55 protein-coding genes are annotated in these 55,984 nt (G+C 64.5%); 27 read left to right on the top strand and 28 right to left on the bottom strand.

Annotated elements, in window-relative coordinates; all coding sequences use genetic code 11:
* Positions 1 to 86 precede the first annotated feature (86 nt).
* From P3C39_RS09985 to P3C39_RS09975, 3 genes are all read right to left on the bottom strand, one after another.
* Positions 87 to 1,169 (bottom strand): glycosyltransferase family 9 protein, encoded by a 1,083-nt coding sequence (locus tag P3C39_RS09985; protein WP_275953439.1) that lies wholly within the window; start codon positions 1,167 to 1,169, stop codon positions 87 to 89.
* A 214-nt stretch (positions 1,170 to 1,383) separates the two neighbouring features.
* Positions 1,384 to 1,839: a Crp/Fnr family transcriptional regulator gene (locus tag P3C39_RS09980; protein WP_275953440.1), complete on the bottom strand. Its 456-nt coding sequence runs from the start codon at positions 1,837 to 1,839 to the stop codon at positions 1,384 to 1,386.
* Between the two features lie 121 nt (positions 1,840 to 1,960).
* A complete protein-coding gene (locus tag P3C39_RS09975; protein WP_013528898.1) occupies positions 1,961 to 2,644 on the bottom strand; it encodes a response regulator transcription factor in 684 nt (227 codons plus the stop codon).
* Between the two features lie 144 nt (positions 2,645 to 2,788).
* Here P3C39_RS09975 and P3C39_RS09970 point away from each other — a divergent pair, with 144 nt between their 5' ends.
* Entirely contained in the window at positions 2,789 to 3,325 is a 537-nt protein-coding gene (locus P3C39_RS09970; protein WP_181172690.1) for a L,D-transpeptidase, read from the top strand.
* Between the two features lie 97 nt (positions 3,326 to 3,422).
* Here P3C39_RS09970 and P3C39_RS09965 read toward each other — a convergent pair whose 3' ends face one another.
* Positions 3,423 to 3,689, bottom strand: coding sequence for a hypothetical protein (locus P3C39_RS09965; RefSeq protein WP_275953441.1), 267 nt, complete (start codon positions 3,687 to 3,689; stop codon positions 3,423 to 3,425).
* A 130-nt stretch (positions 3,690 to 3,819) separates the two neighbouring features.
* Between P3C39_RS09965 and gcvA the strand changes: the two genes are divergently transcribed.
* On the top strand, positions 3,820 to 4,755 hold the full coding sequence (gene gcvA / locus P3C39_RS09960) for a transcriptional regulator GcvA (RefSeq protein WP_013528901.1): 936 nt from the start codon (positions 3,820 to 3,822) through the stop codon (positions 4,753 to 4,755).
* A gap of 123 nt (positions 4,756 to 4,878) precedes the next feature.
* On the opposite strand, the gene P3C39_RS09955 is transcribed toward gcvA, so the two are convergent.
* Genes P3C39_RS09955 through tsaD form a run of 6 tightly spaced genes read right to left on the bottom strand, consistent with a single transcriptional unit; the run spans position 4,879 to position 8,896 of the window.
* Positions 4,879 to 5,295: a DUF1761 domain-containing protein gene (locus P3C39_RS09955; protein WP_063173342.1), complete on the bottom strand. Its 417-nt coding sequence runs from the start codon at positions 5,293 to 5,295 to the stop codon at positions 4,879 to 4,881.
* A gap of 51 nt (positions 5,296 to 5,346) precedes the next feature.
* Entirely contained in the window at positions 5,347 to 6,045 is a 699-nt protein-coding gene (locus P3C39_RS09950) for a methyltransferase (protein ID WP_275953442.1), read from the bottom strand.
* On the bottom strand, positions 6,000 to 6,425 hold the full coding sequence (locus tag P3C39_RS09945; protein WP_275953443.1) for an EVE domain-containing protein: 426 nt from the start codon (positions 6,423 to 6,425) through the stop codon (positions 6,000 to 6,002). Before P3C39_RS09945 ends, P3C39_RS09950 begins: the two co-directional genes overlap by 46 nt.
* Before the next feature lie 38 nt (positions 6,426 to 6,463).
* Positions 6,464 to 6,760, bottom strand: a complete 297-nt coding sequence (locus P3C39_RS09940) for a YciI-like protein (protein WP_013528905.1) — start codon at positions 6,758 to 6,760, stop codon at positions 6,464 to 6,466.
* Between the two features lie 31 nt (positions 6,761 to 6,791).
* Positions 6,792 to 7,814: an NAD(P)H-dependent glycerol-3-phosphate dehydrogenase gene (locus P3C39_RS09935; protein WP_275953444.1), complete on the bottom strand. Its 1,023-nt coding sequence runs from the start codon at positions 7,812 to 7,814 to the stop codon at positions 6,792 to 6,794.
* Positions 7,811 to 8,896, bottom strand: a complete 1,086-nt coding sequence (tsaD, locus tag P3C39_RS09930; RefSeq protein ID WP_275953530.1) for a tRNA (adenosine(37)-N6)-threonylcarbamoyltransferase complex transferase subunit TsaD — start codon at positions 8,894 to 8,896, stop codon at positions 7,811 to 7,813. Before tsaD ends, P3C39_RS09935 begins: the two co-directional genes overlap by 4 nt.
* Before the next feature lie 100 nt (positions 8,897 to 8,996).
* Between tsaD and hemC the strand changes: the two genes are divergently transcribed.
* From hemC to P3C39_RS09900, 6 genes are all read left to right on the top strand, one after another.
* Positions 8,997 to 9,923, top strand: coding sequence for a hydroxymethylbilane synthase (hemC, locus tag P3C39_RS09925; protein ID WP_275953445.1), 927 nt, complete (start codon positions 8,997 to 8,999; stop codon positions 9,921 to 9,923).
* A gap of 1 nt (position 9,924) precedes the next feature.
* The gene (locus P3C39_RS09920; protein ID WP_275953446.1) at positions 9,925 to 10,641 is read left to right on the top strand and encodes a uroporphyrinogen-III synthase; all 717 of its coding nucleotides are present in this window, start codon (positions 9,925 to 9,927) and stop codon (positions 10,639 to 10,641) included.
* A gap of 109 nt (positions 10,642 to 10,750) precedes the next feature.
* Positions 10,751 to 12,223, top strand: a complete 1,473-nt coding sequence (locus P3C39_RS09915; protein ID WP_275953447.1) for a phage tail protein — start codon at positions 10,751 to 10,753, stop codon at positions 12,221 to 12,223.
* Between the two features lie 10 nt (positions 12,224 to 12,233).
* Positions 12,234 to 13,838 carry a heme biosynthesis protein HemY gene (locus P3C39_RS09910; RefSeq protein WP_063173337.1) on the top strand — a complete coding sequence of 535 codons (1,605 nt, stop codon included), beginning with the start codon at positions 12,234 to 12,236 and terminating at the stop codon, positions 13,836 to 13,838.
* Between the two features lie 36 nt (positions 13,839 to 13,874).
* The gene (locus P3C39_RS09905; protein ID WP_013528912.1) at positions 13,875 to 14,354 is read left to right on the top strand and encodes a TerB family tellurite resistance protein; all 480 of its coding nucleotides are present in this window, start codon (positions 13,875 to 13,877) and stop codon (positions 14,352 to 14,354) included.
* Positions 14,355 to 14,369: 15 nt separating this feature from the next.
* Positions 14,370 to 15,083, top strand: coding sequence for a glutamine amidotransferase (locus tag P3C39_RS09900; protein ID WP_013528913.1), 714 nt, complete (start codon positions 14,370 to 14,372; stop codon positions 15,081 to 15,083).
* Between the two features lie 100 nt (positions 15,084 to 15,183).
* Here P3C39_RS09900 and P3C39_RS09895 read toward each other — a convergent pair whose 3' ends face one another.
* The 8 genes from P3C39_RS09895 to P3C39_RS09860 form a co-directional block, all read right to left on the bottom strand.
* Positions 15,184 to 15,492 (bottom strand): NIPSNAP family protein, encoded by a 309-nt coding sequence (locus tag P3C39_RS09895; protein ID WP_024503037.1) that lies wholly within the window; start codon positions 15,490 to 15,492, stop codon positions 15,184 to 15,186.
* 51 nt (positions 15,493 to 15,543) lie between these two features.
* Positions 15,544 to 16,782 carry an MFS transporter gene (locus P3C39_RS09890; RefSeq protein WP_013528915.1) on the bottom strand — a complete coding sequence of 413 codons (1,239 nt, stop codon included), beginning with the start codon at positions 16,780 to 16,782 and terminating at the stop codon, positions 15,544 to 15,546.
* 163 nt (positions 16,783 to 16,945) lie between these two features.
* Positions 16,946 to 18,046 carry a pyridoxal phosphate-dependent aminotransferase gene (locus P3C39_RS09885; RefSeq protein WP_275953448.1) on the bottom strand — a complete coding sequence of 367 codons (1,101 nt, stop codon included), beginning with the start codon at positions 18,044 to 18,046 and terminating at the stop codon, positions 16,946 to 16,948.
* Between the two features lie 223 nt (positions 18,047 to 18,269).
* Positions 18,270 to 18,731 carry a MucR family transcriptional regulator gene (locus P3C39_RS09880; protein WP_013528917.1) on the bottom strand — a complete coding sequence of 154 codons (462 nt, stop codon included), beginning with the start codon at positions 18,729 to 18,731 and terminating at the stop codon, positions 18,270 to 18,272.
* A gap of 216 nt (positions 18,732 to 18,947) precedes the next feature.
* The gene (locus P3C39_RS09875; protein WP_013528918.1) at positions 18,948 to 19,667 is read right to left on the bottom strand and encodes an ROK family protein; all 720 of its coding nucleotides are present in this window, start codon (positions 19,665 to 19,667) and stop codon (positions 18,948 to 18,950) included.
* Positions 19,668 to 19,680: 13 nt separating this feature from the next.
* Entirely contained in the window at positions 19,681 to 21,057 is a 1,377-nt protein-coding gene (zwf, locus tag P3C39_RS09870; RefSeq protein WP_024504766.1) for a glucose-6-phosphate dehydrogenase, read from the bottom strand.
* A gap of 22 nt (positions 21,058 to 21,079) precedes the next feature.
* Positions 21,080 to 22,093, bottom strand: a complete 1,014-nt coding sequence (gene gnd / locus P3C39_RS09865; protein ID WP_013528920.1) for a phosphogluconate dehydrogenase (NAD(+)-dependent, decarboxylating) — start codon at positions 22,091 to 22,093, stop codon at positions 21,080 to 21,082.
* Between the two features lie 34 nt (positions 22,094 to 22,127).
* On the bottom strand, positions 22,128 to 24,560 hold the full coding sequence (locus P3C39_RS09860; protein ID WP_275953449.1) for a glucan 1,4-alpha-glucosidase: 2,433 nt from the start codon (positions 24,558 to 24,560) through the stop codon (positions 22,128 to 22,130).
* 323 nt (positions 24,561 to 24,883) lie between these two features.
* Here P3C39_RS09860 and P3C39_RS09855 point away from each other — a divergent pair, with 323 nt between their 5' ends.
* From P3C39_RS09855 to P3C39_RS09815, 9 genes are all read left to right on the top strand, one after another.
* Positions 24,884 to 26,164, top strand: coding sequence for a histidine kinase (locus P3C39_RS09855; RefSeq protein ID WP_013528922.1), 1,281 nt, complete (start codon positions 24,884 to 24,886; stop codon positions 26,162 to 26,164).
* The gene (locus P3C39_RS09850) at positions 26,164 to 26,886 is read left to right on the top strand and encodes a response regulator transcription factor (protein WP_027163049.1); all 723 of its coding nucleotides are present in this window, start codon (positions 26,164 to 26,166) and stop codon (positions 26,884 to 26,886) included. The genes P3C39_RS09855 and P3C39_RS09850 overlap by 1 nt, the downstream gene beginning before the upstream one ends.
* Positions 26,887 to 27,000: 114 nt before the next feature.
* Positions 27,001 to 27,969 carry a YihY/virulence factor BrkB family protein gene (locus P3C39_RS09845; protein WP_275953450.1) on the top strand — a complete coding sequence of 323 codons (969 nt, stop codon included), beginning with the start codon at positions 27,001 to 27,003 and terminating at the stop codon, positions 27,967 to 27,969.
* A 195-nt stretch (positions 27,970 to 28,164) separates the two neighbouring features.
* Entirely contained in the window at positions 28,165 to 29,055 is an 891-nt protein-coding gene (locus P3C39_RS09840; protein WP_275953451.1) for an SMP-30/gluconolactonase/LRE family protein, read from the top strand.
* A gap of 96 nt (positions 29,056 to 29,151) precedes the next feature.
* On the top strand, positions 29,152 to 30,165 hold the full coding sequence (locus P3C39_RS09835) for an ABC transporter substrate-binding protein (RefSeq protein ID WP_127371241.1): 1,014 nt from the start codon (positions 29,152 to 29,154) through the stop codon (positions 30,163 to 30,165).
* Between the two features lie 49 nt (positions 30,166 to 30,214).
* On the top strand, positions 30,215 to 31,684 hold the full coding sequence (locus tag P3C39_RS09830; RefSeq protein WP_275953452.1) for a sugar ABC transporter ATP-binding protein: 1,470 nt from the start codon (positions 30,215 to 30,217) through the stop codon (positions 31,682 to 31,684).
* A gap of 1 nt (position 31,685) precedes the next feature.
* Complete coding sequence (locus tag P3C39_RS09825) at positions 31,686 to 32,666, top strand: ABC transporter permease (RefSeq protein WP_024504757.1); 981 nt, start codon at positions 31,686 to 31,688, stop codon at positions 32,664 to 32,666.
* A 3-nt stretch (positions 32,667 to 32,669) separates the two neighbouring features.
* A complete protein-coding gene (locus tag P3C39_RS09820) occupies positions 32,670 to 33,617 on the top strand; it encodes an ABC transporter permease (RefSeq protein WP_275953453.1) in 948 nt (315 codons plus the stop codon).
* 137 nt (positions 33,618 to 33,754) lie between these two features.
* The gene (locus P3C39_RS09815; RefSeq protein ID WP_275953454.1) at positions 33,755 to 35,821 is read left to right on the top strand and encodes a 3-hydroxyacyl-CoA dehydrogenase NAD-binding domain-containing protein; all 2,067 of its coding nucleotides are present in this window, start codon (positions 33,755 to 33,757) and stop codon (positions 35,819 to 35,821) included.
* A 5-nt stretch (positions 35,822 to 35,826) separates the two neighbouring features.
* On the opposite strand, the gene P3C39_RS09810 is transcribed toward P3C39_RS09815, so the two are convergent.
* A complete protein-coding gene (locus P3C39_RS09810) occupies positions 35,827 to 36,633 on the bottom strand; it encodes a LuxR C-terminal-related transcriptional regulator (RefSeq protein ID WP_024504754.1) in 807 nt (268 codons plus the stop codon).
* 119 nt (positions 36,634 to 36,752) lie between these two features.
* On the opposite strand from P3C39_RS09810, the gene P3C39_RS09805 reads away from it, so the two are divergent.
* The 6 genes from P3C39_RS09805 (at position 36,753) to P3C39_RS09780 (ending at position 42,568) form a co-directional block, all read left to right on the top strand.
* Positions 36,753 to 37,889 (top strand): ABC transporter ATP-binding protein, encoded by a 1,137-nt coding sequence (locus P3C39_RS09805; protein WP_013528932.1) that lies wholly within the window; start codon positions 36,753 to 36,755, stop codon positions 37,887 to 37,889.
* Entirely contained in the window at positions 37,870 to 39,033 is a 1,164-nt protein-coding gene (locus tag P3C39_RS09800) for a spermidine/putrescine ABC transporter substrate-binding protein (RefSeq protein ID WP_063173327.1), read from the top strand. The genes P3C39_RS09805 and P3C39_RS09800 overlap by 20 nt, the downstream gene beginning before the upstream one ends.
* A 75-nt stretch (positions 39,034 to 39,108) precedes the next feature.
* Positions 39,109 to 39,972 (top strand): ABC transporter permease, encoded by an 864-nt coding sequence (locus tag P3C39_RS09795; protein ID WP_013528934.1) that lies wholly within the window; start codon positions 39,109 to 39,111, stop codon positions 39,970 to 39,972.
* Positions 39,972 to 40,784: an ABC transporter permease gene (locus P3C39_RS09790; protein ID WP_024504751.1), complete on the top strand. Its 813-nt coding sequence runs from the start codon at positions 39,972 to 39,974 to the stop codon at positions 40,782 to 40,784. The genes P3C39_RS09795 and P3C39_RS09790 overlap by 1 nt, the downstream gene beginning before the upstream one ends.
* Before the next feature lie 10 nt (positions 40,785 to 40,794).
* Positions 40,795 to 41,556: a glucose 1-dehydrogenase gene (locus tag P3C39_RS09785; RefSeq protein WP_275953455.1), complete on the top strand. Its 762-nt coding sequence runs from the start codon at positions 40,795 to 40,797 to the stop codon at positions 41,554 to 41,556.
* A 301-nt stretch (positions 41,557 to 41,857) separates the two neighbouring features.
* The gene (locus P3C39_RS09780) at positions 41,858 to 42,568 is read left to right on the top strand and encodes a hypothetical protein (RefSeq protein WP_275953456.1); all 711 of its coding nucleotides are present in this window, start codon (positions 41,858 to 41,860) and stop codon (positions 42,566 to 42,568) included.
* A 122-nt stretch (positions 42,569 to 42,690) separates the two neighbouring features.
* Here the strand turns inward: P3C39_RS09780 and P3C39_RS09775 are convergent, their stop codons facing one another.
* The 9 genes from P3C39_RS09775 to P3C39_RS09735 all read right to left on the bottom strand — a co-directional run bounded on the left by P3C39_RS09775 (position 42,691) and on the right by P3C39_RS09735 (position 50,822).
* Complete coding sequence (locus P3C39_RS09775) at positions 42,691 to 44,199, bottom strand: aldehyde dehydrogenase family protein (RefSeq protein ID WP_275953457.1); 1,509 nt, start codon at positions 44,197 to 44,199, stop codon at positions 42,691 to 42,693.
* A 160-nt stretch (positions 44,200 to 44,359) separates the two neighbouring features.
* Complete coding sequence (locus P3C39_RS09770) at positions 44,360 to 44,704, bottom strand: cupin domain-containing protein (protein WP_013528939.1); 345 nt, start codon at positions 44,702 to 44,704, stop codon at positions 44,360 to 44,362.
* Positions 44,705 to 44,727: 23 nt separating this feature from the next.
* Positions 44,728 to 45,069 (bottom strand): cupin domain-containing protein, encoded by a 342-nt coding sequence (locus P3C39_RS09765; RefSeq protein WP_063173822.1) that lies wholly within the window; start codon positions 45,067 to 45,069, stop codon positions 44,728 to 44,730.
* 17 nt (positions 45,070 to 45,086) lie between these two features.
* Positions 45,087 to 45,437: a cupin domain-containing protein gene (locus P3C39_RS09760; RefSeq protein ID WP_275953458.1), complete on the bottom strand. Its 351-nt coding sequence runs from the start codon at positions 45,435 to 45,437 to the stop codon at positions 45,087 to 45,089.
* A 229-nt stretch (positions 45,438 to 45,666) separates the two neighbouring features.
* Complete coding sequence (locus P3C39_RS09755; RefSeq protein WP_275953459.1) at positions 45,667 to 46,941, bottom strand: glycosyltransferase; 1,275 nt, start codon at positions 46,939 to 46,941, stop codon at positions 45,667 to 45,669.
* A gap of 13 nt (positions 46,942 to 46,954) precedes the next feature.
* Positions 46,955 to 48,028, bottom strand: coding sequence for an ABC transporter ATP-binding protein (locus P3C39_RS09750; protein ID WP_275953460.1), 1,074 nt, complete (start codon positions 48,026 to 48,028; stop codon positions 46,955 to 46,957).
* A complete protein-coding gene (locus P3C39_RS09745; protein WP_063169496.1) occupies positions 48,025 to 48,819 on the bottom strand; it encodes an ABC transporter permease in 795 nt (264 codons plus the stop codon). Before P3C39_RS09745 ends, P3C39_RS09750 begins: the two co-directional genes overlap by 4 nt.
* A complete protein-coding gene (locus tag P3C39_RS09740; RefSeq protein WP_027163033.1) occupies positions 48,812 to 49,654 on the bottom strand; it encodes an ABC transporter permease in 843 nt (280 codons plus the stop codon). Before P3C39_RS09740 ends, P3C39_RS09745 begins: the two co-directional genes overlap by 8 nt.
* A 103-nt stretch (positions 49,655 to 49,757) precedes the next feature.
* A complete protein-coding gene (locus P3C39_RS09735; protein ID WP_275953461.1) occupies positions 49,758 to 50,822 on the bottom strand; it encodes a spermidine/putrescine ABC transporter substrate-binding protein in 1,065 nt (354 codons plus the stop codon).
* A 237-nt stretch (positions 50,823 to 51,059) separates the two neighbouring features.
* Here P3C39_RS09735 and P3C39_RS09730 point away from each other — a divergent pair, with 237 nt between their 5' ends.
* The 4 genes from P3C39_RS09730 to P3C39_RS09715 are packed head-to-tail and all read left to right on the top strand — an operon-like array spanning position 51,060 to position 55,982.
* Entirely contained in the window at positions 51,060 to 51,998 is a 939-nt protein-coding gene (locus P3C39_RS09730; RefSeq protein ID WP_275953462.1) for a GntR family transcriptional regulator, read from the top strand.
* Positions 51,999 to 52,008: 10 nt separating this feature from the next.
* On the top strand, positions 52,009 to 53,292 hold the full coding sequence (locus tag P3C39_RS09725; protein ID WP_275953463.1) for a glycosyltransferase: 1,284 nt from the start codon (positions 52,009 to 52,011) through the stop codon (positions 53,290 to 53,292).
* Positions 53,293 to 53,298: 6 nt separating this feature from the next.
* Positions 53,299 to 54,678 carry a glutamine synthetase family protein gene (locus P3C39_RS09720; protein WP_275953464.1) on the top strand — a complete coding sequence of 460 codons (1,380 nt, stop codon included), beginning with the start codon at positions 53,299 to 53,301 and terminating at the stop codon, positions 54,676 to 54,678.
* 2 nt (positions 54,679 to 54,680) lie between these two features.
* The gene (locus P3C39_RS09715; RefSeq protein WP_275953465.1) at positions 54,681 to 55,982 is read left to right on the top strand and encodes an FAD-binding oxidoreductase; all 1,302 of its coding nucleotides are present in this window, start codon (positions 54,681 to 54,683) and stop codon (positions 55,980 to 55,982) included.
* The last annotated feature ends 2 nt before the right edge of the window (positions 55,983 to 55,984 follow it).

The following is a 55,984-nucleotide window of genomic DNA, read 5'->3' as shown; positions in this document are numbered from 1 at the left end:
ATGGCGCCGATGTTCAGGGGAGGCCGGCCTGCAAATGCCCGACCTGAATCCAACACGCTTCGAAGCGCGTCCAAATAAATTCGAACTCAAACGGCGCGCTTCACGTCTTCACGCATGTCGTTGCCCCAGGGCTGCTGCGCTGACAGGCCTGCGAGATCCGGCAGATGGGGATGGTCGCGGCGGCGTGTCGCCAGCATCCGTTGCGCCGCTTCGATGATTGTCGGCGCCGGGACATCGGCGACCAGGCCGGTCGGGCTGGCATGGCGGGTCGCGATCACGTCCACGCAGTTCGAAAGCGGCCTCCAACGGGCCATGTTGGCGCCGCCATTGAGGATAACCATCGGCGTCATCACCGTTGCCATGAGATGTGCGGTACCGCCTTCGGCGCCGATGTAAAGATCGGCAAACTCGCCGAGCGCCAGCAAGATGTCACCGATATCGACACCTCCGATCGCGGCGGAATCGACAAGCCGCAGCTTCGGCACGCGCTGAGCCAGCTCAGCCATATCGGGACCGTCGCCGGGGGTTCTCACATAGAGAAGGTTCGCCCCGTCGGCGATCAGGCTGTCGGCGATTGCGGCAACCTGATCCGCCGACATGCGCTTGCTGGCGCTGCCATGCGCCGCGATAATGATCAAGGGAGCATGCTTGCCGTCCGCAAGGCTCCTGGCCGCCGCTCGTGCGGCCGGGCTAGGCTCCAGCCGATGATCGAAAGGCAGCCGCTTGCCGGCAAGGCGTTCGATGAGGCGATGGTAGCGCCAGGCATTGTGCCCGGGTCGTGCTTCAGGCCTGTGACCCAGGCGCCAGGAAAGGGCGAAAGCCGGAAAGTTTGCCTCATAGGCAATGCCGCGGCCGAGCAGTGATGCCGAGGCTTGAAGCAGCCAACGCGCCGAGATGCGGAAATCGACGACGGCAAATCGCTCCTTGCCCTTGCGGTGATCGGCGATCAGGCGCGCCAGCGGCGTCCGCACATTGATCGCATCGACCAAATGGCCGGCATGGCGATTGAGGCTATGTTCAAGGGACGACGACCGGGTGGTTCCGTAGACGATGAAACTATCAGGGAATGCCGTTCTGGCGGCGCGCAATGCCGGAATCCGGATCAGTCCGTCGCCGAACGCGTCATTGCGGGAATACAAGATAATGGTCTCGTACCGCCCTGATGGCATGGCTCGCTCCCCCCAGGAGCCTGGTGGTGATGGCGCCTGCTGCGCCGGCCGCCTTCGAGGTGCTTTAGGATTTCACCTCTTGCCTGTCAACGGAGCCTTGCCGCTGGATCCGGGCGTCCGGATGGCCGCAGTGCGCCACGACCAGCTCATCGCTGTCGTTGAAAACGCTTCTGCCTTCGGCCGCGAGGCCAGCAGCTTCGTGGGTACGCTAGATCTAGCCGGAGAAGCGCGGCGCCAGTTCCTGGATGCGGCGGATCATCGCCTGAAATTCCTCCGAGATGCGCTGGTGCAGCTTGACCGCGATCTCGGGATATTCCTCCAGGATGCGGCGGAACATCTTGCGGCTGAGGCGCATCACTTCCGAATCGATCTCGGCCGAGGCGCTGGTCAACCGGTTGGTGTCGGCGATCAATGCCAGTTCGCTCAGGATCGTGCCGGGGTCTGCCGTGCCAATCGGGATTCGCTCACCATTCTGCTCCCGGTAGAGCACGATGCGCCCGCTGACAACGATATAGGCGGAATCGGCCTCGTCGTCCTCGCGATAAAGCTTGTGGTTGGCAATCAGCCTGGTGTTCTCGGCGCCAAAGGCGAGCAGGCGCAGTTGTTCCTGCGTGAAGCCCTCGAAGAGCCTCACGGCGGACAGAACGCGGATGTCGTCATCCAGCGCCATCTAGCTATGTCCCCGAACCGACAGTCCGTCTCCTCCTCTGCGAGTTCGATCCAAACCACCCTCCAACTGGATCGTACCCGAAAGCGGCCCCGCCCGGCCGCTCATTGGATAATGAAAATGTTTAAGGAACCAGCTTGTAGCCGCCGCTTTCTGTCACAAGAATTTCCGCATTGGAAGGATCGCGCTCGATCTTCTGGCGCAGCCGGTAGACATGGGTTTCCAGCGTGTGCGTGGTGACGCCGGAATTGTAGCCCCACACCTCCTCGAGCAGCACGTCGCGCGTCACCACCTTCTGGTCGGCGCGATAGAGATATTTGATGATCGAGGCCTCCTTCTCCGTCAGCCGCACCTTGCCGCCGCGCGGGTCGAGCAGCAGTTTCTGGCTGGGCTTGAAAGTATAGGGCCCGACCGAGAAGGTGGCATCCTCGCTCTGCTCATGCTGGCGCAACTGCGCCCGAATGCGCGCCAGCAGCACGGCGAAGCGGAACGGCTTCGTCACATAGTCGTTGGCGCCGGCCTCGAGACCAAGAATCGTATCCGAATCGGTGTCGTGACCGGTCAGCATGATGATGGGCGCCTTGTAGCCGCCCTTGCGCAGGATCTTCACCGCTTCGCGGCCATCCATGTCGGGCAGCCCGACATCCATGATGAGCAGATCGATGAGGCCGCCGCGCGCTGCGGCGACACCTTTTGCCGCAGTCGATTCCTGCAGCACGTCGAATTCCTCGTAAAGGGATAATTGCTCGACCAGCGTGCCGCGCAGGTCGTCATCGTCGTCGACGATCAGTATGGTGCGTGAAGTCATGGATCAATCCGTTGTTTTGAAAAGAAAATTCAGTTGACCGCTGCCTGTTTATGCGGAAGCTGACCGGCGTAACAGCCGTTCACAGTGATTTGTTCCGTGGCACGATCATACAAGAAAAAACACGATCGCAATGCAGCCGGCGCAATTTTGCGAAAAGGGCTGCGTGTGCTGACCGTGCGGGCGAGGCCTGGGCATCCAAGCCAGGGCCTGCTGCAGGCCGGGAAAACGGTGTTTGCCTGTGCGCTGGGGCGCGGTGGCATCTCGGCCGACAAGCGCGAAGGCGATGGCGCCACGCCGCTGGCCGCGATGCGGATCCTGTCGGGGTATTTCCGGGGGGATCAGTTCTCCAGCGGCCGCAGGACCCGGCTGGCGATGACGCCGATCGGGCCCGATCTGGGCTGGTGCGAAGTGCCTGACGACCGCAACTACAACAGGCCGGTCAGGATTCCCTATGGCGCCAGCCACGAACGCATGCGGCGCGACGACAGGCTCTACGATGCCTGCCTGGTGCTCGACTGGAACCTGTCGCCGCGCCGGCGCGGGCGCGGCAGCGCCATCTTCTTCCATCTGGCGCGCCCCGGCTTCACGCCGACGCAAGGCTGCGTGGCTGTCACGGCGCAAACCATGGCGCGGCTGCTGCCGCTGCTGTCGGACCGGACGGTGGTGAGGGTGGTAAGATAGTAGGGGAGTAGGGGAGTAGGGGAGTAGGGGAGTAGGGGAGTAGGGACAAGCTCGGGCGCGGCCTTAGTTTTTCCTATTCCCCTATTCCCCTATTCCCCTATTCCCCTACTCCCCTACGGCCAGGTCTCTGCCAGCCGATGTCGAGCAGGCCCAGCCGGCCAAGCTCCTTGTCCATTGCGCGAGCGACATCACGGCGCGCGCCGCCGATATCGCGCAGTTGGCGGTCGGAGAGATCCTCGACGTTCTGGTAGGCAGTATCGCGGCGGGGGAGGCGTATCGCGACCCGGGCGTGACGCAACCAGTCGAGGGTTTCGGCCAGCCAGTTCGGACGATGTGCGGACGAATTCAAAACGATGATGGACATGGTGTGCTCCGTTCTCCCCGAATATCAAATCCGGCTTGATGATGTTTCGATGGACAGATCATGCCAGATTGAAATCTCTGTAGGAAACGAGTAGTTTTCTCTCGATCATCAAGTTTTCTTTGAGGATAGGATGGCTCGTCTTCTGCCTGGGACTCGCGCCTTGAGGACGCTGGAGGCGGCGGCCCGGCACCTCAATTTCACCCGTGCCGCCGACGAGCTTGGGCTGACACCGGCCGCCGTCAGCCATCAGATCAAGGAAATCGAGGATCAGCTCGGGCTGGTGCTGTTCACGCGCACCAGCCGCACCATCCGGCTCACCGAGGCGGGAACGGTGCTGTTCGACGCCTCGGCGGACGCGCTCGACCTGCTTGGCCGGGCTGTTTCGCGGGCGCAAAAGCTGACGCGCGGCACCGCTCTCTTGAAGGTAACGCTCGACGCGCAGTTCGCGTCAAAATGGCTGATGCGACGCGTCGACGATTTTCGCAAGCGTCACCCCGATATCGAATTGCGATTCGACATCGCCTATGAAGTGCGGGATTTCGAACTTGACGACATCGATGTCGGCATCCGTTTTGGCGCCGGCAAATATCCGGGCCTTCGCACCCACCGGCTGTTCGACAACATCCTCATTCCGGTGTGCAGCCCGAGCCTCTTGACGTCCGGTCCGCCGCTGCGCGAGCCGCGCGACCTGTTCAATCACACGCTTGCGCATATCGAATGGTCGCGGCAAGGCGTGACGTGGCCGAACTGGCGGATGTGGATGGCGGCGGCCGGCATCAATGATTTCGACGACAGCCGGACAGTCGTGTTCGGAAATTCCACGGATGCCGTCCAGGCAGCGCTCGACGGCAATGCCGTTGCGCTCGCCGATTTCGCCATGGTGGCGAACGACCTTTCCCAGGGCAGGCTGGTGCAGCCTTTCGAACTCGGCCTGCGGGTGGCGCCCGAGTTCGCCTATTTCCTGGTCTATCCCGAAAATACCGCCGACGATCCACGCATCGTCGCCTTTCGCGAATGGATGCTAGAGGAAGTCGCCAAGACGCGGACCACGGATAAAGGGCAGTAGGGCAGTAGGGCAGTAGGGCAGTAGGGCAGTAGGGCAGTAGGGCAGTAGGGCAGTAGGGATAGGCGTCGGTGCCGTCTGCTCCCCTATTCCCCTACTGCCTTACTGCCCTACTCCCTTCTTGACTCAGCTTGCCACCGCGCCGAACCAGCCGATGACGGCGCCGATGATCAGCAGCACGCCGAGCCAGTGGCCGCCGTCGATGAGGGTCAGGTCCCAGCCGAAATTCTCGTAGCGATGGTTGACCGAGAGCGTCGTGGCGACGAAACCCAGCCAGAGCACGAAGCCGAAGACAAGTCCGGCGAGCCATGTCGGCTCGCCGCCGGTCATCGCGCCGACGACCAGCGCCATTATCGTGGCCATGACCAGTTCGGCGATGAAGCTGACGACGAAGGGCAGCGGCGACTTCTTCATCGTGGCCGGATCGAGCTTGGCGGCCTTCAGCCACGGCTTGCTCAGGCTCATGTACCAGGCGGCGCCGAACAGCCACGCCACGATCGCGGCAGCGACCACCGCCAGCCAGTTCACTGCTGAAAAATCCATGAGCTCCCCCCTCTGATTTGGATATGATGGAACGCCTGTTCGGCGATCGCGTCAAGCGAACCGCCAGACGGTCGTGCGCTTGACCAGCGCATCCTCCAGCGCCCGCGTGACGGCCACTTCATAGACCGCAAGCGGCTCCAGCCCTGTCTTCGGCAGATACGACCGGCCGGGATCGCCGACAAGGATTTCGGCGCCGCGCGCCTTCAGCGTTGCGAACCATGGCACCAGCCGGTCAGCGAAAGATTTGTCATAGAAAACATCACCGGCCAGGACCACGTTCCAACCTGCATCGGTGCCGATGCAATCCGTGCCGAGGAATTCGGTCCCGATACCGTTGATCTCGCTGTTGAGCCGGATCGCGGTGGCGCAGAACGGGTCGATGTCGGAGGCGATCACCTTGGCGGCACCGGCCTTGGCAGCGGCGATGGCGACAAGGCCGGAGCCGGAAGCGAAGTCGAGCACGTGCTTGCCACGCACCGTGCCGGAATTGTCCAGGACATAGCGGGCAAGGCCCTGGCCGCCGGCCCAGGCGAAAGCCCAGAAGGGCGGCGGCAGGCCGATTTCGACCAGCTCTTCCTCGGTCCGCTGCCACAGGTCATGCGCTTCGTCGGCAAGATGAAGCAGGATCTCCGGCACGTGCGGCGGCGCCATCAGCGCCGTGTTGTCGAGAATGAACTGTTTGGCGCTGTTGGGCGTGAGCGCCGTCACGGAGCCGGCGTCAAGCCGCCCATGCGGCAGACTTCCTTCCATTCGGCCGGCGTCACCGGCTGCACGGAAAGCCGTCCGAGCCGCACCAGCGCCATGTCGGCAAGCCTGGGATTGGCCTTCACCTGTTCCAGCGTCGGCGGGTTCGGTACCTCCCTTACGGCGCGGATGTCGACGCATTCCCAGCGCGGATCGTCCGACGTGGTGTCGGGATGGGCAAGCGCGCAGACTTCAGCGATGCCGACGATGTTCAGCCCCTCGTTGGAATGGTAGAAGAAGCCGAGATCGCCGATCTGCATCGCCTTCATGTTGTTGCGCGCCGCGTAGTTGCGCACGCCGTCCCATTGCGTGCCGGCCTTGCCCTTGGCCTTCAGCATCTCGAAGGAGAACTTGAATGGCTCGGATTTGAACAGCCAGTAGTTCATGTCTTTCTCCTCCTTGGAGTCGCGCTGGCGACCGGGATTTAACTAGCCGCCGGCTTGTTGAACGTCCAGTTCCACGGGCGGATTTCGACGCTTTCGAACAGCCCGGCCTTGGCGTAGGGGTCGGCGGCCGACAGAGCCTGGGCGCCAGCCAGGTCGGGCGCTTCGACGACCACGAGGCTGCCATTGGACTTGCCTTCAGTGTCAAGGAACGGACCGGCGAATGCCAGCTTCTTGTCGCCGTTCAACCCCTCGAGAAAGGCAACATGCTCGGGCCGCGTGTCGAGGCGCACCTGCAGGCTTCCGGGCTTATCCTTGCAAATCACAGCAAACAGCATTTTTTCTCCTGATCGTTCAAAGTCGTGGGGATCAATCGTTGGTTTCGGTCTTCAGCGGCCGGGTCATCAACGCCGTCACGGCCTGCCGGACGGTGATGGTGCCATCCAGTATGGCGGCGACGGCGGCAATGATCGGCGCGTCGATGTTGCGCTCGGTCGCAATGCGGGCTGCGATCGCCGCCGTCGGCACGCCTTCTGCCAGCGGCAATCCGGCAAGTGGCTTGCCTTGCCCGAGCGCCAACCCATAGGCGAAATTGCGCGACTGGGTGGACGAGCAGGTCAGCAGCAGGTCGCCAAGGCCGGAAAGCCCCATCAGCGTTTCGGGCCTGGCGCCGAAGGCAGCGCCGATGCGGCGCAATTCGACAAAGCCGCGCGTCACCATGGCGGCCTGGGCGCTGGCGCCGAGACCCGCCCCGGTGACGGCACCTGCGGCAATGGCAAAGACGTTCTTCAAGGCGCCGCCGATCTCGACGCCGATCAGGTCGTCGTTCGAATAGCAGCGCAGGTTTTCGGCGGAAAAGCGGGCGGCGAGATCGGCGGCCAATGCCTCGTCGCGGGCGGCGACCACAACGGCCGTCGGCAGGCCGCGGGCGACGTCGGTGGCGAAGCTCGGGCCCGACAAAACGGCAACCGGATTGAGCGGCAGGATTTCTTCGACAATCGCCGATAGCAACGCGCCAGTCTCGCTTTCGATGCCCTTGGCGCACAGAACCAGCGGGATACCGGCCGGCATATGGTCCTTCGCGGCCGCCAGCGTCGCCCGCAGCGACTGCGCCGGCGTCACCGCCAGCACGCAATCGGCACCGTCGAGCGCGGCCTGGATGTTGCTCGTCGCCACGATGCCGGGCTGGAGCGTAATGCCCGGCAGGTAGCGTGGATTGTCGCCGCGGTCGATCGCGGCGACGGTCTCCGGATCGCGCGCGTAAAGGCGGACGAAATGGCCGGCGCGCAGCATGGCCAAGGCCAAGGCAGTGCCCCAGGCGCCGCCGCCGAGCACGGCAACGCGCCAGCCGCTTGGCGCGGTGACGTTGCCGCTCATTGCCACCTCGTTCATGCCTTGGCTCCGCGCCGGCCGGAGCCGACCATCGGCGCCGAGATGCTGTCCAGCGGCCAGCGCGAGCGCGGCACGAAATCGAAGCCGTTCTCTTGCGCCATGCCCTCGCGCAGCCGCTCGATGCCGGCCCAGGCGATCATCGCCGCATTGTCGGTGCAAAGTTTCAGTGGCGGCGCAATGAAGGTGAAGCCGGTCTCGGCGCAGAGCCGCTCCAGCATGGTCTTGATCGTGCGGTTGGCGGCGACACCACCGGCAACGATGAGGGCTGGGTTCCTGGTGCCGGGAAATGTCTCGCGAAAGCGCGTCAGCGCGCGAGAAACACGGTCGGCCAGAGCATCGGCTACGGCCCCCTGGAACGAGGCGCAGATGTCGGCGACGTCCTGGTCGCTCAGCGGCGCAATGGCGCTCGCCGCCTGGCGCACGGCGGTCTTGAGGCCGGAGAAGGAGAAGTCGGGCTGGGCCGAGCCCTTCATCGGACGCGGAAAGGCAAAGCGCGAGGCGTTGCCGGCCTGTGCCGCCTTTTCGACATTCGGTCCGCCGGGATAGGGCAGGCCAAGCATCTTGGCCGTCTTGTCGAAGGCTTCGCCGAGCGCGTCGTCGATAGTCGTTGCCCAGCGCTGGTAGTCGCCGACACCCCGCACGGCGACGATTTGCGTATGGCCGCCGGAGACCAGCAGCAAGAGATAGGGAAAGTCGAGCCCGTCGGTCAGCCTTGCGGTCAGCGCATGGCCTTCGAGGTGGTTGATGGCGATCAGCGGCTTGTTCGCCGCCGCGGCGATTGCCTTGGCGGTCATCAGCCCGACGATCAGCCCGCCGACCAGGCCGGGGCCGGCGGTGGCGGCAATCGCGTCGATATCGGCTAGCGCCGTGCCCGAATCGGCAAGCGCCGCCTCGATGATGCCGTCCAGCGCCTCGACATGGGCGCGCGCGGCGATTTCCGGCACGACGCCGCCGAAAGCGGCATGCTCCTCGATCTGGCTGAGCACGATGTTGGACAGGATTTTTGGCGCGGCGTCGCCGTCGATGGCCACCACGCTGGCGGCGGTCTCGTCACAACTCGTCTCTATGCCCAGCACGCGGATCAATTCGTCGCTGTCCCTAAAGATTGTATCATGGGGCTTTCCCCGTTAGGAGAACCCCGGAAAGCCTCGCTTGCCGGGGGGTTATCACGGACTGCGCGCCATGCAAACAATCTTGAGAATCGGAACACGCGGCAGCCCGCTGGCGCTGGCGCAGGCGCATGAAACGCAGGCGCGGCTGATGGCCGCGCATGGCATGCCGGCGGAGGCGTTCGAGGTGGTCGTCATCTCGACCAGCGGCGACCGCATTCAGGACCGGCCGCTGTCGGAAGCCGGCGGCAAGGGCCTGTTCACCAAGGAGATCGAGGAGGCGCTGCTGGCCGGCCGGATCGACATCGCCGTGCATTCGTCGAAAGACATGCCGACGCAACTGCCCGACGGCCTCGAACTGTCGGCCTTCCTGCCGCGCGAGGACGCACGCGACGCCTTTGTCGGCAAAGCGGCGAAGACGATCGCCGAACTGCCGCGCGGGGCGAAAGTCGGCTCGTCGTCGCTGCGGCGGCAAGCGCTGATCCGCCGGATGCGGCCGGATCTCGACGTGGTGATGTTCCGCGGCAATGTGCAGACGCGGCTGCGCAAGCTCGAGGAAGGCGTCGCCGCCGGCACGATCCTAGCCTATGCCGGGCTGAAGCGGCTTGGGCTCGAGCATGTCGTCACCGACCTGATACCGCTCGATGTCTTCCCGCCGGCGCCGGGGCAAGGCGCGATCGGCATCGAAACCCGTATCGGCGACCGCGATGTCGAAAAGATGCTGGCGGCCGTTCATGATGTGCCGACCGGCCAGACGCTGGCCTGCGAGCGTGCCTTCCTGGCGGCGCTCGATGGCTCCTGCCGCACGCCGATCGCCGGCTATGCGGCGATCGAGGCCGGAAAACTGTCTTTTGCCGGGCTGATCATCTCGCCCGACGGCACGCAGTCACACACGGTCGAACTGCAGGGACCGGCGCAAGACGCCGCCCGGATCGGCGGCGAAGCGGCCCGGAGCGTGCGCGCCAGGGCCGGCGAAAAGTTCTTCGACGGCTGGCTCTGAAATGCTTCGCGTCCTGGTGACCAGGCCGGAACCGGGTGCTTCGCGCACAGCGCATCGGCTGGAGGAGGCAGGTTTTCAGCCGGTTCTTTTGCCCCTGACCGAAACAAAGGCGTTGCCCGCCGCTGCCGGACTGATCCCGGACGATGCCGTCGCGGTGGCCGTCACAAGCGCCAATGCCATGCGCCATGCGCCGGAAGAAATCATCGCGACGCTCGCCGCCTTGCCTTGTCATGCCGTCGGTAGGCGGACTGCGGAAGCTGCCCGCAAAGCGGGGTTTTTGTCGGTCAGTGAAGGCCCGGGCGATGCCGAGGCGCTGGCCGACGTTCTCGCCGCCGATTTTTCTGGAAAGACGATTGTCTACCTCTGCGGGCGCGTGCGTTTTCCGGCGTTCGAACAGAGGCTCGGGACGGTGGGCGTTCGGGTCCACGCCGTCGAGACCTATGACACGCTGACAGTGGGTTATCCGGACGAAGTCACCCTCGAACGCCTGTCGGGGCAACCTGCCGACGCGGTATTGCTCTATTCAGCCAAGGCGGCGGCGGCGATGCAGATGTTGGCAAGACGGCCCGCTCTGCGCGGTCTCTTCGAAAAAACATGGGTTTTTGCGCTTTCCGCTCGCATCGCCGCAGCCTTCGACGATGCCGCCAGCGAAAGGATCCGCATTGCCGCGCAACCTGACGAGGAGGCATTGCTGGCACTTTTGCAGGCGCCGCGCTGAGCCGCGTCATCACACCGCCCCTTTTCACCGCTTGGTGATGTGCTAGACCCTTTCTGAACCATCATGCGCCGCCAGGCGTTGAGACGAAGCGAATGTGCGGAGCCCAGGCATGGTCAAGACGCCGAAGATGCGACACTCGAAAAGCCGCCGCGAGCCGGTGACCATCGATCTCGAGCCGGGCGCCGTCTCACGCATCGCCGACGAGGACGCCGCCACGCAGGAGGCGCAGACAGACGAGGCGAAGGCCGAGGAAGCAGCGAACGCTTCGCAGCCCGAGGTTCCCGAAGAGCCGGTTCATGCCGACCAGACCGATCTCGAGCCGTGGGAGCATGCCGATGGCGCCGCAGGTGCGGAAGGGCAAGCGCCGGCGGATGGCGGAGCCAAAGCCGCCGAGCCAGAGCTGCCTTATCCCGGTTCGGATGCGCCGCCCAACCGCGCCAAAACCTTCGACTACAGTTTCGACGACGCGTCGGCAGCGCAGACCGACGGCAACAAGGCAAAAGCCGAGACACAGGACGAGAAAATGGCGCCAGCCCCTGAAAAGCGTGGCGGCCTCAACGGCATCGCCGCCGGCATCATCGGCGGCGTCATCGCGCTGGTCGGCGCCGGCGGGCTGCAATTTGCCGGCCTGCTCGGCGCGCCGGGCTCCGGTGCCGGCGTCTCGCTCGATGGCGTCAATGGCGACATCGCCTCGCTGAAGACCGAAATCGCCGGCTTGAAGGACGCCGGCGGCAATGGCGATGCAGCGGCGAAGATGGTCGGGCTGTCCTCGGGCCTGGAGCAGGTCAAGGCTGATGTCGCGGCGCTGAAATCGGCTGTCGAGAAAGGTGGAGCAGGCGACGCGGCCGGCGTCACCGCACTGGGCGACAAGGTCGCGCAGATCGAGACGGCGGTCGCCGCCCTCGGCAAGGCGGGCAGCTCGGCGCCGGTCGATCTTGGTCCGCTCACCGAAAAACTGGCAGGCCTCGACGCGCAGGTGAAGTCGGCCGGCGAGGCGGCGACCGCGCAGGATGGCCGGCTGAAAGCGCTGGAGCAGTCTGTGTCGCAGCTGTCCGGCAAGGTCGAGGCGGCGGCGGGACAGCCGAAGATCGCGCTTGCCATCGCGGCGTCGGCCTTGAAGGCGGCGCTTGAGCGTGGCGGGCCGTTTTCGGCCGAACTCGAAACCCTCTCCGCGATTTCGCCTGATGCGCCGCAGCTTGCGGCACTGCGCCCCTATGCCGAAAAGGGCGTTCCAACCCGCGCCGAGATCGCATCGCAGGCTGATGCCGCCGCCAATGCCATGGTCACGGCGGCGACGCCTGTCGATGAGAATGCCGGCTTCGTTCAGAGCCTTCTGTCGAGCGCGCAATCGCTGGTCAAGGTCAGGCCGATCGGCGCCGTCGAAGGCGCCGGCGCACCGGAAACCGTCGCGCGCATGGAGGCGGCGGTCAACCAGGGCGACTACGCCAAGGCACTCAGCGAGTATGAAACGCTGCCCGAGGCCGCCAAGGCCGCGGGCGCCGACTTTGCCGGCAAGCTGAAGGCGCGCATCGAGGTCGAAACCCAGGTCGATGCGCTGATCTCGGGCGCGATGAAGGCATGAGGGCAACACAATGATCCGCCTGCTCGCCTTCCTCATCGTCGTTTTCGCGCTCGGGCTGGGCTTTGCCTGGCTGGCCGACCGGCCGGGCGACATGGTCGTCACTTTCAACGGCTATCAATACCAGGTCAGTCTGATGGTGGCGGCGGTGGCTGTCGTTGCCGTGGTCGCTGCGGTGATGATCCTGTGGTGGCTGCTCAAGGCGCTGTGGAACAGCCCCTACACCATCTCGCGCTATTTCCGTGTCCGCCGCCGCGATCGTGGCTATCAGGCGCTGTCGACCGGCATGATTGCCGCCGGCGCCGGTGATGGCGCGCTGGCCCGCAAGAAGACCAAGGAAGCCGCCAAGCTGATCCGTTCCGACCAGGAGCCGCTGATCCACCTGCTCGAAGCGCAGGCGTCGCTGCTCGAAGGCGATCATGAAGGCGCGCGGCAGAAATTCGAGAGCATGCTCGACGATCCCGAAATGCGGCTGCTGGGTTTGCGCGGGCTTTATCTGGAAGCCGAACGGCTCGGCGACCGCAACGCCGCCAGGCATTATGCCGGCCGCGCCGCCGCTGTGGCGCCGCAACTGGCCTGGGCGGCGGAATCGACGCTGGAAGAGCTGACCGCGCGCGGCGACTGGGACGGCGCCCTGAAACTGGTCGACGCGCAGAAAGCGACACGGCAGATCGAACGCGATGCCGCCAACCGCCGCCGCGCCGTGCTGCTGACCGCCAAGGCGCAGGCGCTTGCCGACAGCGATCCCGCCGCCGCCAGAACTGCGGCGATCGAGGCCAACAAGCTCAGGCCCGATTTCGCGCCTGCCGCCGTGGCCGCCGCGGCCGCACTGTTCAAGCAGAACGATGTGCGCAAGGGCTCGAAAATCCTCGAGGCGGCTTGGAAGGCCGAGCCGCATCCGGAGATCGCCGAGCTCTATACCCATGCAAGGCCGGGCGACGCGGTGCTCGACCGCCTCAACCGGGCGAAGAAGCTGCAGGAGATGAAGAAGAACCACGCCGAATCGTCGATGACGGTGGCGCGCGCCGCGCTCGACGCGCAGGATTTCGCGACCGCCCGCCGCGAGGCCGAGGCGGCGATCCGGATGGACCGTCGCGAGGGCGCCTATCTGCTGCTCGCCGACATCGAGGAGGCCGAGACCGGCGATCAGGGCAAAGTTCGGCAGCTGCTGTCCAGGGCGCTGCGGGCGCCGCGCGATCCGGCCTGGGTCGCAGACGGCGTGGTATCGGAACGCTGGGCTCCGGTATCGCCGATCACCGGCCGGCTCGACGCCTTCGAGTGGCGCGCGCCGATGGAGCGGCTTGGCCAGTTGATCGACAGCCATGATGACGCGCCAGCGGGTGCGGCACCGGTTATTGAAGCATTGGCAAAGCCGACGAGCGAAAAAAGGCCGATCGAAGTGATCGACGACGCCGGTGGCGAGACGTCGGCGGGCAAGCAAGCTGAAAGTCGCGAAGAAGATCATGTCAGGCCGATCACGGCAGCGGCCTTCGCCGCGGTGCCGAGCGATGCCGAAGGCGTCGAGCCGGCCGAGGAGCTTGCGCGGCTGCCGGACGATCCCGGCGTCGATCCGGACGAGGAAGCGGAGAAATCGCCGCGCCGGTTTCGGTTGTTTTGAGTTGGGCAGGCCGTCAGGCCGTTGGGGTATGGATCTATGTTTGAACGCGTTCTGTCGTTTCTCAGGGATTTGCCGGCCGGTGCCGGCACGCATGCCAGCACGGACGATCCGCGTGTCGCCGCCTCGGCGCTGCTCTACCATGTGATGAACGCCGATGGCGTGCGCCAGGATGTCGAGTGGGAGCGGTTCAAGGCGGTGCTGGCCGAGAGCTATTCGATCAGTGGCGCGGAACTCGAAGCGTTGGCCGCTGCCGGCGAGCGGGCCGACAATGAGGCGATCGATCTCTACGCCTTCACCAGCGTCCTGAAGCGCCATCTCGATGCCGATGCGCGCAAGGCTTTCATCGGCCTGATGTGGGAAATCGTCTATGCCGACGGCGAGTTGCACGAGCTCGAGGACAACACCGTCTGGCGCGTCGCCGAGCTGATCGGCGTCGAACGCCACGATCGCGTCGAGGCGCGCCGCAAGGCGGCGGCGCACGCGCCCGGCGCCACCGGAACATCGAGCGACGAATAGGATCTTCGCCTTCCCATGCCACGCCAGACGAGTTCGAAGCCAAAGATCCTGATCGTGCTGCATCAGGAGAGTTCGAGCCCGGGACGTGTCGGCCATATGTTGCTGGAAGAAGGTTTCGATCTCGACATCCGCCGGCCGCCGCTTGGCGACGCCTTGCCCGAAACACTGGACGACCACGCCGGCACGGTGGTGTTCGGCGGCCCGATGAGCGCCAATGACGACGACGAGTTCGTCCGCCGCGAGACCAACTGGCTGGAAATACCGCTGAGGGAGAACCGGCCATGTCTCGGCATCTGTCTCGGCGCGCAGATGCTGGTCAACTGTCTCGGCGGCAAGGTCGAGGGTCATGGTGAAGGGCTGGTCGAGGTTGGCTGGTATCCCCTGAAGGCGACCGAAGCCGGCAAGCAACTGATGCACTGGCCGGAGATGGTCTACCAGTTCCACCGCGAGGGTTTTTCGCTGCCCAGGGACGCGACGCTGCTGGCGACGGCCGAAACCTATCCCAACCAGGCCTTCCGCTACGGCGACAATGCCTGGGGCATCCAGTTCCATGGCGAACTGACCAGGGTGATGATGCAGCGCTGGGTGGTGCGCGGCGCGCATCGCTTCGAATTGCCCGGTGCCCAGCCCGGCCGCGATCATCTCGGCGGCCGGCTGATCTGGGACATGCATCTCAAGCGCTGGCTGGACGAGTTTTTGCGGATGATCTTCGGCAAGCCGAGCAGATAGCTGAACCGTCGTCTGAACGGATTTCAGGCGACCCGCTTTAGGTCTTTGTCTTCATGCATGTCGTTCTCCCAAAACCGGGGCCACTTTTGGGCGACATGCATTAAGGTTCGAGCACCGGCCGCAGGAAGCTGCGCTCGTAGCTGAGAATGCTGCGATTGCGTTTTTCCATTTCGAACACTTCCTGGCATTCCGGGTCGGCAGCCATCCGTTTGCGATAGTCCTCGTAGTCGGCAAGGCTCGGGAAGCTGAACATGGCATAGGCGATGTTGCTCGCCCCCTCGCTCGGAAGGAAATAGCCGTGATGGTTTCCGCCGAGGCGGTTGACCAGAGCTATCCAGCGACGACCATAATCTTCGAACTCGGCAAGCTTGTAGGGGTCGATGACGTATTTCAGGTAGCAAGTGATCATGAGAGCTCCTGTGGCATGGGCTAGGCATGTCGGCTGTCAACCGTGGGAAGATCAGTTGCGCCCGTTGAGGTGGCGCACCTTGCGCAGTTGCGGGAACAGCACCACCCACAGGCCCGCGACGGCGATGGCGCCGATGCCGCCGATCACCACGGCCGGCACCGTGCCGATCAGCGCGGCCATCGTGCCGGCCCGGAATTCGCCGACCTCGTTGGAGGCGCCGACAAAGACCTGGTTGACGGCGTTCACGCGGCCGCGCACCTCGTCGGGCGTCCACAGCTGGATCAGCGTCTCCCTGATGTAGACGCTGAACATATCGGTGGCGCCAAGGAAGACCAATGCCACGATCGACAGCCAGGTGATGGTCGACAGGCCGAAAACCACGGTGAAGGCGCCGAACGAGGCTGCGGCGGCCAGCATGATCATGCCCGCGTGGTTGCGAAGTGGATGCCCGGCCAGCCAGATGGCGACGCAAATGGCGCCGATGCTGGGCGCCGAGCGCAGCAGGCCGAGGCCCCACGGGCCGAGCTGGAGGATGTCGCGCGCATAGACCGGCAGCAGCGCCGAGGCGCCGGACAGAAGCACGGCGAACAGATCGAGCGAGATGGCGCCGAGCACGATCTTCTCGCTCCAGATATAGCTGAACCCGCCGAGCAGGTGCTGCATCGTCGGCTTGTCCGACTCGGTGCGCTGCGACGGCTTCGGGATGGTGAAGATCAGCAGCCCGGACACAAGCATCAGGACAGCGGCGGTTCCGTAGGCCGCTTCCGGCGACACGCCGTAGAGCAGGCCGCCGGCGACGGGTCCGACGATGGTCGCCGTCTGCCAGGCCGATGAATTCCAGGCGATGGCGTTGGCGAAATCCTGAGGCGGCACCAGATTGGCGAACAGCGAGGCCGAGGCCGGACCGAAGAAGGCGCGGGCGACGCCGAACATGGCAAGCACGCAGAAGATCGGCAGCGGCCCGCTGATGCCGCGCAGCGCCAGGAACAGCAGCGCCAGCGCGCACATCGCCTCCACCACGACCGCCAGCGCCATGATCAGGCGGCGGCCGAAGCGGTCGGCGACGACACCGGTGACCAGCACCAGAAGCAGCGACGGCAGGAATTGGACGATGCCGACCAGGCCGAGATCGAGCGGGTCGCGGGTCAAATCGTACATCTGCCAGCCGACCGCGACGGACACGATCATGGTGGCGAATGTGGTGAGGAAACGCGCCGCCCAATAACTCAGGAAGGAGCGGTGGCGGAACGCGGCATAGCGCTGGTCCGGTGATATCTGTTCGGCGGTCATGATTTTAAGAGGCCCCATTGCAGTGGCGTCAGCTGGCGGGGCACTTCCACGATGGGCGCTGGTCCGGCTGGCGGAACTTTTAGCTCAGTTCGCCGCGGATATGCGTCAGAATCAGTGCTGGATCAAGGAATTTTCAGCCTGCTCCACCGCCGGCACGCGGAAGTTACTGCCGCAGCGCGACGGAGATGGCGTCGAGGCCGCCGCGCAATTCGGCTTCCGTCGGCCAGCCGAAGCCGACGCGGAAGAAGCGTTTTTCCATCTCGAACCAGTGGCCGGGTCCGACATAGGTTCCGTGGTTCTCCAGCAGGTTCGCATAGAACCGGTTGAGGTCGAAGCCGGGTTCGACATCGAGGCGCGGGAAGCCGACGACACCGCCTTCGGGCCTGATCCAGTCGACCAGCGGTTCGCGGTCGATCCAGGCCTGGACGATGTCGCGGCGCTTGGCCATTTCGGGCAGCAGTGTCGCCAGGAAGGCGTCCCGGCGCTCGAGCATGCCGCGGGCAATGCCTTCGTCGATGACGCTGCCGCAGATGCCGATCTGCTCCTTTGCGGCGAGGAATTTTTCCTGAAGCACCGCATCCCTGGTGATCAGCCAGCCGATGCGGATGCCGGGAATGCCGAAGGCCTTGGACAATGACGAGACGCTGATCGCCTTCGGGCTCAGTGAGGCAGCCGTCGGCAGCCGCCTGCCGTAGGAGAGGTCGCGATAGGTCTCGTCGACCAGCAGACGGCAGTTGCTGCTTTCGGCAAGCGCCACCAGCGCATCGAGCTCGGCTCGGCTCATCATCGTGCCGGTCGGGTTGTGCGGGCAGGTGACGCTGATCAGCTTCGTGTCCGGCCGAATCGCGGCCTTGACGCGTTCGACGTCGATGGCGAAGCCTTCCTCGAAGGCCAGGTCGACAAAGCTGATGGCGCAGCCGATCGCCCTTGGGGTTTCGATGTTGGCGGCGTAGTTGGGCCGGATGACGACGAGATGGTCGTTGGCCGACAAAAGCGAGGTCGAGATGATGAACAGCGCGCCGGCGGCACCGGCGGTGACCAGGACATCATCCGGCGAAATGCCGGCATCCTGCGCCGATATCAGTGCACGCAACTGCTTGTCGCCGCGATGCTCGCCATAGAAAAGCGTGAGATCGGGCAGCGACAGGCCGATGTCGGAGAGCTTCTGGTCGGCGATCGAGCTTTCGGAAAGATTGAAGCGGATACGGTCGTAGCCGTATTCTTCCGGCGCCTCTTTCTCGATCACCATCCTGGTGTAGTTCATGGCTCGCTCCCCGAGAGCAGTTCACCGTTTCACGGAAACGGCGACCCGCCCTAACTCCTAGATTTTACGCAATTCCGGACGGAAAACCGTTTCACACTTTTCCTGGAATTGCTCTAGGAACCCGTCCACCTATCCAAGCCATAAAAATAGGAAGCCTGCCAAGGCGAATTCGCCGGCAGGCTTCTGTTCCAGTCGTCCTAACTGTTGGCTCAGGACTGAATGTTCAGGCCGAGGCCTTGGCCTTCCTGCCCTTGGCGGGCGCCTTGACGGGGGCGGCCTTGCGGCCGAGGCCGATCGACTTCGCCAGCAGCGAACGCGAGGCCGCGTAGTTGGGAGCGACCATCGGATAGTCCGACGGCAAGCCCCATTTGGCGCGATAGGCGTCCGGCGTCAGGCCGAAATGCACACCGATGTGACGCTTCAGCGATTTGAACTTCTTGCCGTCTTCGAGGCAGATGATGAAATCGGGCGTCACCGACTTCTTGGGATTGACCGCCGGGACCAGCGGGGCAGCCACCGGGACCGCAGGCTTGCCGAGCCCGCTTATCGACGCGCTGACGCTGGCGATGAGGTCGGCCAGGCCGGAGGCAGGCAAGCGGTTCTTCTCGACGTAAGCGGACACGATGTGGGCGGTCAGCTCGAGCAGATCGATGTCTTTACGGGCACTGTTGCTATCGTCGGTCACTCTATTTCTCCGTCTACAGCGAATGACCTGAAAATCGGATTCGACTTCCGGAAAGGATCATGCGCGAAATCAAAATGCTATGGCGTCCTTCGTGCGTCCACGGGACGAATTGGCGTTGTTGTAGCGCGGAATTCCTAGTCGGCAAATCTGCGTATTGCAACGACTTGATGGCAGGTCACACGTTATTTTGAACAACTATATTAAACAATAACAGTATCAGACTATCAGCGCTTTGTCGCGCCACAAACGAAACCCGCCTTCGAAGGCGCGTGTGTTGTCGCCGCGCCTGGAGTCGGCGGGCAATTCATCGAGCTTGTCGACGTTGCCGCCGCCAATGACGACATAGTCAGGCTGCATGGCGGCACGGAGCCGGTCGACGACGTCGAAGACGTATTTGCGCCATTTCTTCTTGCCGCGCTTTTCCAGGCCGCGTTCGCCGACATAATCCTCGAAGCTCTTGCCCTTCTTGTAGGGCAGATGCGCGAGTTCCATCGGTTGGGCGACGTTGTCGGCAATCATCGCCGCACCGAGCCCGGTGCCGAGCCCGAGGAACAGCATGCGCCCGCCCTCGTAGCTGCCGATGGCCTGCATCAGCGCGTCATTGACCACTTTCACCGGTTTGCCGAACGCGCCCGCAAAGTCGAATCCAGCCCAGCCCTTGCCGAGATTGGCGGGGTCGGCGAGCGGCCTGTTGTGGTTGACCGGACCGGGATAGCCCATCGAGACGACGTCGTAGGACAGGCCTTCGGCGAGCTTCTTCACGGTATCGATCATCTGTTGCGGCGTCAGCCCTGGCCCCGAATCGGCGCGGCGCTCCGCGCCGCCGGCGCTGGTGAGGATCTTGACGTGCGAGCCGCCGATGTCGATCGTGAGCACGATCTTTTCAGCATCTGGCGTCTCGGTGCCCGATGCTGGTTGCTTCACTGCCTTGGCCATCGTGTGGTTCCTCTCACTTCACCGGATCGATCCAGCCATTGGGTGGTCCGAACCCGGCCATGACGTCCGCCGGTCCCCATGTCAGCGGCTCGTAGAGGTGCGGCGGCGTGGTGTCGCCAAGCACCGGGCCGACGATGCGCCAGGCCAGTTCGCTGGCGTCCTGGCGGGTGAACAGCTGGCCGTTGCCGTTCATGGCGTCGCCTATCAAGCGTTCATAGGGCGGCATGTCGCCCTTCGAGTCGTCGAGCGCCGTCAGTTCGACCTGCTCGCCGATCATGTCGTCGCCCGGCGCCTTGCGCTGTGCTCCGATGGCGATCACCACCTGTGGGTCGATGCGGAAGCGGACGTAGTTCTGGTCGGCGGGCTTGATCGGATCGAAGACATCGAGCGGCGGCCGCTTCAGCCGCACCACCACTTCGGTGACATGCACCGGCATGTTCTTGCCGGCGCGGATGAAAAACGGCACGTCCTGCCAGCGCCAGGTGTCGACGAAGAAACGCACCGCCGCGAAGGTCTCGACGGGCGAGTTCGGCGCCACGCCGGGTTCAGTGAGATAGCCGGTGAACTGGCCGCGCACGACATCGTCTTTGGTCAGCGTCCTGATCGCGCGCAGCACCTGCACCTTTTCGTCGATCAGATCGTCGGCGGAGCGGCCGACAGGCGGCTCCATGGCAAGCAGCAACAGGATGTTGAGCAGATGGTTCTCGATGACGTCCCTGATGCAGCCGACATCGTCATAGAAGCGGCCACGTCCCTCGACGCCGAAATCCTCAGCCATGGTGATCTGCACGCTCTCGACGTAGTTGCGGTTCCAGATCGGCTCGAGGAAGGAATTGGCGAAGCGGAAATAGAGCAGGTTCTGGATCGCTTCCTTGCCCAGGTAGTGGTCGATGCGGAAGATCGACTGCTCGTCGAACACCAGATGCAGGACCCGGTTCAGCCAGCGCGCCGATTGCAGATCGTGACCGAAGGGCTTTTCCACCATCAGCCGCGCGCCATGCGCGGTGCCCGACTGCTCCAGCCCCTGGACGACGGTCTCGAACATGGTCGGCGGCACCGCCATGTAATGCAGCGGTCGCTGTGCGGTGCCGAGCGCGCTCTTCAGTTTCTCGAACGTCGCTCCGTCACGGTAGTCGCCGCTGACGTAGCGCAGCAGCGAGGCAAATTTGGCGAAGGCTTTTTCGTCGATCTTGCCGAGCGCATTGACGATGCCGTCACGCGCGCGCGCCTGCAATTGCTTGAGGTCCCAGGCATCGAAGGCGACGCCGATCACCGGTTCGGTAAGCGTGCCCTTGGCGACCATCTGGTAAAGGGCTGGAAATATCTTCTTGTGGGCGAGGTCGCCGGTGGCCCCGAAGAGCACCAGCGTGTCGGACCGTTCCTGGCTCATGCGCGTGTCTCCCCCGCTGTCCTCACTTGCCGGCCTTCGGCTTCTCGACATGGCCGCCAAAGGCATAGCGCATGGCGGAGAGCAGCTTGTCGGCGAATTCGGATTCGCCCTGCGAGGAGAAGCGGTCGAACAGCGCCGAGGACAGCACCGGAGCCGGCACGCCGGTGTCGATGGCCGCCTTCAGCGTCCAGCGGCCTTCGCCGGAATCCGAAACGCGGCCGCCGAAATTCACCAGGCCCGGATCGCTTTTCAAGGCGCCGGCCGTCAGGTCGAGCAGCCAGGAGCCGATAACGCTGCCATGCCGCCAGACCTCGGCTACCTGGGGAAGGTCGATGTCGAACTGATAGTATTGCGGGTTTTCCAGCGGGCTGGTCTCGGCGTCCGCCGTCCGTTGCCGCTTGCCTGCATTGGCCGATTTCAGGATGTTCATGCCTTCGGCATAGGCGGCCATGACGCCATACTCGATGCCGTTGTGCACCATCTTGACGAAGTGGCCGGCGCCGCTCGGTCCGCAATGCAGGTAGCCGAAGGGCGCGGTCCCGGCATCCCTGGACGGATTGGAGCCGGCATCGGCGCCCGGTGCCAGCGTGGCGAAGATCGAATCGAGGTGCTGCACCGCCACGTCGGGACCGCCGATCATCAGGCAGTAGCCACGCTCCAGGCCCCAGACGCCGCCGCTGGTGCCGACATCGACAAGATGGATGCCCTTGCCGGCCAGTTTCGCGGCCTGGTCGACGGCGTCGTGATAATAGGAATTGCCGCCGTCGATGACGATGTCGCCGGGCTCCATCAGGGCCGCCACCTGGTCGATGATCCTGCCGGTGATCGCCGCCGGCAGCATCAGCCACACACAGCGCGGCTTGGCCAGCTTGCCGATGAATTCTTCCATCGAGGCCGCCCCTGCCGCGCCGTCGGTCACCAGGGCCGCGACGCTGGCCGGGTTGATGTCGTAGACGACGCATTCGTGGCCGTCGCGCATCAGGCGCCGGACCATGTTGGCGCCCATCCGGCCCAGTCCCATCATTCCGATCTGCATGGTTTCGTCCCTGTTTTCTAGGAGATTTGCGGGGTTATCGAGGGAAGGTCTGCTGGCTGTCCTGGTCGCCTGAGATGACGGAGAAGTCGACATTCTCCCAATCGCCGGTTCCGGGCCAGAAAAAAGTGAAGAGCAGGGTGCTTCCCTCGGGGAGGCTTGCCACGGGCAGATCGGCAAGGTGGATGCCGAAATCGTTCTCCACCGTCTGGCTGTCGTGGGCGGTCGCCCAGTTGTCGGTGCTCCAATGGACTGTAGCCGGGGCCAACAGTTCGACGCGCAACGTCTTGCCGGCCGGGACCGTGCGGATCTTGTTGTTGAACCGCCATGTTCTGAACGGCGATACGGTCTTGTCCTCGATATAGCGCTTGACGCCTTGCGGGGGCATGTCGAAGACCGCGCCGTCGCGCAGCGAGCGCAACAGCTTGATATGCTCCGAATGCGCCCAGACCAGCGGCATGGCGCTGCCCGAGGGGCGGCCGTGCAGCAGTTCGCGCTCCGGCATATCGGCGCCGTCCCAGACCTGCTCCGGCAACAGGCCGCCCGGTCCGGCCGAGCCTTCCAGCGCTGTCAGCAGGCTGGCTGCCTTTTCCCTACGCCCGGCCGCCAGCTCATAGTGGGCGCGTTCGCCGGCCAGCAGCGGCCAGGGGCGACCCTGGCCGGTGCCGTCGAAAGGTGCGCCATCTTCATGCTCGCCATAGCCGTCGCCGTTGTAGCGGTACCAGAGCGGCCCTTGCGGCAGATCGCAGCGCAATTGCGCGTCGATGACCTTGACCGTGTCTGTCATGCGCGGGTCGTCGGCCGCCCGCAGGCCGAAGCGGACAAGTGCAAGCGCATCCGGACTGACGATTTGCTCGGCCGGCCGGTCGGTGTCGCCGGGCGGCCGGTTCTTGATCGGAACATAGCCGTCCTTCGGCGAACCGGCCTCGGCGCCGTCGGGTGGTGCTATGCGGACATAGTAGCCGTCGACGCCGACTTGACCGCAGATCGCCGTGCCGGTGACGTAGGTCCAGCGCTCGACCTGGTCGTTCCAGACGTCTGATGTCTCGCGCAGATAGGTCGCCGCGTCCGGCTTGCCACAGGCGTCGAGCAGGTCGGCTGCGGCAAGCAGTGCGGCGATTTCGACGGCGAGCGTGAACGGGCTGTAGCCGGCATCCTCTTCCCAGCGGTCCTCGCCGGTGACCGGCCCGTTGCGCACGACGAAGCCGGCGGCGCGCTCGATCATCGGCAGAAGGACTGCGAGCCTGGCGTGCGGCAAATGGCCGGCGCGGTGCAAAGCTTCGGCCAGCAGCAGCGGAAAGGCGCATTCGTCCATCTGGATGCCGGGCCAATAGGCCGATCCGTCGAGCCAGGCGTTCTGCGGCCAGTGGCCATCCGGCTGCTGGATGGAGCCGAGATAGTCGAGGATTTGCAACGCCGAGGCGGCGTCGCCGGCAGCAAGAAAGCCGCCGGCCGTCTCGACCAGATCGCGCGGCCAGACCAGATGGTAGCCGCCGAGGTCGTCGTCGCCCTTGTCGAAGCCCCACGGGATCGACAGGCTGGCGACCGCGGCGCCCGGTGTGGCGATCGACCGGTGCGTCGCCAGTACCGCCGTCGAGACGCGATAGAAGTTGATCCCGGGCACCGCGTGCCGGTCGAGCGGCAGCAGGCCCTTTTGCCAGTTGCGCCAGTTCTGGAGGTAGGATTTCGCCGCGGGTTCAAAACCCTGCTTCAGGCTGGCGAAAGCATGTTCCGCGGCCTCCTCGGGCGTCGCGCCAAATCCCAGCGCCAGCAAAGCCTTGGTCCTGGCCGCGGAAAAGCCGATCTCGCCGGTCAGCGCGACATTGCCGTCCTCGGCCCGCTGGTACGCAGCATCGAGCTCACCTGTGTTGTGCAGTTGCTGCCAACCGTCGGAAAAACCGACATAGCCGGCCGAGCCGGTCCGCCAGGGCAGCGACGAGGCCAGCGCCAGGCAGGAGCCGCGCCCCGAGGCGAACAGCACGGGCTTTCCCTCGTGTTCGCCGACCCAGGCGGTGTTGCCCATGCCGGCATTGACCAGATGCGGCGCCAGAAGCGCGTAGACGCGATAGTCGTCAGCGACGCCCCTCAGCGCCGTGAAGGTGATTTCCTGCAGCAGCGCCGGGCGCGCCGGATCGGCGAGGATGCGCTTTTCGATCCGCCAGGCGCCGTCGTTCGCCGTGTTGACCAGCCGGTAGGCGGGTACGCCGTCCTCGAACGGTTCGATGCTGTGCGTGGCATCGCGCTTCTCTTCCGAGAAATAGCCGGCGGCGCCGGTGACGATCAGGCCGAGGTCGCGGGTGCAGGCACTGTCGACGCGCGAATAGTAGATTTCGTTGAGGATACCGTGGCTGATCGTGAACCAGATCCGGCCGGCCGGCGAAAGCGACGTTCCGACGCCGCTCTTGGCGCTTGACGTCCAGCGCGCCGGAATTCCCGGGGCGCCCGGAGCAACGTTTTGCGTCACTGGCATTCTGTTTCGGTCTCCTGGCCTCCTCCCTAGACCAGGACGCGAACCCTTTACAATCATTGCACCGCAAGTTGATCGGCGCCGACGGCAGGGCAACGAACTAGGGCTAACGGGTTTCTTCGGAGCTTTCGTCTGCGCTGACGGAGCAGCAAATGAAAAACCCGCCAGTGCGGCGGGTCACCGGCGCAAATCAGCACCATGGACGAAAATGTACCATAGCTGAGCTCACCGAGTCAAGAAAAAATTCCTATGACCAAAGGCACCGTCGTTGACAGCGGCGGCGGCATGCGTCCACTATTTCCCGGCACGGGAGGATCGTGAAAGCAATGGCGGAAGTGTCCCTGGTCCTGATCGACCGGCTGCTGGCGATATCGCGGGCGCTTGCCGGCCATATCGATCCCGGCACGGCGTTCCGCGCGACAGCCATCGAGATCGGCTCGCTCATCCCGCACGACCACATGGATCTGGCGGTGCTGTCGCATGATGGGCGCCGGCACGCCTGTTACGAAGCCGGCTTCCACACCAGCTGGAGCGAGCTTGCCCAGCATCCGCTGCCGACCGAAGTCAGCCCGATCCGCTCGGTGCTGTGGGGCGAAGTCCCCTATCTGCTCGCCGACGACGCGCTGAGCGACGAGCGGTTCCATTTCGCCACCGCTATCGATGGTCCGATCTTCGCCGCCAGGCTGCGCAGCCGCATCGTCGTGCCGCTCAGGGCGCGCGGCGGCATCATCGGCGCGCTCAACATCAGCCGGCACGAGGTCGACTGCTACACGCTTGCCGACGTCGCGGTCGCCCAACAATGCGCCGACCTGATCGCGCCCTACATCTTCGCGCTGATCCAGACCGAGGAGGCGCGCCGCGCCATGCTGGCCGAGAGCGAGGCGCGAAACCGCGTCGAGCTGCTGCGCGTCGGCGCCTCGCAATTGACCGAAGGCATGGAGCGCGAACGCCGGCGCATGGCCATGGACCTGCACGACCAGACGCTTGCCGATCTCGCCCGGATCGCGCGCCAGCTCTCGGCACTTCGCGGCCAGGGCGTGGCGCGGGCAGCACAGCTTGCCGATCTCGAAAAGGAGGTCGCCGGCTGCCTGACGGAACTGCGCCACATCGTCGACGACATGCGGCCGAGCGTGCTTGAACTGTTCGGCCTGCGCGATGCGGTCGAGGCGCATCTCAACCGCAGCGTCGCCAGGGCCAAGCCGCCGATCGCCGTGCGCATCGCCGACACCAGCGACGGCGGCGCCGACAGCCTGTCGGAGCCAGTGCGGACGGCGCTCTACCGGATCGTGCAGGAAGCGATCAACAATGCCGTTCGCCATGCCGCGCCGCACCGCATCGACGTGCTGCTGGCGTCGACCGCGAGCGTGCTGCGGGTGATCGTGACGGATGACGGCCAGGGCTGCGGCGCCGTTGACCCGGCCGCGTATGGCGGCATCGGCCATATGCACACGCGGGCAGCCCTTATCGGGGCGCGGCTGCGCATCGGCCAGGCCGGCCGCAAGAACGGCGGCACCCGTGTCGTCGTCGAGATCGACCGCCAGCCATCACGGGAACTGGCGGCGGCTGCAACAATGCCTGGCGAACTCGCCGTATCGGAGGCCATGTGATGCTTGTGATGATCGCCGAGAATGACGGGCTGCACCGTAGCTTCGCGCGGCGAACGGTGGAGCAATTGTGGCCCGGTGACGTCGAGGTGATCGAAGCGAGCGACGGCGAGGACGCCATCAACCTGGCGACTGAGCGCGAGCCACTGCATGTCGTGCTCGATTTGCAGATGCCGAAGGCGACGGGAATCGAAGTTGCCAGGGCGATCTGGAACCGCCGCGCCGGCACGCACATCCTGTTCTGGTCGAATTTCGCCGACGAAGCCTATGTGCGCGGCGTGGCGCGGATCGTCCCGCCCGGCTCTGTCTACGGTTATGTGCTGAAATCGGCAACGGAGGAAGGCATGCGGTCCGCCCTGCGCGGGGTTTTCCGCGAAGGCCACTGCATCATCGACCGCGAGATCCGCGGCATCCAGCATCGCGTTCAGGACAAGTTCGAGGGCATCACCGACGGCGAATATGAAAGCCTGATCGACATCGCGCTCGGCCTGACCGACCGGGCGATCGCGGCACGGCGCGGCCTGTCGATCCGTGGTGCGCAGAGCCGCATCAAGCACTGCTACGACAAGCTCGGCATCGTGCCGGCGGAGGACGGCACCGGCGATGCTTCCGTGTTCAACTCGCGGACGCGGGCGATCTATCTCGCCATGGCGCGCGGCCTGATCAACATCGACGCACTGCGCCGCGAACAGGACCGGCTCGACGCCTGGCTGGCGGAGCACTGAAACAGCGGCGGCCACAAGCCGGAACATCGGAAGGTCCGGCGCATTGCTAGTGAACGCCAACTCAACGCCTGCGGATCCGAAGTGCGACCCTCATTTGCAGATTCATGGCACCTGGTGCGCGAAAGCGTCGTCGGTTTCATCGACGACAATGCGCTCAGCCATGGTGCGGCGATGGCCTTTTATGCCGCCACCTCGCTGGCGCCGATCTTGCTGATCGTGGTTGCGATTGCTGGTCTCGTCTTCGGCCACGATGCCGCACAATTGGCCTTGTCCGCGCAGATATCAGGGCTGATGGGACCGGAAAGCGCCGATCTCCTCAAGACTGCGCTGGAAAGTGCATCCGGCAGGCTGTACGGCACCTGGGCCGCGATCATAGGGCTGGTCACCTTGCTGGTAGCCGCGTCTGGCGTCTTCGGCGAAATGCAGCAGTCGTTGAACACAATCTGGAAGATCGAACCGCAAGGCAATTCCCTGTCGCGTCTGGTGAGGGCACGGGCCGCCAGTCTGGGGTTGGTGGCCGCACTCGGGTTCCTGTTGCTGGTCTCTCTCATCGCAAGCGCCGCGATTTCGGCACTGGGCGCTTTCATCAACGCCCATCTGCCGTTCGGAACGATCATACTCAGCGGGATCAACGGCGTCGTTTCGTTTGTGCTTATCGCCGTGATGTTTGCCGCCATTTACAAGGTTTTGCCCGATCGAACCCTGGAATGGCGCGATGTGGCAATTGGCGCTGTCGGGACCGCGGCCTTGTTCACATTGGGAAAATCGCTTATCGGCTGGTATATCGGCACCAGCGCGATTGCGTCGTCGTATGGCGCCGCCGGCGGACTGCTCGTGATTTTGCTCTGGGTTTACTACTCGTCGGAGATTTTCCTCCTCGGCGCCGAGTTCACGCGCGCCTATTCCGTTCGCCACGGCAGCCGGTCCGATCTGAAAACCTTGGTTCACAGCCCTCTGCCCGCGCAGCACGACTCAGCTCGAACACAACAGGAGTCCAATGCTGCTGGCGTGGTCGTGCTTGTGGCGGTGGCGTGCGCGAGCGCAACCTTGACCGCGCTTTTGCGGAGTGTTCGCCGGCCCTGATCTGACGTGGCCGGTATTCTACGCTCGATAGGCACGGGCGACTGTGCAAATGCACAGTCGCCCGTGCGCTTTGACCCGTATCGGCTCGTCGGGACCGCGCCTACGCTCTGCCCCAACAAGAAGACTGTATCGGGAAGCGCTCATGCCATTCGTCACCATGCGGAGTAGCACGGCTGTTCGCGCCGGGAGCCGATGATGTCGGTGCCGGCGCGTGCGCGTCATTCCGGTTTCGACGATGTCGTCGGCGATGCGCCGATCGAAACGCTGGCGAGCGGCTTCGGCTTCCTCGAAGGGCCGGTCTGGCATCCCTATGAGAAATGGCTGGTCTTCTCCGACATTCCGGAAAGCCGGATGTATCGCCGCAGTGCCGAGGGCGAGATCGAGCTGTTCCGCGAGCCGAGCCACAAGGCCAATGGCAACACGCTGGACCGCCAGGGGCGGCTGGTCACCTGCGAGCACGCAACAAGCCGCGTGACCCGCGCCGAGCCCAACGGCAGCGCAACAGTGCTGGCCACGCACCATGAGGGCAAGCAGCTCAACAGCCCGAACGATATCGTCGTTGCCACCGGCGGATCGATCTACTTCACCGATCCGGGCTATGGCCGGAGGGAGTTCTATGGCGTGCCACGCCCGCAGGATCTGCCGTTCCAGGGCGTCTACCGCATCGATGGCGACGGCGCCCGGCTGACATTGCTGGCCGACGATTTCGGGCAGCCGAACGGGCTGTGCTTTTCGCTGGACGAGTCGCGGCTGTTCATCAACGACACCGAACGCGGGCACATCAGGGTGTTCGGCGTCGAAGCCAATGGCGACCTCAATGGCGGCGCGGTGTGGGCAGCAACCGAGGGCGAGGGGCCGGGAGCGCCCGACGGCATGAAGATCGACAGCCGCGGCAATCTTTACTGCACCGGACCCGGCGGCATCCACATTTTCGACGCGTCGGGCACCATTCTTGGCGTCATCCGGACGCCTGAAGATTGCGCGAATTTCACCTTCGGCGACGACGATTTGCAAAGCCTCTACATTGCCGCGTCGACGTCGCTGTACCGGCTCAGGGTGCGCGTGCCGGGATTGAGACTGTTTTGAGCTCGCGACAATCCGTGCTCAAATCAGAGTTGGGAGTGAGGCCGGGGTCAAAGCCGGTGGGAATGCAGCAGTCAACACATCTGGGAGGATAACGACATGAAGAAACTGTTCGTTCTGGGCGCTCTGGCGGCAATGCTCGCTTCGGGCACGGCGCTGGCCGACACCAGTGGCAAGAAGATTGCTTTTTCCAACAATTATGCCGGCAATTCCTGGCGGCAGGCGATGCTCGACAGCTATGGCATCGTCACCAAGAAGGCGGTCGCCGACAAGGTGGTCGGCGCGGCCGACATCTTCACCACCGCCGACAAGGAGGTGCCGACGCAAGCGGCGCAGGTGCAGAACCTGATCCTGCAGGGCTATGACGCGATCGTCATCAACGCTGCCTCGCCGGATGCGCTCAACGGCGCCATCAAGCAGGCCTGCGATGCCGGCATCACCGTCGTCTCCTTCGACGGCACCGTGACCGAGCCTTGCGCCTACCGTGTCGTCGTCGACTTCAAGGACATGGGCAAGCAGGAAGTCGAGCAGATGGCCAAGTTCCAGCCCAAGGGCGGCAATCTGCTTGAAATCCGCGGCCTTGCCGGCACCTCGATCGACGATGCCATCCATGCCGGCATCCTCGAAGGCGTCGCCGCCCATCCCGAGTTCAAGATCGTCGGTTCGGTGACCGGCGACTGGGACCAGACGACGGCGCAGAAGGCGGTGGCGACCATCCTGCCGTCGCTGCCCGACATCGTCGGCGTCGTCGATCAGGGCGGCGACGGTTACGGCGCCGCACAGGCCTTCGCCGCCGCCGGCAAGCCGCGCCCGACCATCATCATGGGCAACCGCCAGGACGAGCTGCAGTGGTGGAAGGAACAGAAGGAGAAGGACGGATACCAGACCTGGTCGGCATCAATCGCGCCCGGCGTGTCATCGCTCGCCTTCTGGGTGGCGCAGCAGGTGCTCGACGGCCGCACCGATATTCCGCACGACCTGCTGGTGCCGTATCTGGCCTTCACGCAGGACGATTTCGAGGCCGAGCTGCCAAAGATCCCCAAGGGCGGCGTCGCCAGCCACGAATACACGCAGGAAGACGCGATCGCGGCCATCAAAGCCAACATCAAGTGAGTGTCGGCCAAGCGTTGCCGTCCGTATCGCCAAGCGAGTATCGTTGAGCATGCCCAGGGGTAACGCTGACATCATCAGACTGAACGGCGCCGAAAAGCATTTCGGCGCCGTTCGCGCGCTGGGTGGCGTGGATTTTCACGTCGGACCCGGCGAATGCGTCGGGCTCGTCGGCCACAATGGCGCCGGCAAATCGACGCTGATGCACATGGTGGCGGGCACGCTGGTGCCCGACAGCGGGCAGATCGGCGTGCATGGCGACATCGAGGACAACTACTCGGTGTCGCGCGCGCAGCAGCTCGGCATACGCTGCGTCTTCCAGGAGCTGTCGCTGTGCCCCAATCTCAATGTCGCCGAGAACACACGCATCAACCACGCTTCGCTGCGTGGCTTCGGCTGGCGGCGCAAGGCGGCCGAGCTGATCGCCGCCAAGCTCGACGAGATCTTTCCGGGCCACAGCATCTCGGCGTCGGACATTGTCGGCGACCTGTCGATCGGCCGTCGCCAGATGGTCGAAGTGGCGCGCGCCTTCACCGTCACGCAGGATCGTCTCGACCTCGTCATCCTCGACGAGCCGACATCGTCGCTCGACGCGCATACGGCGGGCCAGTTGCTGGCCTTCGTGCGCCGCTTCGTCGCCGGCGGCAAAAGCTGCATCCTGATCTCGCATGTGCTGGGCGAGGTGCTGCGCAACGCCGACCGCATCGTGGTGATGCGCGACGGCAAGGTGGTTGTCGCCGACGCCGCCAGCGCCTTCGACCGTAACCGGCTGGTGACGGCGATGGGCGGCGCGGAAGCGCGCCAGAAGATCGCGGCGCAAATCGCTGCCGCCAAGCCCGCCGCCAGTCCGCTGAGGGTCCGGGCGCGGCCCGCCGCGCAGAAGGACGGCACCGACCTCGTCGCCTGCGCCGGGGAGATCATCGGCCTTGCCGGGCTGGCCGGACATGGCCAGACAGACCTGCTGCTGGCGATCTTTAGCGGGGCATCGCGCGCCCGGGCCGGCATCGAGGTGACAGCGCCGGTGGCGCTGGTCGCCGGCGACCGCCAGTCGGATGGCATCTTTCCGCAATGGTCGATTGCTGAGAACATCGGCATCCGCTCGCTGGCGCGGCTGCGCAGCGGGCTGCTGATCTCGCCGCAGCGTGAGGCCGAGCTTGCCGCATTTTGGCAGAAGAAGATCGGCATCCGTACGCCTGATATGAACAACAACATTTTCTCGCTATCGGGCGGCAACCAGCAGAAGGCGCTGTTTGCGCGTGCGCTCGGCTCGGATGCACAGATCGTGCTGATGGACGACCCGATGCGCGGCGTCGACATCGGCACCAAGCTGGAGGTCTACGACCTCGTGCGCGAGGAGGCTGCCCGCGGCCGTACCTTCCTCTGGTACACCACGGAAACCGAAGAGCTCGACAATTGCGACCACATCTATGTCTTCAAGAACGGCCGCATCGTCGCCAATCTGCGTCGCGACGAGTTGACCGAAGAGAAGATCATCCAGTCCTCCTTCGGCGATGCGGCCTGAGATGACGGCCGCCAGCCTCGACACCGCTGCCAGGACTTCCGCCGAGCGTGGCGCGCTGGCCCGCGCCCGCCTGCTGCGAGGACTGCTGCCGGCGCTGTCGCTGGCGCTGGTGCTGCTCGCCATCGCCTGGCTCAACCCGCGCGCCATCAGCTATTTCGGCTTCAGCCTGATGCTCAACCTGGCGATCCCGATCGCGCTGGCGACGATCGCGCAGATGTTCGTCATTGCCGGAAACGAGCTCGACCTGTCGATCGGCACTTTCGTCGGCTTCGTCGGCTGTGTCACCGCGACCTGGCTGAAGGACGCGCCGCTCATCGGCGCCGCCATCCTGCTCGGATCGATCGGCGTCTATGCGCTGCTCGGCGCACTGATCCATCTGCGCAACCTGCCGTCCATCGTGGTGACGCTCGGCATGAGCTTCGTCTGGCAGGGGCTCGCGATTCTCGTCCTGCCCAAACCGGGCGGCAAGGCGCCGGACTGGCTGCTCGGGCTGATGGCGTTCAAGCCGCCTTTTGTGCCGTTCCCGATCATTGCGGCGCTGCTGATCGGCCTCATCGTCCATTTCGGCCTGATGCGCACCTCCTACGGCGTGATCCTGCGCGGCTCGGGCGGCAATCCGGCGGCGCTCGGTCGCGCCGGCTGGTCGCTGCTCCGAACCAAGATCGTGCTGTTTGCGCTCGCCGGCCTGTTCGGCGTGCTGTCCGGTATGGCGCTGATCGGCATCACCACCTCGGCTGATGCCAATATCGGCAATGGCTACACGCTGCTGGCGATCGCCGGCGTCATCCTCGGCGGCGGCGAATTCGTCGGCGGCCGGGTGTCGCCGATCGGTGCGGTGATCGGCGCGCTGACGCTGGCGCTGGCCGCCTCGCCGCTGCTCACCTTCATGCACATCCCGCCCGACTGGCAGGTGGCCGCCAACGGCGCCATCCTGATCATCGTGCTGGCGGCGCGCGTGCTGATCAGCCGCAAGGAGAGGTGAGCGATGACATCGGTGAGACCGCTGCTTACCAAACCCTGGATCTGGTCGTTCCTCGGCGCGCTGCTGGTGTGGCTGGCGACGATCGCCTTCACCGGCGGCTATGGCGGGGGTGGCATGGTGACGGCAGCCCTTTCCCTGGCGGTATTCACCGTCATTGTCGGCGTCGGCCAGATGTTCGTCATCACGCTGGGACCAGGCAATGTCGACCTGTCGCTGCCGGCCAATATCGGCCTTGCCAGCGCCGTCGCGATGAAGGTGATGGACGGCAACGATTCCATGATCGCGGTTGGGCTTTTGGCGGCACTTGCCTGCGGGGCGGCGATCGGCGCCGCCAACTACCTGCTGATCTGGGCGCTGCGCATCCCGCCGATCATCGCCACGCTATCGGCCAGCTTCATCATCCAGTCGATCGACATCAGCTATGGCCGCGGGCTGCAGATCAAGCCGCCGCCGGGCTTCGCCGATTTTGCCAACTGGCAGGTGCTGGGCATTCCGGTGCTGGCGATCCTCACGGTATTGTTCACCGTCGGCGCGGCCATCGCGCTGCAGCGTATGATCTATGGCCGCTCGGTGCTGGCGATCGGCCAGAACATTCGCGCGGCGTGGCTGGCCGGCGTCAATGTCGGCCGCATCCGCTTCCTCACCTACACGCTGTCGGGCGCGCTCGGCGGCATCGACGGCGCGCTGCTCGCCGGCTATTTCCGCGGCGCCAATGTCGACATCGGCAACGAATATCTGCTGGCCTCGATCGCCGTCGTCGTCATTGGCGGCACGTCGGTCGCCGGCGGCAAGGCCAATGTCCCCGGCGTCTGGGGCGCGGCTTTGTTCCTGGTGCTGCTTTTGACCATGCTCAACACGTTTGGGGTGAGCGCCGGGGTGCGGTTGCTGCTGACGGGGCTGATCATCGTCGGGGTGATCACGGCGGCGGGCGGGCAGAAGGCGCTGCGGTAGCCTCCGCCTTCGTCGTCCCAGACACCTTCAAGGCCTGTAATCATTGTGCCAGGCCGACATCCGGTTCCCTTCGACGTTATGGCGCTGTAAATCCCGTTCGCGTGGCCGCGGCCGCTGAATAATGCTGGGAGGTTTGCGTGTCCGATTTTGTGAAGGTCAGCCGCGACGGCGACGTTGCCGTCGTCACCATCGACAATCCGCCGGTCAACGCGCTGAGCTTCCATGTCCGCGAACCGCTGATGCAGGCGCTGGTCGAATTGCGCGACGATGCGTCGGTTGCCGCCATCGTCATTGCATGCGCCGGCCGGACCTTTGTCGCCGGCGCCGACATCACCGAGTTCGGCAAGCCGATGCAGCAGCCCGAACTGCGCGCCATCGTGGCGACGCTGGAAACCATCGCCAAGCCGACGGTCGCAGCCATCCACGGCACCGCGCTCGGCGGCGGGCTGGAGCTGGCGCTGGGCTGCCATTTCCGTGTTGCCGATGCCGGCGCCAAGCTCGGCCTGCCGGAAGTCAAACTCGGCCTGCTGCCGGGTGGCGGTGGCACGGTACGGCTGCCGCGCCTTGTCGGCGCGGTGAAGGCGTTGAAGATGATCGTCTCAGGTGCGCCGATCGGCGCGACCGAGGCGCACGCCGCCGGTCTCGTCGATGCCGTCTTCGAAGGCGTTCTGACCACGCATGCCGTGAACTTCGCTGGGGAAATCGCCCGCAAGGGTGGTCCCTTCACGCCGGTGCGCGATCGCAATGATGGTCTCAAGCAGACTGATCTCGCGGCGTTCGACGCCGGGGCTGCGGATCTTGCCAGGAAAGCGCGCGGCCTCGAGGCGCCGATCGCTTGTGCGCAGTCGGTGCGCAATGCCGTCACGCTGCCGTTCGATGCGGCACTGGCGGCAGAGCGTGCGCTGTTCGTCAAGCTGGTCGCCAGCGACCAATCGCGGGCGCAGCGCCATCTGTTCTTCGCCGAACGTGAGGCGGCAAAGCTTCCAGGAAAAGACGTCGTCAAGCGCAGGATCGCCCGCGTCGGCGTCATCGGTGCCGGTACGATGGGCGGCGGCATTGCCATGGCCTTCGCCAATGGCGGATATCCCGTGACCTTGCTGGAAACCAGCCGTGAGGCATTGCAGCGCGGCTTGGCGACCATCGACAGGAACTACTCGGTTTCCGTCACGCGCGGTTCGCTCAGCGACGACGCCAAGCGGGAGCGGCTCGCCCAGTTCAAGGGCTCCACCGACTATGCCGATCTCGCCGATTGCGACCTGATCGTCGAGGCGGTGTTCGAGGACATGGCGGTCAAGAAGGAAGTGTTCGGCAAGCTCGAAGCCGTGGCGAAGCCCGGCGCGATCCTGGCCACCAACACCTCCTATCTCGACATCAACGAAATCGCTGCCTCGACCTCGCGGCCGCAGGATGTGCTCGGCCTGCATTTCTTTTCGCCGGCCAATGTCATGAAGCTCTTGGAGATCGTGCGCGCCGAGAAGACCGCGCCCGATGCGCTGGCGACATCAGTCGACCTGGCGAGGCGGATCGGCAAGGTGGCCGTCGTGGTCGGCGTCTGCCACGGCTTCGTCGGCAACCGCATGCTTGCCGCGCGGGGCTCGGAATCGGAAGCGCTTCTTCTGGAAGGCGCAACGCCCAGCCAGATCGACCAGGTGTTCACCGATTTCGGCTGGCCGATGGGGCCGTTCCAAATGGGCGATCTCGCCGGTCTCGATATTGGCTGGCGCAACCGCAAGGCACGCGGCCAGAAAGCCGTGATCGCCGACACGCTGTGCGAACAAGGACGCTTCGGCCAGAAGACCGGTCGGGGTTTTTATCTCTATGAGGCTGGCGCGCGCACGCCAGTGCCGGATCCCGAGGTTGAAGCGCTGATCCGCGACAAGGCCGCCGAGAAGGGTCTCGCACCGCGTGCGATCAGTGCGGAGGAAATCGTAGAGCGCACGCTTTACCCCCTGATCAACGAGGGCGCCAAGATCCTGGAGGAAGGCATAGCGGCCCGTGCGTCCGACATCGATGTCGTCTGGGTCAATGGCTACGGCTTTCCCATCGGCAAGGGCGGACCGATGTTCTGGGTTGGCCTTGAAGGTCCGGCCAGGATCATCGAGCGGCTCGAATACTGGCATCAACGGACGGGCAAGGATGTGTTCAAGCCGGCGCCGTTGCTGAAGCGGATGGCCGAGACCGGGTCGTGGGAAGCCGGCGGTTAGAGAGCCTACCGGATCCGTGCATCGATGATCTCGACGAAGCGCGCGAACAGGCCGGCCTGCGACTTGATCTTGAGCTTGCGGTAGATGTTGCGGCGATGGACCTTCACGGTTCCCGGCACGATGCGCATGGCGCGGGCGATCGACTCCGTCGAATGCCCCTGCAACACCAGGTCGACGACATGCTTTTCGCGCGGCGTCAGCGACAGGCTCTGCCAGATATGGGCGCGGTCGAATTCGTTGACCATAGCGGCCGTCTCGTCCTGCTTCGCTTCCGCCGTTTCGTCGGCCGGAAGAGCAGGCCAGCGCAACCTGATGAAGCTGATCACCGCGGGAGCCATGTCGCGCAGCAATCTGGCATCGGCGGTGCCGAAAGGGCCTGAAGCGCGCAGCCGCATCAGCGACAACACCAGCGCATCCTTGCCCGGCAGCGGCACGAAGAAGCCGACCTCCTCGGCCAGCCTGGTCTGGCTGTAATAGGAGCGGAAATACTCGCTGGCATAGAAACGGTCCGGCGCCAGCTCGCGCATGCGCCAGAACCCTTCCTTGCGCTCGACCGCAGCGTGATGGAACGGATCGAGCAGATACGGCCCTTCCTGATAGAGCGCGACGAACACATGGCTCTCGGTGGGCGAGAAGGTCTCGAACAGCAGCGGCGGGCGCGAGGCGCCGCGATAGCCGAAGATCACGCAGTGGTCGAATCTAACGTGCTGCCGCAGCCACTCGACCAGCGCCTGGCCAAAGAGATCGCCGCTGGTCTCCCGCGTCGTCGCGACGAGCGTGGCGAGCCGGCTGTATTCGTCGCTGCGGGACAATCCATACCCCCTTAAACGAGAAAATAGATCAGATATACCACCCGCGAGGTATATACTAGCCGGCATTGGCTCTGATAGCGTCTTGAAATCGCATCGCCCTGTCGCTGGAGCCATCAGCCTTGACCGCAGTGCCCGACATCGAGTTTCGCGGCGTCACCAAGCGCTATGGCGCGGTGACCGCGGTCAGCGGCATCGATCTCGCTGTCCCGCCCTCCGCCTTTGTCGCGCTGCTCGGTCCCTCCGGCTGCGGCAAGACCACCTGCCTGCGCATGATCGGCGGCTTCGAACAGCCGAGCGAAGGCCAGGTGTTCATTCGCGGCCAGGACATGGCCGGCACGCCGCCCTACCGGCGGCCGGTCAACATGGTGTTCCAGCAATACGCGCTGTTTCCGCATCTCGATGTCGAGGACAATGTCGCCTACGGGCTGCGCCAGGCGCGGCCAAGGCTGTCTTCGCGCGAGATCGCCTCGAGGGCGGGCGAGGCGCTCGAAATGGTGCGGCTCGCCGGCTATGGCCGCCGCAAGATCCACGAACTGTCGGGCGGCCAGCAGCAGCGTGTGGCGCTTGCCCGCGCCCTGGTCAACAAGCCGGCGGTGCTCTTGCTCGATGAGCCGCTGGCGGCGCTCGACAAGAAGCTGCGCACCGACATGCAGATCGAGCTGCAGAACCTGCAGCGCGAGATCGGCATCACCTTCGTGCTGGTCACGCACGACCAGGAGGAAGCGCTGTCGATGAGCGATTTCGTCTGCGTCATGAATGGCGGTCGCATCGTCCAGCTCGGGCAGCCGAGCGAGATCTATGACGAACCGGCCGACCTGTTTGTTGCCGATTTCGTCGGCAAGACCAATCTCTTGAGCGGTACTGTCGCCGGGCATTCGGGCGATCTGGTGGAGGTGGCGCTTGCCGACGGCACCGTCATTGCAGCGCGCAAACGGACCGCCCTGCAGCAGGGCGAGGTCGTTTCGGTCAGCCTGCGTCCTGAATCGCTCAGTCTCGGCGCCCAGGCAAGCGGCCCATTCAAGGGCATCGTCCGCAACCGGATATTCCTGGGCTCGACGGCGGAATACGCGATCGAGGTCAAGGGCATCGGAACGCTGCTGGCCAAAGCCGATCACCTGATCGGTCACGGCAATCTCTTCAAGCCGGGTGAACCCGTCGCCATCGGCTTTGCCTCCGGAACGCCGCTGGCGTTTGCGGAGACCAAGAACAACGGGGCCAACCAGAGGGTAGATAAACATGTCGAAATCATATCGTGACGGACTGCCGATAAGCCCCGAGAATTTCGTCGACCAGCTGATGCGTTTGAAGCGCGGCTCGATCGGCCGCCGCGACTTCCTCGGCCTCACTGGCCTTGGCATTGCCACGGCGGTGATGGCGCGCGAGATCGGCATCATGCCGACACCGGCCTTTGCCGCGGAAGGCCTTGGCGATCGCATGTCGATCGCCACCTGGCCGAACTATCATGACCCGGCGACCTTCGAGAACTTCAAGAAGGACACCGGCGTCGCCGTCGAGGTCAACGTGTTCGGCTCCAATGAGGAGATGCTGGCCAAGCTGCAGGCCGGGGCCTCGGGCTGGAGCCTGTTCGTGCCGACCAATTACACGATCTCGACCTACAAGAAGCTCGGCATCATCGAGCCGCTGGAGATGGCGAAGCTGCCGAATTTCGACGGCTCGCAAGAGGATCCGCGCTTCACCTCGGAGGGCACGATCGATGGGACGATCTACGCCGTGCCGAAGAACTGGGGCACCACCGGCTTTGCCGTCAACACCAAGAAGCTGACCAAGCCGATGACGAGCTGGAAGGAGTTCTGGGACACCGCCATGGCCGAAGGCGACAGCCGCACCATGGTGCATGACTACCAGCTGACCACGATCGGCAATGCACTGAAATATTACGGCTACTCGTTCAATTCGCTCAAGCAGGACGAACTGGCCAAGGCGGAGGAACTGCTGCTGAAGGTCAAGCCGCATCTGTTCGCGGTCTCCTCCGACTACCAGCCGGGGATGCGCGCCGGCGACGCGTGGATGACCATGTGCTGGACGAATGACGGCGCGCAGCTGCATCGCGACATTCCCGAGATCGCCTATGTGCTGGGCAAGGAAGGCGGCGAGATCTGGACCGATTTCTATGCCATTCCGAAAGACGCGCCGAACAAGCCCGCCGGTTACGCGCTGCTCAACTACCTGATGAATCCGCAGGTGGCGGTGAAGGAGCATTTGGCCAATGGTGCGCCGTCGACCGATGCGCGCGTCAACAAGCTGCTGCCCAAGGAGGTGCTCGACAACCCGATCCTCTATCCGGCAGCCGACCTGTTGACGCCGCTGGAATTCGGCGCGGCGGCAACGTTGACCGACCCCGGCCGTGCCGAACTGATGGCGCGCTTCAAGTCGGCCTGAGCCAGGCGGCCTCAAATTCGACTCAGATAATTTGACCGGCGGGTTTATGCCCGCCGGCACCGGGGCAATCTTTCCATGCACGGCAGCCGTCTTCGTAGGAATTTTCTGACCGCCATGCTGCTCGGTCCGGCGACCGCGTGGCTGGTGGTGTTCCTGGTGCTGCCGTTCATCGCCATCGCCGTGTTCAGCGTCGGCGAACGCGCACCGGAAGGCGGCTATCAGGCCGCCTTTACGCTGGCGCAATATGCCAATCTTCCGGCGCGGGCGACCGCCTTCTGGAACACCATGGTGCTGGCGCCGGTGGGAGCGCTCGCCTGCCTGCTCGTCGCTTATCCCGTTGCCTACTATCTCGCCTTGCGCGCGCCGCAGCGCTGGCGGCTGATCCTGCTGGCGCTGGTCGTCATTCCGTTCTGGACCAGCCTGCTGATGCGGACCTATGCCTGGATGTACATTCTGGGCGGACGCGGCATTCCGGCGCTGCTCGCCTTTGTCGGCATCGAGGATGTCAGGCTGATCAACACGCCGGGCGCGGTGCTGCTCGGCATAGTCTATGGCTACCTGCCGCTGATGATCCTGCCGATCTATGTCAGCCTCGAACGGCTTGACCGCAGGCTGCTGGAAGCCTCCGCCGATCTCGGCGCCACGCCATTATCGACTTTCCTGGGCGTGACCCTGAAACTGTCGTTGCCGGGCGTCATGACCGGCTTCTCGCTGGTCATGATCCTGCTGCTCGGCGAATATCTGATCCCGACGCTGCTTGGCGGCGGCAAGGTGTTCTTCATCGGCAATGCGCTGGTCGACCTGTTCCTGCAATCGCGCAACTGGCCGTTCGGATCGGCCATCGCGATCACGCTGGTGCTGGTCTCGGTGGTGGTGCTGATTGCCGCCAACCGCATCTCGACCCGGGTTTCGGGCGCGCGCCGGGTGGATCTGATCTGATGCGGGCTTTCGTCATTGCGGTGTTCGCTTTCCTCTATCTGCCGATCGCGCTGGTGGTGCTGTTTTCCTTCAACGCCGGCCACCATGCCAGCGAGTTCACCGGCTTTTCGGTGCAATGGTACGGCAAGGCACTGGCGAACCCGTTCCTGGTCGAAGCGTTGAAGAACAGCCTGTTCATCGCCACCACCAGCGCCTTGCTGGCGGCGCTGTGCGGCACCGCGGCGGCACTCGGCCTGGCGCGCGTCGGCGTGCGGACCCGCGCGGTCTTCGACGCACTTCTGGGCGCCGCGATCGTCGTTCCGGGCGTCGTGATCGGCATTTCGACTCTGGTCGCGCTCGTCCAATTGTTCACCGTCGTCAATCCGTTCCTCGCCTCGATCTGGCCCGACGATCAGCCGCCGCGGCTGGCGCTCGGCTACGGTTCGATCATCGCGGCGCACGGGCTGTTCTCGATGGCGCTGGTGACGATGATCGTCGGCACGCGGCTCGGCAGCCTCGACCGCAATCTGGTCGAGGCGTCGAGCGATCTCTACGCGACGCCGTTGACGACGTTCCGCTCGATCGTGCTGCCGCAGATCATGCCGGCGGTCGTTGCCGGCTTCCTGCTCGCCTTCACCTTCTCCTTCGACGATTTCATCATCGCCTTCTTCGTCGCCGGCGCGCAGACGACGCTGCCGATCTATGTCTTCGCGTCGATCCGGCGCGGCGTGACGCCGGAGATCAACGCCATCGCGACGATCGTGCTCGTCGCTTCCGTGCTGCTCGTGGTGCTTGCCCAATGGCAGTTGCGCCAGCGCAAGCCGTCGAACTGAAAGCCGCATCATGATCCTCAAAGACCGCATCGCCGTGGTGACAGGCGCCGGCTCCGGCATCGGGCGCGCCGGCGCCATGATCATGGGCAGGGAAGGCGCGGTGGTCGTCATCGCCGACAGGGATCAGGCTGCCGGCGAAGCAACGGCTTCGGACATCCGCGCGGTCGGTGGCCAAGCCGAGGCGATCACGACCGATGTCGCTGATGATGCGGCGGTCGAACAGCTCATTGCCGGCACGCTCGACAGGCATGGGCGCATCGACATCCTGCACAATCACGCCGGCATCCAGGTCGGCGGCACGCTGACCGAAGTGGAGGTCGGCGGCATGGATGCCTCGTGGCGGGTCAATGTGCGGGCGCAGTTCCTGGCGGCCAGGATCGTCATGCCATCGATGATCGCACGAGGCGGCGGCGTCATCCTCAACACCGCCTCCAATTCGGGCGTGTTCTACGACCGCGAGATGATCGCCTACGCAACCTCCAAACATGCGGTGGTGGCGATGACACGGCAGATGTCGCTCGACTATGCCCGTCACAATGTCCGCATCAACGCGCTCTGTCCGGGCTGGGTCGACACGCCGTTCAACGAACCGTTCATTGCCCAGATGGGCGGACGCGGGGCGATCGAAACCTATGTCCGCACCAAGATCCCGATGGGCCGCTGGGCCAGCGCCGATGAGATCGCCGAAGCGATCCTGTTCCTTGTCTCCGACCGTTCATCCTTCATGACCGGCCAGGCGCTGGTAATCGACGGCGGTGAAAGTATCGGCTGAGCCTTTTGCTTTCGCTATCAACTCCCCTGTTTTCAAAGCTTGTCCGATATACCACGCAAAGACTTTCACCCATGCCGCTGCTTGCCGGCAGGACTATAGTCCTGCCGGCATGGGACTTCAGTGCCATGGCCGTCCAAGAGCGTGAATTTGTGTTTGATATCAGTCGGTTAAGTTTCTGGCCGGGTGCCAGATCGCGTATTGAGACAGCATTTGTCTAAAGTTTACTCTGCACTATTAGCAATTCCTCATAGGACGGTCGCTTAGCGGTCGGGCCAGGGCGACGATTCCCGAGGAGATTACCATGACAAACCGGAAAACTCTGCTGGCGGCGCTTGCCGCATTGGCGCTCCTGGCATCTCCGGCGCTCGCCGGCAATGGGCACGGCGGTGGCGGTGGCAATGCCGGAGGCAACGGGCACGGCAACGGCGGTAGCAATGGCAACGGCGCCGGCAATGGCAAGAGCGGCGCTTCGCACGGCAAGTCGTCGTCGGCCCCCGGCCAGGTGGCCAAAGCGGACGACACCACGGTCGACAAGACCACCAAGGTCTCGTCCGTGCCCAAAGGCAAGAACATCCACGCCAAGCTTGGCCGGGTGAGCTCGCTGAAGCGCAACATCAATGCCTATATGAACTCGAAGAGCAAGAAATTCGCCGCCCTTCAGGCATTCGTGACGCAGTCCGCCAAAGCCAAGGTCGCTCAGGCCGCCGCCGACGCAGCACAGGCTAAGCTGGATGCGCTGACGTCCCTGACACCCGATCAGATTGCCGCGATGTCGCCCGAAGATCAGGCGGCCCTGCCTGGGAAGATAGCTGCTCTGCAGGCCGAGGTCGCTGCCGACAACGCTGCTGCTGCTGCGGCCGCGGTCGGCACCGATGATGCATCGCTCGACGCGGCATTGGCGGATATGGCCAACAAGCCCGTCGACGCCGCGGTCACGTCCTGGGCTCAAGACGTCCTTGCCGGCAAGATCGACCAGACGGCTGCCGCGATGCAGACGGAAACGACGCCGTAACGAACCGCTGCCGAAACGGTAGTGGTCAGTCAAAGAAGATGCCGCCGGGTTTCACTCGGCGGCATTGCCTTTTCCCGCTCATGGTCGGGCTGGCTATCCAGGGATAGCCAGGCTCGAAACACTCAGACGTGCTTGCGGCCGCCGGTCTCACGAAACCAGCTGTCGGGGTAGGGGTACCACCAGTCCTGGATCGCAGGCTTGTGGTCGATGATCACCATTTTGGAGCGGCGGAAAGCGTCGAGGCCCTGGCGTCCGAGTTCGCGGCCGAGGCCGGAGGCCTTCCAGCCGCCGAACGGCAGGGCATCATTGTCGATCAGCGGGTTGTTGACCCAGACCATGCCGGCTTCGAGCCGTTCAGCCGCCTCGTGGGCTTCGGCCAGATCCGATGTGAACACCGAAGCGCCGAGCCCGAACGGGCTGTCATTGGCAAGCCGGATCGCCTCGTCGAAATCCCTGACCCGGCAGATGGCGGCGACGGGTCCAAAACACTCTTCGCGCACGATCGCCATATCAGGGGTGACGCCGGTCAGGATGGTCGGTTCGTAGAACCAGCCGACATTGTACGCAGGCGGGATGCGCCCGCCGGTCACCGCCTTGGCGCCATGGGCAATGGCGTCATCCACAAGGCGCATCACTTTGGTCCGCGCGCTTTCGCTGACCAGCGGGCCGATCTCGGTCTTGTCCATGCCGTTGCCGATGCGCAGCGCCCGCGTCCTTTCGGCGAACAGCGCGACGAAGCGGTCGTGCACGGAATCGACGACGAAGAAGCGCTCGGCCGAAGTGCAGACCTGGCCGGTGAGGTGGAAGGCGGCGGTGACGCTGCCGGCCGCCGCGATCTCGAGCGGGGCATGCTCGCTGATGATCAGCGGGTCGCTGCCGCCGGCCTCGATGACGCACGGCTTCATGCGTTCGGCGCAGGCCACCGCCACCGCCTTGCCGGCGGCGACCGAGCCGGTGAAGGCAACCGCATGGGTGCGGTCGGAGGCGATCAGCGCCTGCGCTGTGGCCGCTCCGCCGGGCAGGCAGGAGACCAGCCCCTCTGGCAGCGAGCGGAACACGGTCATGTAGTCCAGCGTCGACAGCGTCGTCGCCTCGGCCGGCTTGATGATGCAGGCATTGCCGGCGGCGAGCGATGCGGCGACCGTCCAGCACATCAGCAGGATCGGGAAATTGTAGGGCATGATGTGTACGGAGACGCCGTAAGGTTCGTAGCGCGCATACTGGAACGAACCGGCCTGCGTCGTGCCGGCGATCTTGCCGGCATCGTCGCGCGCCATCTCGGCATAGTAGCGGAAGATCGGCGCGCAATTGGCGATCTCGCCGATCGCTTCGGGGTAGGGTTTGCCCATCTCGCGCACCATCAGCTCGGCGCAACGCGTGAAGTCCGCCGCCTCGATGGCGTTGGCGACGGCATGCAGTTGCTTGGCCCGGCTCTTGGCGTCGAGCTTCTTCCAGGCGGCCTGCGCCCTGGTTGCCGCCGTGAGCACAGCGTCGATCTCGCCGTCGCTGGCGGCGGCAATGGCGCCGACGGTTTCCAGCGTCGCCGGATCGATCACCGGTTTTGCCGCGCCGGCCATCGACGGGTAGTCCGGATTGACGAAGAAGGTTGGCCGGTCAGGAGAGAAATCCATTTTGTCCTTCTCCATTTATGGAGCCTTTTTGAGAATTCGTCCTGCCGAGGCAGATGGCGTGGCTTTCGAGAACCGGAGCGCAGCGGACATTTAGTCCGTGAGCACCGGAAGCGCAGAAAGCCGCGTCAGGTGTCCGGCAGGGCAGAATTATCGAGAAGGCTCAGCGGATCATGTAGACCTTCTTGATTGTCTCATGGACGGTGCAGACGCCCTTCCAGTCCTGCGGGAAGAACGCTGCCGTATCCGGCTCGATCTCGATGACCTCGCCGGATTCATGCACATAGGTGCAGCGCCCTTCGAGGAAATGGCAGAACTCGTCGCGGGTGACATGGCAGTGCCATTTGCCCGGAGTGCAGACCCAAAGCCCGCATTCGGAGCGGCCTTCCGGCCCCTTGTACAGCAGCTTGCCCGAGGTATGGGATTGGCCCTCGATCATGGTCGGGATGACGCCCCAGTCGACGAGGTCGGTAATGGTAAGCGGGGATTTCATGATGGGGGTTGTCATATCGATTCCTTGGAAATGGGTGCTCAGCGGCACATGAAGGCCTTGGTCAGCGTTTGCGTGATGATGGATATGCCGGTCCAGCCGGCGGGGAAGAATACCAGCGTGCCGGCCTCGACCGCGATCTCCTCGCCGTCGTCATGGACATAGCTGCCGCGTCCCGACAGGAAGTGGCAGAATTCGTCGGCGCCAAAGGTGACCTTGCGCGTGCCCGGCGTGCACGCCCACAGGCCGCATTCGCTCGATCCGTCCGGGTTCTGCGCCAGGACCTTGCCCGAAGCGCGCGGCGAACCGGCGAGCGTGTTGCTGCCCGCGCCCCAGTCTTCCAATTCCACGGCCGAAGCCTTCGGCCAGTGCGGTGTCGACATGTCATCAAGCTCCGTGGTCACGCCAGCATGTAGACGTTGCGCATCGTCTCATGCACGGTGCATTCGCCTCTCCAGCCGGCAGGGAACATGACCACGGTGCCGGTGGAGACTTCTATCATCTCACCGAAATCCGACCGGTAGGTCGCGCGGCCGGCGACGAAATGGCACAATTCGTCGCGCGGGATACTGAGGCGCCAGCGGCCTGGCGTGCAGACCCAAATGCCGGATTCCGGCTGGTTGTTTGGCCCTTTGTGCACGAGCCTGCCGGTGGAGCGCGAAGCGCCGTCCAGGGCGTCAGGTTGGACGCCCCAGTCGACGAGGTCGGTTCGGGTGGTGGCCTGGTGGAGGTGTGGGGCGGAGGAGGTCATGAGCGTGCTCCATCATTTGGGCGCTCAATCCCGCCCCGTTTTCGCTCTACGAGGCCCCCCTCTGTCCTGCCGGACATCTCCCCCTCAAGGGGGGAGATTGGCAACTTTGGCTTCTGTGTCTCTTCTTCAGCGTTGAAAATTGGCGAAAGCCGCCGCGAAATCCAATCTCCCCCCTTGAGGGGGAGATTGCCGGCAGGCCAGAGGGGGGCGCCTGGGCTCCGCATCTCAATCACAGCAGCGTCTCCAGCAATCCTGCCGCCTTCTCCGGGCCATTCTGCGCGTGCATCTGCGCCGATGTCTTCGCCAGCTTGGCTTTCATCGCCGGGTCGGTCAGGCAGGTCTCGATCCTGGCAACCAGCTCGGCATCGGTCCAGTCGTAGCGCGGCATGCCGAAGCCGTGGCCGGTTTCCTCGACGCGGGTGGCGTTGTCGTGGCCGTCCCAGACATAGGGCATGATGATGGCCGGTTTGCCGAAATAGAGGCACTCGGTGAACGAGTTGTTGCCGCCATGGTGGATGACGGCATCGACCTGCGGGATGACCGAGGGCTGCGGAAACCAGCTGTCGACAATGACGTTACCGGGCACGTCCGTGTACTGGTCCTTGTAGCCGCCGACATTGACCAGAGCCCTGTAGCGCGTCTTGCCCAATGTCGCGATGATGCGCTTCAGCAGATCGACATCGCCGGCGCCCAGGCTGCCGAAGGAGACGTAGAGCAGCGGCCCGTCATTGTTCCTGGAGAAGGTCGGCACCGTGTACGGCTTTTCGTGCCGCACGCAGCCTTCGAGGTACTGGAATTTTGCCGGGTCGAGCGGATGGCGGCGCTTGAATTTTGCCGCTTCGGGGTAGAGCAGCAGGTTCAAATAGGGCGAGGCTTCGAAGAACTGGCCGATCGGATAGGGCGCCTCGCCGTTGGCGGTGAGAAAGCCGTTGAAGTCGTCATGGATCGGCTTGATCACCGCATTGAAGTGGTCGCGGTAGCGCTGGTGGCCGGCATGGTCGTTCTCGCCGCAGCCGGAGAGATGGGGCGGGATGTCCTCGTCCTCGATCTCGTTTTCCGAACACGAGATGACGCGCACCCACGGCTTGCCGTACTGCTTGATGGCCGGGAACAGGATGACGTTGTCGACGCAGATCACATCCGGCTTGATGGCTGAGAGAACGCGCGGCAGATCTTTCTGCGCCCATTTGGCGCTGTCGACGATCGCCGTCCAGCAATCCTTGACGTAGTTGTCGACCTGGTCGTAGGGCGATTTGCGGAAGTTCGGGATATGGCCGTTGATGAAATCCTCCCAGAATTTCGCCATCTGCTCGGGCGGCATCGGCTCCGACAGGTTCACCGGATGCGCCTCGAAGCCGTAGCCCTTGTAGACATCGACGAAGCCTGGGTCGGACAGGAACACCGCCTTGTGGCCGCGCGCTTCGACTGCCTGGGCGATGCCGACGGAATTGAGCGCCGGGCCGTAGGCGGCTTCTGGAAAAAACGCGATCGTCTTCTGCGCCATCAGGCTTCTCCTGTCATTCTGCGAAAATTCTGACATCGGCGGCATCCCAGCCGAGTTCGACCTGGTCGCCCGACGAGACCGGCCGGCGGTCGGCGGCATCTGCGGTGACGCGCACCAGGAACGGCTTTGGCGACAGGGGCGTGCGGACATGCAGCTGCAGGTCAAGCCCCTGATAGGCCAGCGCCTCGACCGTGCCGGTGATGCGGTTGGCGGTTTCCGCCGATGGGAATAGCCGGATGCGCTCAGGGCGCACCGAAGCGACAGCGGATGTGCCGGGCGAGAGCGTCGCCGGAACCTTGCCTGATATGCGTGCGCCATTCGTGGCCACAACGCCATCGGCGGCGGCTTGGCCCGGCACGAAATTCATCACGCCGATGAAGTCGGCGACGAAGCGATCGGCGGGGTGTTCGTAGATCGCGTGCGGCGTGTCGCATTGCAGCAATCTGCCGTCTTTCAGCACCGCCATGCGGTCGGCCATGACGAGCGATTCCTCCTGGTCATGGGTGACGATGACGAAGGTGATGCCGACCTCGTGCTGCAGGCGCTTCAATTCCAGCTGCATGGCGCCGCGCAGTTTCTTGTCGAGCGCGCCGAGCGGCTCGTCGAGCAGCAGCAGGCGAGGCCGCTTGACCAGCGCGCGGGCAAGCGCGACGCGCTGCTTCTGGCCGCCCGACAATTGCTCCGGCTTGCGGTCGGCGAAGGGGGCGAGTTCGGTCGTCGCCAGGATGGCATCGACGCGGGAGCGGATTTCGGCCGCCGGCAAACGTTCCATCTCCAGGCCGTAGGAGACATTGGCGCGAACGCTCATATGCGGAAACAGCGCGTAGGACTGGAACATGAGATTGACCGGCCGCTTGTTGGGCGGGGTTTTGGCGATGTCACGTCCGTCGAGCAGGATGCGCCCGTCATTGGGCGTCTCGAAACCGGCCAGCATGCGCAAGAGCGTGGTCTTGCCGCAGCCGGACGGGCCGAGCAAAGCGAAGAACTCGTTCTCGCGGATGTCGAGCGAGATGCCGTCGACAGCCGTCACCGTGCCGAAATTCTTCGACACATGATCGATGGCCAGCAGCGTGCGGGGTTCGCTCATTGGCCGATGATCCCACGGTTGAGCCGCTGCGACAGGGTCAGCGCGGTGATCGAGACCGCCATGACGATGGTCGCCAGCGCGTTGATCTCCGGCGTGATGCCGAAGCGGATCATGGCGTAGATCTGCATCGGCAGCGTCGTCGAGGCGCGGCCGGCGCCAGCGGTGAAGAAGGCGATGATGAACTCGTCGACCGAGAGCGTGAAGGCGAGCAGCGCCCCTGCAATCACCGCCGGCGCGATGACCGGCAATGTCACCCGCCGGAAGGTGGTGAGCGCGGAGGCGCCGAGATCGGCGGAGGCCTCGACGATCGACCAGTCGAAACTCTTCAGCCGCGCGCGCACCACCGAGCAGACGAAGGCGAGGTTGAAGACGACATGGGCGAGGATGATGGTGTGCAGGCCCATTGTCAGGTTGAGCATGGAGAAGAACGAGAGCAGCGCGATCGCCAGCACGATGTCGGGAATGATCATCGGTGCGAAAATCAGCGCTTCGAGGGCCTTGCCGTATTGCCGGCGCATCTCGATGCCGATCGCCAGCAGCGTGCCGAGCAGAGTGGCGATCGCGGTCGAGACCAGCGCCACGATCAGCGTGTTGAGGGCCGCGGAGAGGATGGCGCTGTTCGAGGCCAGCGAGACATACCATTTCAGGGAGAATCCCGACCATGCCGTCGGCAACCCGCCTTCGTTGAAGGACAGCGCCACCAGCACGGCGATCGGGATGTAGAGGAAAGCGAAGACCAGGCTAAGCACGAGCCAGAGCGTGCGCCGCGTGGCAGGGGAGCGCTCAGCCATCGGTGTCTCCGCCGGCTTGCGTGACGTGACCCGAGGCGCGATTGGCGGCCAGCGCTTGCGCCATCAGTACCAGAAGCATGATGGCAATCAGCGCCATCGCCAGTGCCGCCCCGAAAGGCCAGTCGTTGGCGGTCAGGAACTGGTCGTAGACGAGGTTGCCGATCATCTGGAAGCGGCCGCCGCCGAGCAGCGCGGGCGTGACGAAATTACCGATCGACAGCACGAAGACGAAGACCGCGCCGGCGGCGATGCCCGGTACGGTCAGCGGCAGGATGACACGACGGAACGTGGTGGCTGCCGAAGCGCCGAGATCACGCGAGGCCTCGGCGAGTTCCGGGTTGAGTCGCGACAGCGGCGCGTAGCAGGCGAGAATGACGAAGGGCAGGTAGTTATAGACCAGGCCGGCGATGACGGCGCCTTCGGTGTAGAGCATCGACGGCGGCTCGCCGGTGTAGCCGAACCAGCGCAGCAGCTGGGTAATCAGGCCTTCGCGGTTGAGCAGCACGATCCAGGCATAGGTGCGGATCAGATAGTTGGACCAGAACGGCAGCACGGCAAAGAACAGGAACACTGGCTGCCACCGGCGCGGTGCCGCCGATATCGCGTAGGCGGCAGCATAGCCGATCACCACCGCGATCAGGGTCGCGGTGCCGGCGATGCGCGCCGAATTGAGGAAGATGCCGGCATAGAGCGGGTCGAAGACCAGGCCGAAATTCTCCAGCGTGAAGGTGTATTCGATGCCGCCATAGATGCCACGCCGGAAGAAGGCGAGCGCCAGTACCAGCGCGCACGGCACCACCATCAAGGCCGCGAGCCAGGCCAGCGCCGGGGCCATCAGCAAGGAGGAACGAAGTCTGGTTGAGGACACGATTGGGTACCGCATTCAGCGGCCGACGGCGGAAACCCGCCGTTGGCCGTGGTCTCTGATGTGCCGCCGCTTACTGCGCAGCCTTGATCTCGCTGACGATCTTCGAATAGTCGCGCTGGGCGTCGCCGACGTCACGCAACTGCTCGAATTTGACGAGATCGGCCACCGGCATCGCCATGTTGGGGAATTTTGCCAGAAAATCGGCCGGCAGGCTTTCCATGGCCGGCTTGTTCGGCACCTTGTAGTCGATGTTCTGCGCCGCCCAGGCGTGGTTCTTGGCGTCGAGCATGAAGTTGATGAACTGGAAGGCGGCGTCCTTGTTGGCGGAGGCCTTCATCACCACCATCGTGTCGACCCAGAGGTCCGAACCTTCCTTGGGAATGACGTATTTGATCTCCGGCTTTTCGGCGATGCCGTAATTGCACCAGCCGTCCCAGGCCTGCACCATCAGTGCCTCGCCGGACACCAGCTTGGAATAGAAGGTGGTGTCGTCATAGGCGAGCAGGGTCTTCTTGGCCGAGATCAGCAGATCCTTGACCTCGGCCATCTTGGCCGGGTCGGTTTCGTTGACCGAATAGCCCTTGTCGAGCTGGCCGGCGGCCAGCAGCCAGCGGTCGGTCGCCAGCATGGTGGTCTTGCCCTTCAATTCGTCGGAGGGCGCGAGCAGGTCGCTCCAGCTGGCCGGCGCGACCTTCATCAGATCCGAGCGATAGCAGAGGCCGGTGGTGCCCCAGGTGTAGGGCACCGAGAAGGTATTGCCGACATCGTGCGGCAGCTTGGCTGCTTCCGGATAGAGGTTGGCGAGGTTGGGGATCTTGGCGTGGTCGATCGGCTCGGTCAGGCCGAGCTTGTTCAGCACCTCGGCGAAGGGTGAGGAGACAAAGACCACGTCATAGCCCTTGCCGCCGGCGGCGATCAGCTTGCCCATGATCTCTTCATTGGTGGCATGCACCACCACTTCGCCCGAAACGCCGGTTGCGGTCTTGAAGGCGGCCATGGCGTCGGGTGCCATGTAGCCGTCCCAGTTGGAAATGACGAGGTCGGCAGCCGTCGCCGGCGCGGACAGCGCCAAGGCCAGGCCAAGTGCGATCGAAGATGTTTTCAGCGCACGGCGCCGCAGGCTGGTAGCGGTCATGACAGACTCCCATTCGGTTGATCGTCGAATTTCATTCGCCGGACCAACGCTTGCGACCTTGCCGCTGCCTCGATCCTGTTCCCTCGGTCTTTTTCTCGCCGATTGTGTTGACAGTACTATTGCAGAAAAAAGTACGTCAATCCATAATTTGTCAAACGACCGAGGAAACTGGCCGATTGCGTCCGTTCGGGCGATCGGTCAAAGCAATGCGGTCATCCGTTTTCCGCTGGACCAGCCATGCAAGCCGCAGCCAGACGACCCCGCACCAACCATCTTGATCTGGCGCAGCGCATCCTGGATGTGGCGCGCCAGCGCGGCTTCGAGCCCGGCGCACGCTTGCCCGAGCAGCAGATCGCGTCGCTGTGCAATGTCTCGCGCACGCCGGTGCGGGCGGCACTCGGCCTGCTCGCGGAACGGGGCGTCGTGCGCTGGGAGGCTGACACCGGTTATCATCTGGCCATCGACCTCACCGCGCAGGCTTCGGTCGCCACGGAATTGCCCGCTGCCGAGGAGGACGAGTTGGCCGAGGCGATCCTGCGCGACCGCTCGGCGCGGCGACTGGACCAGACGGTGACCGTCGCGGGATTGATGCGGCGCTACAGTGCCGAGCGCAAGACGGTATTTAAAGCGTTGAACAAACTGACCGAAGAGAATCTGCTGGATCGTGCGCCTGGCCAGTCCTGGCTGTTTCGGCGCACGCCCGACGATCCGGAAGCGCAAGGCGACAGCTACGAGTTCCGCTTGCTGCTCGAGCCCGCGGCCATCCTGACGCCCGGCTTCAGGCTGGACGGCGCGCGGGCGGCGACGTTGCGCCAGGCTATGGAAGCGCTGGTGACGCTGCCGGACGCCGCCTTCGACACACGCGAGTTCCAGCGGCTGGACATCGATTTTCACGGCATGCTCGCCGAGGGCAGCGCCAACCGCTTCATCGCCGACGCGCTCGCCGATCACCTCAGGCTGCGCCGGCTGCCGGGCATCTATACCGGCGTCAACGTCTTCCGATTGCGGCAATCGCTGCGCGAACACCTTGTCATACTCGACCATCTTGAAAGCCTGCAGTATGAGGTGGCTGCCGATCTGCTTCGCATTCATCTGCGGCTCTCCCGCAACCAGCGACCGCAAGCGGCCAGCCGCGGGGCTCCCGCGCTGTTCGGCACGATCAGCCGGCCGGAATGACGAGGATTAATTGACGCGTAAAGCCAGCCCGACCATCGCGCTGTTTCCCGAAGCAAGCTTCGGCGCGGCGTTGAATTGCGTCGGCATCGCGCAGGCGCTGCGTGCGAAAGGCGCCCGGCCCGTCTTCATCTGCCATGCCGGTTTCTCCGGCGTCTTTGCCGATTATGGTTTTCAGGAATACCAGCTGCCAACCGACGAGCCGCTGAGCGAGAGCCAACGCCAGAGCTACTGGCAGGCTTTCGTGCGCCGGCACCTGCCGCATTTCAGGCTGAGCCCGATCGACCAGCTTGAGACCTATGTCGCTCCGACCTGGCAAGCCATCGTCGACACCGCGGTCAATGCCGAGGCGCCGCTGCGCCAATTGCTGGCACGGCTCAAGCCGGATGCCGTGGTGCTCGACAATGTCATCATGTTCCCGGCGATCGCCGCCGCCGGCTGTCCGTGGGTGCGCGTCGTCTCCTGCGCCGAGACCGAGCTGCCGGACGCCAATGTGCCGCCCTATCTGTCGGGGCTTGGCGTGGACGACCCGCAACGCGCGGCGTTCGAGGCCAGGTATCTGGCGGCTTGCGCGCCGGCGCATGACCGCTTCAACCGCTTCCGGGCGGATGCCGGACTGGGGCCGCTGCCGAAGGGTCAGTTCCTCGAGACGTCGCCCGATCTCAACCTGCTGCTGACGCCGACGATCGTGCGCCGCGAGCGTGCCGAGCCGCTCGACCCCGCGCGCTTCGTCTATCTCGAGGGCTGCGTGCGTTCGGAAGGGCCGTTCGAGGTGCCGGTGTTCCCGCGCAATGGCGGGCCGCTGGTCTATGTCAGCTTCGGCAGCCTGGGCGCCATGGATGTCGGCCTGATCGAGCGCATGCTGGTGGTGTTCGACAGGCTGCCGGCCCGCTTTATCGTCAATGCCGGCGGCCTGCGCGACGCCTATCGCGCAGTGCCCGACAATGTCTATCTCGACGCCTGGTTTCCGCAGCCCTCGGTGGTGGCGAAGTCGGACCTGTTCATCCATCACGGCGGCAATAACAGCTTTTGCGAAGCGCTGCGCTTCGGCGTGCCGTCACTGATCATGCCCTATTGCTGGGATGGACACGACAACGCGCAACGCGCCGAAGAGACCGGCACCGGCGACCATATCGGCCGTGATGCCTGGACCGAAGGAGTGTTGGAGAAAGCCATTCTCGGCCTGCTGGCCGACGATGCCATGCGCGCCCGCCTCAAGGACAATGCAGCCCAAATGGCGCTGAAACCCGGAACGGATGCGGCCGCGCAAGCCATACTCTCTCTGATACGGATTTGAACGAAAATGCCTGACAACAACACGAACATCTCGCTCTCCAGCGGCACCGATGCCAAAGCCTGGCTGATCCGGCACGGCATCAACGAAGTCGAGTGCCTGGTGCCCGACATGAACGGCGTCCTGCGCGGCAAGGCCTTGCCGACGGCCAAATTCCTCCAGGCGCTTGAAGACCGCGCGCTCTATCTGCCGAGCAGCGCTTTCCTGGTCAGCATCGACGGCCGCTATTCCGGCTCGATCGACGAGGGTTTTGCCTATTCGGATCCGGACATGCGCATGGTGCCTGATGTATCGACGCTCTGCCTGGCGCCGGGTGCCGCTCCCGGCAAGGCCTATGTCTTCGCCGATGCCTTCCATATGGACGGCCGGCCATGGATGGCCTCGCCGCGCCATGTGCTCAGGGCCGTGCTCGACCTCTACGCCAAGCGCGGCTGGCGGGCGGTGGTGGCGCCCGAGGTGGAATTCTATCTCACCGCGCCCAATCCCGATCCCGACCGGCCGCTGACCGCCCCGGTCGGCGCCAATGGCCGCGCCGAGACCGTGCAGCATCCCTACGATATGGCCGGGCTCGAGGAGTTCGAGCCGGTGATCCGCCGCATTTACGATTATGCGGCGGCGGCCGGCCTGCCGCTCGACACGCTGATCCATGAGTCGGGAACCGCGCAGTTGGAGATCAACTTCCTGCATGGCGATGCGCTGCCGCTGGCCGACAAGGTGCTGCTGTTCAAGCGGCTGACGCGCCAGGCCGCGCAGCAAAGCGGCATGCACGCCACCTTCATGGCCAAGCCGATCGCCGCACAGGCCGGCAGCTCGATGCATCTGCACATGTCGGTCATCGACGAGGCCGGCAGGACTTTGTTTGCCGGCAGCGACGATGCCGACACCGCAATGTTCGGCCACTTCATCGGCGGCCTGCAGAAATATGTCCCCGAAATCATGCCGCTGTTCGCGCCCAACGTGAACTCGTTCCGCCGCATCAGGCCGAACCACAGCGCGCCGGCCAACATCGAATGGTCGCATGACAACCGCTCCTGCGGCCTGCGCGTGCCGGCCGGCGGCCGCGCGGCGCGGCGGGTGGAGAACCGGCTTCCGGGCGCGGATTCCAATCCTTACCTGGCGATCGCCGGCTCGCTGCTTGCCGGCTATCTCGGCGTCGAGCAGAAACTGGCGCGCTCGCCCGAGGCGTCGGGCAATGCCTACAAGATCAAGAGCACGCTGCCGAAGACGATGGAGGAGGCGCTCGATCGTTTCGAGGCTTGCGGCCCGGTGCGGGAACTGCTCGGCGAGGATTTCTTCCAGACTTATCTGCGCGTAAAGAGCGTCGAGCTCGACCTGTTCCAGGGCGTGGTGACGAGCTGGGAACGCGACCACCTGCTGCTGAAGGTGTGATCATGGCTTCCAGTTCAACGGGCTTCAATTCGGGCCTCGATATCGGCAAATCCTATTATGTCGCCACCGCCAATCCGGCGCCGGACCATCCGGCGCTGGTCGGCGATGTCGACACCGACCTGGTGGTCGTCGGCGGCGGCTGCACCGGCCTGTCGGCCGCCCTTCACGCCGCCGAGCGCGGGCTGAAGGTGGTGCTGCTCGAAGGCGGCAAGATCGGCTGGGGCGCGTCGGGCCGCAATGGCGGCCAGATGATCCCCGGCTTGCGCAAGGGCGCCAAGGGACTGGTCAAGCTCTACGGGCCGGAGCGGGCAAAGGTGCTGTTCGATCTTGCGTTCGAGGCGCGCGGGCTGGTGCTCGACATCATCGAGCGCCATGCCATCGATTGCGATCTCAAGCTGACCGGTCATCTGGTCGGCGCGGTCAACGGTTCCGACCTCAAGGATCTCGAGGAAGAGGCCAAGTGCCTTGAAAGCGTGATGAAATTCCGCGATGTCGAGATCCTGTCGGCGGCGCAGGCCCGAGCCAAGGTCGACACATTATATCATGGCGCGATGTATGAGCCGCTCGGCGGCCACATGCATCCGCTGAACTACACGCTCGGCCTTGCCCGCGCGGCGACTGCTGCCGGCGTCGTCATCCATGAGAATTCGGTGGCGGTGAAGCTGGAGCGTGAGCCTTCGATCCGGATCTCGACGGCAAAGGGATCGGTGCGTGCAAAACATGTCGTGCTGGCCGGTGACGCTCTGCTCGATGGGCTGGAGCCGCGCGTCAACAGCCGCATCATGCCGGTCGGCAACTACATCGTCGCCACCGAGCCGCTGGAGGGCAAGCGCAATGTCATCCCGGCCAATGTCGCGGTGTCCGACACACGCTTTGTCGTCAACTATTACCGGATGTCGGCGGACGGCCGGCTGCTGTTCGGCGGCGGCGAGCGCTACACGCCGTCACCGCCGGCCGATATCGCCGGCTTCGTGCGGCCGCATATGGAAGCCACCTTCCCGCAACTTCAGGGCTGCCGCATCGATCACGCCTGGGGCGGGCTGGTGTCGGTGACGACATCCAGGCTGCCGCATGTCGGGCACTATGGCGAAGTCTATTTCGCGCATGGCTATTCCGGCAAGGGCGTCATCCTGTCGACGTTGTCCGGCAAGCTCCTGGCCGAAGCGATCACCGGCGACGCCTCGCGGCTCGATTTGTTCTCGACGCTGACCCCGATGCCATTCCCCGGCGGCACGGCGCTGCGCGGTCCGCTCTATGTGCTGGGCATGCTGTGGTATGCCATGCGGGATCGCATCAAGCATTGAGG

It is taken from the genome of Mesorhizobium sp. XAP4 (genome assembly GCF_029269325.1).
GTDB classification, from domain to species: Bacteria; Pseudomonadota; Alphaproteobacteria; order Rhizobiales; family Rhizobiaceae; genus Mesorhizobium; species Mesorhizobium ciceri.
Note: the sequence above shows the minus strand (reverse complement) of the source record. Positions and strands in the feature narration are given on the sequence as shown.

Excerpts from the sequence above, each read along its gene's own strand:
- P3C39_RS09985 (WP_275953439.1), bottom strand. The coding sequence starts at position 1,169 with ATGCCATCAGGGCGGTACGAGACCATTATCTTGTATTCCCGCAATGAC.
- P3C39_RS09980 (WP_275953440.1), bottom strand. The coding sequence starts at position 1,839 with ATGGCGCTGGATGACGACATCCGCGTTCTGTCCGCCGTGAGGCTCTTC.
- P3C39_RS09975 (WP_013528898.1), bottom strand. The coding sequence starts at position 2,644 with ATGACTTCACGCACCATACTGATCGTCGACGACGATGACGACCTGCGC.
- P3C39_RS09965 (WP_275953441.1), bottom strand. The coding sequence starts at position 3,689 with ATGTCCATCATCGTTTTGAATTCGTCCGCACATCGTCCGAACTGGCTG.
- gcvA (WP_013528901.1), top strand. The coding sequence starts at position 3,820 with ATGGCTCGTCTTCTGCCTGGGACTCGCGCCTTGAGGACGCTGGAGGCG.
- P3C39_RS09955 (WP_063173342.1), bottom strand. The coding sequence starts at position 5,295 with ATGGATTTTTCAGCAGTGAACTGGCTGGCGGTGGTCGCTGCCGCGATC.
- P3C39_RS09950 (WP_275953442.1), bottom strand. The coding sequence starts at position 6,045 with ATGGAAGGAAGTCTGCCGCATGGGCGGCTTGACGCCGGCTCCGTGACG.
- P3C39_RS09945 (WP_275953443.1), bottom strand. The coding sequence starts at position 6,425 with ATGAACTACTGGCTGTTCAAATCCGAGCCATTCAAGTTCTCCTTCGAG.
- P3C39_RS09940 (WP_013528905.1), bottom strand. The coding sequence starts at position 6,760 with ATGCTGTTTGCTGTGATTTGCAAGGATAAGCCCGGAAGCCTGCAGGTG.
- P3C39_RS09935 (WP_275953444.1), bottom strand. The coding sequence starts at position 7,814 with ATGAACGAGGTGGCAATGAGCGGCAACGTCACCGCGCCAAGCGGCTGG.
- hemC (WP_275953445.1), top strand. The coding sequence starts at position 8,997 with ATGCAAACAATCTTGAGAATCGGAACACGCGGCAGCCCGCTGGCGCTG.
- P3C39_RS09920 (WP_275953446.1), top strand. The coding sequence starts at position 9,925 with ATGCTTCGCGTCCTGGTGACCAGGCCGGAACCGGGTGCTTCGCGCACA.
- P3C39_RS09915 (WP_275953447.1), top strand. The coding sequence starts at position 10,751 with ATGGTCAAGACGCCGAAGATGCGACACTCGAAAAGCCGCCGCGAGCCG.
- P3C39_RS09910 (WP_063173337.1), top strand. The coding sequence starts at position 12,234 with ATGATCCGCCTGCTCGCCTTCCTCATCGTCGTTTTCGCGCTCGGGCTG.
- P3C39_RS09905 (WP_013528912.1), top strand. The coding sequence starts at position 13,875 with ATGTTTGAACGCGTTCTGTCGTTTCTCAGGGATTTGCCGGCCGGTGCC.
- P3C39_RS09900 (WP_013528913.1), top strand. The coding sequence starts at position 14,370 with ATGCCACGCCAGACGAGTTCGAAGCCAAAGATCCTGATCGTGCTGCAT.
- P3C39_RS09895 (WP_024503037.1), bottom strand. The coding sequence starts at position 15,492 with ATGATCACTTGCTACCTGAAATACGTCATCGACCCCTACAAGCTTGCC.
- P3C39_RS09890 (WP_013528915.1), bottom strand. The coding sequence starts at position 16,782 with ATGACCGCCGAACAGATATCACCGGACCAGCGCTATGCCGCGTTCCGC.
- P3C39_RS09885 (WP_275953448.1), bottom strand. The coding sequence starts at position 18,046 with ATGAACTACACCAGGATGGTGATCGAGAAAGAGGCGCCGGAAGAATAC.
- P3C39_RS09875 (WP_013528918.1), bottom strand. The coding sequence starts at position 19,667 with ATGGCCAAGGCAGTGAAGCAACCAGCATCGGGCACCGAGACGCCAGAT.
- zwf (WP_024504766.1), bottom strand. The coding sequence starts at position 21,057 with ATGAGCCAGGAACGGTCCGACACGCTGGTGCTCTTCGGGGCCACCGGC.
- gnd (WP_013528920.1), bottom strand. The coding sequence starts at position 22,093 with ATGCAGATCGGAATGATGGGACTGGGCCGGATGGGCGCCAACATGGTC.
- P3C39_RS09860 (WP_275953449.1), bottom strand. The coding sequence starts at position 24,560 with ATGCCAGTGACGCAAAACGTTGCTCCGGGCGCCCCGGGAATTCCGGCG.
- P3C39_RS09855 (WP_013528922.1), top strand. The coding sequence starts at position 24,884 with ATGGCGGAAGTGTCCCTGGTCCTGATCGACCGGCTGCTGGCGATATCG.
- P3C39_RS09850 (WP_027163049.1), top strand. The coding sequence starts at position 26,164 with ATGCTTGTGATGATCGCCGAGAATGACGGGCTGCACCGTAGCTTCGCG.
- P3C39_RS09840 (WP_275953451.1), top strand. The coding sequence starts at position 28,165 with ATGTCGGTGCCGGCGCGTGCGCGTCATTCCGGTTTCGACGATGTCGTC.
- P3C39_RS09835 (WP_127371241.1), top strand. The coding sequence starts at position 29,152 with ATGAAGAAACTGTTCGTTCTGGGCGCTCTGGCGGCAATGCTCGCTTCG.
- P3C39_RS09830 (WP_275953452.1), top strand. The coding sequence starts at position 30,215 with ATGCCCAGGGGTAACGCTGACATCATCAGACTGAACGGCGCCGAAAAG.
- P3C39_RS09825 (WP_024504757.1), top strand. The coding sequence starts at position 31,686 with ATGACGGCCGCCAGCCTCGACACCGCTGCCAGGACTTCCGCCGAGCGT.
- P3C39_RS09820 (WP_275953453.1), top strand. The coding sequence starts at position 32,670 with ATGACATCGGTGAGACCGCTGCTTACCAAACCCTGGATCTGGTCGTTC.
- P3C39_RS09800 (WP_063173327.1), top strand. The coding sequence starts at position 37,870 with ATGTCGAAATCATATCGTGACGGACTGCCGATAAGCCCCGAGAATTTC.
- P3C39_RS09795 (WP_013528934.1), top strand. The coding sequence starts at position 39,109 with ATGCACGGCAGCCGTCTTCGTAGGAATTTTCTGACCGCCATGCTGCTC.
- P3C39_RS09790 (WP_024504751.1), top strand. The coding sequence starts at position 39,972 with ATGCGGGCTTTCGTCATTGCGGTGTTCGCTTTCCTCTATCTGCCGATC.
- P3C39_RS09785 (WP_275953455.1), top strand. The coding sequence starts at position 40,795 with ATGATCCTCAAAGACCGCATCGCCGTGGTGACAGGCGCCGGCTCCGGC.
- P3C39_RS09780 (WP_275953456.1), top strand. The coding sequence starts at position 41,858 with ATGACAAACCGGAAAACTCTGCTGGCGGCGCTTGCCGCATTGGCGCTC.
- P3C39_RS09775 (WP_275953457.1), bottom strand. The coding sequence starts at position 44,199 with ATGGATTTCTCTCCTGACCGGCCAACCTTCTTCGTCAATCCGGACTAC.
- P3C39_RS09770 (WP_013528939.1), bottom strand. The coding sequence starts at position 44,704 with ATGACAACCCCCATCATGAAATCCCCGCTTACCATTACCGACCTCGTC.
- P3C39_RS09765 (WP_063173822.1), bottom strand. The coding sequence starts at position 45,069 with ATGTCGACACCGCACTGGCCGAAGGCTTCGGCCGTGGAATTGGAAGAC.
- P3C39_RS09760 (WP_275953458.1), bottom strand. The coding sequence starts at position 45,437 with ATGACCTCCTCCGCCCCACACCTCCACCAGGCCACCACCCGAACCGAC.
- P3C39_RS09755 (WP_275953459.1), bottom strand. The coding sequence starts at position 46,941 with ATGGCGCAGAAGACGATCGCGTTTTTTCCAGAAGCCGCCTACGGCCCG.
- P3C39_RS09750 (WP_275953460.1), bottom strand. The coding sequence starts at position 48,028 with ATGAGCGAACCCCGCACGCTGCTGGCCATCGATCATGTGTCGAAGAAT.
- P3C39_RS09745 (WP_063169496.1), bottom strand. The coding sequence starts at position 48,819 with ATGGCTGAGCGCTCCCCTGCCACGCGGCGCACGCTCTGGCTCGTGCTT.
- P3C39_RS09740 (WP_027163033.1), bottom strand. The coding sequence starts at position 49,654 with ATGGCCCCGGCGCTGGCCTGGCTCGCGGCCTTGATGGTGGTGCCGTGC.
- P3C39_RS09735 (WP_275953461.1), bottom strand. The coding sequence starts at position 50,822 with ATGACCGCTACCAGCCTGCGGCGCCGTGCGCTGAAAACATCTTCGATC.
- P3C39_RS09730 (WP_275953462.1), top strand. The coding sequence starts at position 51,060 with ATGCAAGCCGCAGCCAGACGACCCCGCACCAACCATCTTGATCTGGCG.
- P3C39_RS09720 (WP_275953464.1), top strand. The coding sequence starts at position 53,299 with ATGCCTGACAACAACACGAACATCTCGCTCTCCAGCGGCACCGATGCC.
- P3C39_RS09715 (WP_275953465.1), top strand. The coding sequence starts at position 54,681 with ATGGCTTCCAGTTCAACGGGCTTCAATTCGGGCCTCGATATCGGCAAA.